57 protein-coding genes (2 of these 57 cut by a window edge) are annotated in these 56,818 nt (G+C 61.4%); 29 read left to right on the top strand and 28 right to left on the bottom strand.

Features of this window, described 5'->3' with window-relative positions; all coding sequences use genetic code 11:
- The 7 genes from PCK14_RS00565 to PCK14_RS00595 form a co-directional block, all read left to right on the top strand.
- Positions 1-538: the 3' portion of a hypothetical protein gene (locus tag PCK14_RS00565; RefSeq protein ID WP_269936509.1), read on the top strand. Its footprint begins 491 nt before the window's first position; only the last 538 of its 1,029 coding nucleotides appear in the window; its start codon lies beyond the left edge, outside the window; it ends in the stop codon at positions 536-538.
- 118 nt (positions 539-656) lie between these two features.
- Positions 657-1,274 carry a TetR/AcrR family transcriptional regulator gene (locus tag PCK14_RS00570; RefSeq protein WP_269936510.1) on the top strand — a complete coding sequence of 206 codons (618 nt, stop codon included), beginning with the start codon at positions 657-659 and terminating at the stop codon, positions 1,272-1,274.
- 76 nt (positions 1,275-1,350) lie between these two features.
- Positions 1,351-2,391, top strand: a complete 1,041-nt coding sequence (locus tag PCK14_RS00575; protein WP_269936966.1) for an NAD(P)-dependent alcohol dehydrogenase — start codon at positions 1,351-1,353, stop codon at positions 2,389-2,391.
- Positions 2,392-2,719: 328 nt separating this feature from the next.
- Positions 2,720-3,748, top strand: a complete 1,029-nt coding sequence (locus PCK14_RS00580; protein ID WP_269936511.1) for a LacI family DNA-binding transcriptional regulator — start codon at positions 2,720-2,722, stop codon at positions 3,746-3,748.
- A gap of 25 nt (positions 3,749-3,773) precedes the next feature.
- Entirely contained in the window at positions 3,774-4,505 is a 732-nt protein-coding gene (locus PCK14_RS00585; protein WP_269936512.1) for an HAD family hydrolase, read from the top strand.
- An 80-nt stretch (positions 4,506-4,585) separates the two neighbouring features.
- Positions 4,586-6,877, top strand: a complete 2,292-nt coding sequence (locus PCK14_RS00590) for a glycoside hydrolase family 65 protein (protein WP_269936513.1) — start codon at positions 4,586-4,588, stop codon at positions 6,875-6,877.
- Positions 6,878-7,017: 140 nt separating this feature from the next.
- Positions 7,018-8,217 carry an LCP family protein gene (locus tag PCK14_RS00595; protein WP_269936514.1) on the top strand — a complete coding sequence of 400 codons (1,200 nt, stop codon included), beginning with the start codon at positions 7,018-7,020 and terminating at the stop codon, positions 8,215-8,217.
- Positions 8,218-8,312: 95 nt separating this feature from the next.
- Here the strand turns inward: PCK14_RS00595 and PCK14_RS00600 are convergent, their stop codons facing one another.
- Positions 8,313-8,849, bottom strand: a complete 537-nt coding sequence (locus PCK14_RS00600; RefSeq protein ID WP_269936515.1) for a hypothetical protein — start codon at positions 8,847-8,849, stop codon at positions 8,313-8,315.
- 272 nt (positions 8,850-9,121) lie between these two features.
- On the opposite strand from PCK14_RS00600, the gene PCK14_RS00605 reads away from it, so the two are divergent.
- Positions 9,122-9,577, top strand: coding sequence for a hypothetical protein (locus PCK14_RS00605; RefSeq protein WP_269936516.1), 456 nt, complete (start codon positions 9,122-9,124; stop codon positions 9,575-9,577).
- 169 nt (positions 9,578-9,746) lie between these two features.
- Entirely contained in the window at positions 9,747-10,247 is a 501-nt protein-coding gene (locus PCK14_RS00610) for a hypothetical protein (RefSeq protein ID WP_269936517.1), read from the top strand.
- 137 nt (positions 10,248-10,384) lie between these two features.
- Here PCK14_RS00610 and PCK14_RS00615 read toward each other — a convergent pair whose 3' ends face one another.
- Positions 10,385-10,546, bottom strand: a complete 162-nt coding sequence (locus PCK14_RS00615) for a hypothetical protein (RefSeq protein ID WP_269936518.1) — start codon at positions 10,544-10,546, stop codon at positions 10,385-10,387.
- 154 nt (positions 10,547-10,700) lie between these two features.
- On the opposite strand from PCK14_RS00615, the gene PCK14_RS00620 reads away from it, so the two are divergent.
- Entirely contained in the window at positions 10,701-11,249 is a 549-nt protein-coding gene (locus PCK14_RS00620; protein WP_269936519.1) for a GNAT family N-acetyltransferase, read from the top strand.
- A gap of 529 nt (positions 11,250-11,778) precedes the next feature.
- Positions 11,779-12,177, top strand: coding sequence for a hypothetical protein (locus PCK14_RS00625; RefSeq protein WP_269936520.1), 399 nt, complete (start codon positions 11,779-11,781; stop codon positions 12,175-12,177).
- Between the two features lie 157 nt (positions 12,178-12,334).
- On the opposite strand, the gene PCK14_RS00630 is transcribed toward PCK14_RS00625, so the two are convergent.
- The 3 genes from PCK14_RS00630 to PCK14_RS00640 all read right to left on the bottom strand — a co-directional run bounded on the left by PCK14_RS00630 (position 12,335) and on the right by PCK14_RS00640 (position 14,135).
- Entirely contained in the window at positions 12,335-12,967 is a 633-nt protein-coding gene (locus PCK14_RS00630; RefSeq protein ID WP_269936521.1) for a class I SAM-dependent DNA methyltransferase, read from the bottom strand.
- A gap of 140 nt (positions 12,968-13,107) precedes the next feature.
- The gene (locus tag PCK14_RS00635; RefSeq protein WP_269936522.1) at positions 13,108-13,632 is read right to left on the bottom strand and encodes an ATP-binding protein; all 525 of its coding nucleotides are present in this window, start codon (positions 13,630-13,632) and stop codon (positions 13,108-13,110) included.
- A gap of 53 nt (positions 13,633-13,685) precedes the next feature.
- Positions 13,686-14,135 carry a hypothetical protein gene (locus PCK14_RS00640; RefSeq protein WP_269936523.1) on the bottom strand — a complete coding sequence of 150 codons (450 nt, stop codon included), beginning with the start codon at positions 14,133-14,135 and terminating at the stop codon, positions 13,686-13,688.
- A 365-nt stretch (positions 14,136-14,500) separates the two neighbouring features.
- Here PCK14_RS00640 and PCK14_RS00645 point away from each other — a divergent pair, with 365 nt between their 5' ends.
- Both PCK14_RS00645 and PCK14_RS00650 read left to right on the top strand, forming a co-directional pair.
- Complete coding sequence (locus tag PCK14_RS00645) at positions 14,501-14,908, top strand: hypothetical protein (RefSeq protein WP_269936524.1); 408 nt, start codon at positions 14,501-14,503, stop codon at positions 14,906-14,908.
- A 244-nt stretch (positions 14,909-15,152) separates the two neighbouring features.
- The gene (locus tag PCK14_RS00650) at positions 15,153-15,653 is read left to right on the top strand and encodes a hypothetical protein (protein WP_269936525.1); all 501 of its coding nucleotides are present in this window, start codon (positions 15,153-15,155) and stop codon (positions 15,651-15,653) included.
- A gap of 450 nt (positions 15,654-16,103) precedes the next feature.
- Here the strand turns inward: PCK14_RS00650 and PCK14_RS00655 are convergent, their stop codons facing one another.
- The 7 genes from PCK14_RS00655 to PCK14_RS00685 form a co-directional block, all read right to left on the bottom strand.
- Entirely contained in the window at positions 16,104-16,376 is a 273-nt protein-coding gene (locus tag PCK14_RS00655; RefSeq protein ID WP_269936526.1) for a hypothetical protein, read from the bottom strand.
- 120 nt (positions 16,377-16,496) lie between these two features.
- Positions 16,497-16,991 carry a GNAT family N-acetyltransferase gene (locus PCK14_RS00660; RefSeq protein ID WP_269936527.1) on the bottom strand — a complete coding sequence of 165 codons (495 nt, stop codon included), beginning with the start codon at positions 16,989-16,991 and terminating at the stop codon, positions 16,497-16,499.
- 397 nt (positions 16,992-17,388) lie between these two features.
- Complete coding sequence (locus tag PCK14_RS00665; RefSeq protein WP_269936528.1) at positions 17,389-17,979, bottom strand: hypothetical protein; 591 nt, start codon at positions 17,977-17,979, stop codon at positions 17,389-17,391.
- A 656-nt stretch (positions 17,980-18,635) separates the two neighbouring features.
- Positions 18,636-19,253 (bottom strand): hypothetical protein, encoded by a 618-nt coding sequence (locus tag PCK14_RS00670; protein ID WP_269936529.1) that lies wholly within the window; start codon positions 19,251-19,253, stop codon positions 18,636-18,638.
- Between the two features lie 529 nt (positions 19,254-19,782).
- Positions 19,783-20,676 (bottom strand): hypothetical protein, encoded by an 894-nt coding sequence (locus PCK14_RS00675; RefSeq protein WP_269936530.1) that lies wholly within the window; start codon positions 20,674-20,676, stop codon positions 19,783-19,785.
- A gap of 492 nt (positions 20,677-21,168) precedes the next feature.
- Positions 21,169-21,678: a hypothetical protein gene (locus PCK14_RS00680; RefSeq protein ID WP_269936531.1), complete on the bottom strand. Its 510-nt coding sequence runs from the start codon at positions 21,676-21,678 to the stop codon at positions 21,169-21,171.
- A 395-nt stretch (positions 21,679-22,073) separates the two neighbouring features.
- Positions 22,074-22,535: a GNAT family N-acetyltransferase gene (locus PCK14_RS00685; protein WP_269936532.1), complete on the bottom strand. Its 462-nt coding sequence runs from the start codon at positions 22,533-22,535 to the stop codon at positions 22,074-22,076.
- Between the two features lie 398 nt (positions 22,536-22,933).
- On the opposite strand from PCK14_RS00685, the gene PCK14_RS19330 reads away from it, so the two are divergent.
- Together PCK14_RS19330 and PCK14_RS00690 are read left to right on the top strand one after the other, a co-directional pair.
- Positions 22,934-23,359, top strand: a complete 426-nt coding sequence (locus PCK14_RS19330; RefSeq protein WP_442864643.1) for an HIT family protein — start codon at positions 22,934-22,936, stop codon at positions 23,357-23,359.
- Between the two features lie 139 nt (positions 23,360-23,498).
- Positions 23,499-23,858, top strand: a complete 360-nt coding sequence (locus PCK14_RS00690) for a hypothetical protein (RefSeq protein WP_269936533.1) — start codon at positions 23,499-23,501, stop codon at positions 23,856-23,858.
- A 75-nt stretch (positions 23,859-23,933) separates the two neighbouring features.
- On the opposite strand, the gene PCK14_RS00695 is transcribed toward PCK14_RS00690, so the two are convergent.
- Positions 23,934-24,401 carry a hypothetical protein gene (locus tag PCK14_RS00695; protein ID WP_269936534.1) on the bottom strand — a complete coding sequence of 156 codons (468 nt, stop codon included), beginning with the start codon at positions 24,399-24,401 and terminating at the stop codon, positions 23,934-23,936.
- Between the two features lie 693 nt (positions 24,402-25,094).
- Between PCK14_RS00695 and PCK14_RS19335 the strand changes: the two genes are divergently transcribed.
- Positions 25,095-25,538: a GNAT family N-acetyltransferase gene (locus tag PCK14_RS19335; protein ID WP_442864644.1), complete on the top strand. Its 444-nt coding sequence runs from the start codon at positions 25,095-25,097 to the stop codon at positions 25,536-25,538.
- A gap of 72 nt (positions 25,539-25,610) precedes the next feature.
- Here the strand turns inward: PCK14_RS19335 and PCK14_RS00700 are convergent, their stop codons facing one another.
- Positions 25,611-25,904, bottom strand: coding sequence for a hypothetical protein (locus PCK14_RS00700; protein WP_269936535.1), 294 nt, complete (start codon positions 25,902-25,904; stop codon positions 25,611-25,613).
- A 163-nt stretch (positions 25,905-26,067) separates the two neighbouring features.
- On the opposite strand from PCK14_RS00700, the gene PCK14_RS00705 reads away from it, so the two are divergent.
- Positions 26,068-26,721: a hypothetical protein gene (locus tag PCK14_RS00705; protein ID WP_269936536.1), complete on the top strand. Its 654-nt coding sequence runs from the start codon at positions 26,068-26,070 to the stop codon at positions 26,719-26,721.
- 627 nt (positions 26,722-27,348) lie between these two features.
- On the opposite strand, the gene PCK14_RS00710 is transcribed toward PCK14_RS00705, so the two are convergent.
- A complete protein-coding gene (locus tag PCK14_RS00710; protein ID WP_269936537.1) occupies positions 27,349-27,771 on the bottom strand; it encodes a hypothetical protein in 423 nt (140 codons plus the stop codon).
- A gap of 746 nt (positions 27,772-28,517) precedes the next feature.
- On the opposite strand from PCK14_RS00710, the gene PCK14_RS00715 reads away from it, so the two are divergent.
- Complete coding sequence (locus PCK14_RS00715; protein WP_269936538.1) at positions 28,518-29,060, top strand: GNAT family N-acetyltransferase; 543 nt, start codon at positions 28,518-28,520, stop codon at positions 29,058-29,060.
- Between the two features lie 85 nt (positions 29,061-29,145).
- On the opposite strand, the gene PCK14_RS00720 is transcribed toward PCK14_RS00715, so the two are convergent.
- From PCK14_RS00720 to PCK14_RS00755, 8 genes are all read right to left on the bottom strand, one after another.
- On the bottom strand, positions 29,146-29,325 hold the full coding sequence (locus PCK14_RS00720; RefSeq protein ID WP_269936539.1) for a hypothetical protein: 180 nt from the start codon (positions 29,323-29,325) through the stop codon (positions 29,146-29,148).
- A gap of 586 nt (positions 29,326-29,911) precedes the next feature.
- Complete coding sequence (locus PCK14_RS00725; RefSeq protein WP_269936540.1) at positions 29,912-30,220, bottom strand: hypothetical protein; 309 nt, start codon at positions 30,218-30,220, stop codon at positions 29,912-29,914.
- A gap of 32 nt (positions 30,221-30,252) precedes the next feature.
- Positions 30,253-30,897, bottom strand: coding sequence for a hypothetical protein (locus PCK14_RS00730; RefSeq protein WP_269936541.1), 645 nt, complete (start codon positions 30,895-30,897; stop codon positions 30,253-30,255).
- Positions 30,898-31,611: 714 nt separating this feature from the next.
- Entirely contained in the window at positions 31,612-32,055 is a 444-nt protein-coding gene (locus PCK14_RS00735) for a hypothetical protein (protein WP_269936542.1), read from the bottom strand.
- Positions 32,056-32,795: 740 nt separating this feature from the next.
- On the bottom strand, positions 32,796-34,805 hold the full coding sequence (locus tag PCK14_RS00740) for a glycogen debranching N-terminal domain-containing protein (protein WP_269936543.1): 2,010 nt from the start codon (positions 34,803-34,805) through the stop codon (positions 32,796-32,798).
- Positions 34,806-34,918: 113 nt separating this feature from the next.
- The gene (locus PCK14_RS00745) at positions 34,919-35,803 is read right to left on the bottom strand and encodes a carbohydrate ABC transporter permease (protein ID WP_442864652.1); all 885 of its coding nucleotides are present in this window, start codon (positions 35,801-35,803) and stop codon (positions 34,919-34,921) included.
- A gap of 23 nt (positions 35,804-35,826) precedes the next feature.
- A complete protein-coding gene (locus tag PCK14_RS00750) occupies positions 35,827-36,936 on the bottom strand; it encodes a carbohydrate ABC transporter permease (protein ID WP_269936545.1) in 1,110 nt (369 codons plus the stop codon).
- A gap of 51 nt (positions 36,937-36,987) precedes the next feature.
- On the bottom strand, positions 36,988-38,232 hold the full coding sequence (locus tag PCK14_RS00755) for a sugar ABC transporter substrate-binding protein (protein WP_269936546.1): 1,245 nt from the start codon (positions 38,230-38,232) through the stop codon (positions 36,988-36,990).
- A gap of 275 nt (positions 38,233-38,507) precedes the next feature.
- Between PCK14_RS00755 and PCK14_RS00760 the strand changes: the two genes are divergently transcribed.
- From PCK14_RS00760 to PCK14_RS00800, 9 genes are all read left to right on the top strand, one after another.
- The gene (locus PCK14_RS00760; protein WP_269936547.1) at positions 38,508-39,569 is read left to right on the top strand and encodes a LacI family DNA-binding transcriptional regulator; all 1,062 of its coding nucleotides are present in this window, start codon (positions 38,508-38,510) and stop codon (positions 39,567-39,569) included.
- 98 nt (positions 39,570-39,667) lie between these two features.
- Positions 39,668-40,567, top strand: coding sequence for an AAA family ATPase (locus PCK14_RS00765; RefSeq protein WP_269936548.1), 900 nt, complete (start codon positions 39,668-39,670; stop codon positions 40,565-40,567).
- Positions 40,568-40,570: 3 nt separating this feature from the next.
- On the top strand, positions 40,571-41,683 hold the full coding sequence (locus tag PCK14_RS00770; protein WP_269936549.1) for a vWA domain-containing protein: 1,113 nt from the start codon (positions 40,571-40,573) through the stop codon (positions 41,681-41,683).
- Positions 41,676-42,839 (top strand): XdhC family protein, encoded by a 1,164-nt coding sequence (locus PCK14_RS00775; protein WP_269936550.1) that lies wholly within the window; start codon positions 41,676-41,678, stop codon positions 42,837-42,839. The genes PCK14_RS00770 and PCK14_RS00775 overlap by 8 nt, the downstream gene beginning before the upstream one ends.
- 118 nt (positions 42,840-42,957) lie before the next feature.
- The gene (locus PCK14_RS00780) at positions 42,958-43,494 is read left to right on the top strand and encodes a (2Fe-2S)-binding protein (RefSeq protein ID WP_269936551.1); all 537 of its coding nucleotides are present in this window, start codon (positions 42,958-42,960) and stop codon (positions 43,492-43,494) included.
- On the top strand, positions 43,491-45,878 hold the full coding sequence (locus tag PCK14_RS00785; protein WP_269936552.1) for a xanthine dehydrogenase family protein molybdopterin-binding subunit: 2,388 nt from the start codon (positions 43,491-43,493) through the stop codon (positions 45,876-45,878). The genes PCK14_RS00780 and PCK14_RS00785 overlap by 4 nt, the downstream gene beginning before the upstream one ends.
- A complete protein-coding gene (locus tag PCK14_RS00790) occupies positions 45,875-46,738 on the top strand; it encodes an FAD binding domain-containing protein (protein ID WP_269936553.1) in 864 nt (287 codons plus the stop codon). Before PCK14_RS00785 ends, PCK14_RS00790 begins: the two co-directional genes overlap by 4 nt.
- A gap of 10 nt (positions 46,739-46,748) precedes the next feature.
- The gene (locus PCK14_RS00795; RefSeq protein WP_269936554.1) at positions 46,749-47,489 is read left to right on the top strand and encodes an SRPBCC family protein; all 741 of its coding nucleotides are present in this window, start codon (positions 46,749-46,751) and stop codon (positions 47,487-47,489) included.
- Positions 47,490-47,751: 262 nt separating this feature from the next.
- Complete coding sequence (locus tag PCK14_RS00800) at positions 47,752-48,237, top strand: FBP domain-containing protein (protein WP_333474334.1); 486 nt, start codon at positions 47,752-47,754, stop codon at positions 48,235-48,237.
- 25 nt (positions 48,238-48,262) lie between these two features.
- Here PCK14_RS00800 and PCK14_RS00805 read toward each other — a convergent pair whose 3' ends face one another.
- On the bottom strand, positions 48,263-49,300 hold the full coding sequence (locus tag PCK14_RS00805; RefSeq protein ID WP_269936556.1) for a LacI family DNA-binding transcriptional regulator: 1,038 nt from the start codon (positions 49,298-49,300) through the stop codon (positions 48,263-48,265).
- A gap of 115 nt (positions 49,301-49,415) precedes the next feature.
- Positions 49,416-50,351: a helix-turn-helix transcriptional regulator gene (locus tag PCK14_RS00810; RefSeq protein ID WP_269936557.1), complete on the bottom strand. Its 936-nt coding sequence runs from the start codon at positions 50,349-50,351 to the stop codon at positions 49,416-49,418.
- A gap of 97 nt (positions 50,352-50,448) precedes the next feature.
- On the opposite strand from PCK14_RS00810, the gene PCK14_RS00815 reads away from it, so the two are divergent.
- Positions 50,449-51,357 carry a phytanoyl-CoA dioxygenase family protein gene (locus tag PCK14_RS00815; protein WP_269936558.1) on the top strand — a complete coding sequence of 303 codons (909 nt, stop codon included), beginning with the start codon at positions 50,449-50,451 and terminating at the stop codon, positions 51,355-51,357.
- 55 nt (positions 51,358-51,412) lie between these two features.
- Here the strand turns inward: PCK14_RS00815 and PCK14_RS00820 are convergent, their stop codons facing one another.
- The 3 genes from PCK14_RS00820 to PCK14_RS00830 all read right to left on the bottom strand — a co-directional run bounded on the left by PCK14_RS00820 (position 51,413) and on the right by PCK14_RS00830 (position 54,983).
- Entirely contained in the window at positions 51,413-53,095 is a 1,683-nt protein-coding gene (locus PCK14_RS00820) for a substrate-binding domain-containing protein (RefSeq protein WP_269936559.1), read from the bottom strand.
- 68 nt (positions 53,096-53,163) lie between these two features.
- Positions 53,164-54,285 (bottom strand): Gfo/Idh/MocA family protein, encoded by a 1,122-nt coding sequence (locus PCK14_RS00825; RefSeq protein WP_442864645.1) that lies wholly within the window; start codon positions 54,283-54,285, stop codon positions 53,164-53,166.
- Positions 54,270-54,983: a ThuA domain-containing protein gene (locus tag PCK14_RS00830; protein WP_269936560.1), complete on the bottom strand. Its 714-nt coding sequence runs from the start codon at positions 54,981-54,983 to the stop codon at positions 54,270-54,272. The genes PCK14_RS00825 and PCK14_RS00830 overlap by 16 nt, the downstream gene beginning before the upstream one ends.
- Positions 54,984-55,209: 226 nt before the next feature.
- Here PCK14_RS00830 and PCK14_RS00835 point away from each other — a divergent pair, with 226 nt between their 5' ends.
- Positions 55,210-56,818 carry the 5' portion of an ABC transporter ATP-binding protein gene (locus PCK14_RS00835; protein WP_269936561.1) on the top strand. It continues 275 nt past the right edge of the window, so only the first 1,609 of its 1,884 coding nucleotides appear in the window; it begins with the start codon at positions 55,210-55,212; its stop codon lies off the right edge, out of view.

Genomic DNA, 56,818 nt, shown 5'->3' on the forward strand with positions numbered 1-56,818 from the left:
AGTGGTACATTTCCATGCCGTGGCCATGACCGTGCGAACACTGAACTGGATCTTGGCCATTGTCTTTGCCGCCGTGGCTGCCGTCCTGGTCTACATCCTTTTCACTTTCGACTGGTTCATGAATACAGGCAGCAGCACGGTTGTCGTCCTGCTTTGCGGGGCGCTTGGCCTGCCGGCCTTCCTGCTGGTGAAGGCGGTTGTGGGGCGCAGGACAATGGCTTGCAGCGTCCACTTCACCCGGGATCGCCTGCGAATTGACGCTGGCACCTCGTCGTTTTCCGTGGCGCTCGCCCAACTCGAACACCTCAGCTGGCGCAGCGAGGGTTCCTACGCGCGCGCGGAAGCCCGCGGCCCGGGCATGGATGTTTCGCTGATTGTCGGCCTGGCGCGCATGCCCGAGGCAACTCTGCCGAAGCTACCGCCGCTGTCGGAGCAAACCATGCAGCGCCTCATCAATGCCGGCTTGTCCAGGCGCCGCGGCCGCCGTCCCACTCACGTGCAGTTTGACGCCGGGACCGCGCCCAACGCTGGTGGCTGACCTCACGCCGTCGTGCGCGGTGGACTGCAGCTCCGGATTATTTAGACTACACATGTAGTCAAATGAGGAGTAGGCTTGCCGTGCAAGACCGCCCGTGGTCCTGCACAGGAGGTTTCGGATGGACATTCGCGCCCAGCGCACGGTCGCTGCCATGCACAGGGCAATCCTTGCGCTTGCCGAGCAGGAAGATGTCCAGGACCTGCCAGTGGCAAAGGTGGCAGGGGAAGCCGGCATCAACCGCGTGACGTTTTACAACCACGCCGCCAATCCTTGCGAACTTCTGCTGGCTGCACTCCGGCCGGAACTGGACCAGATCCGGGCACAGTTCCTGGCCGAGGCCGCGGCCCGGCCGCAGGGACCTGGCGGAATGATTGTTGACCGGGCAGTGGCAGAACATCTCGTGGCCAGGCGCATGGTCTACCGCCGCAACCTCCCAGCCAATGGCCACGGCTTTCTGGCGGATTTCCTGTCCGACCACTTTGCCGAATCGGTGCGAATCTTCCTCGCCGCCCGCCATGGATCGATGCCTGGCGGGCCGGACGATTCATTGCGGCCGAAGGCCTTGATGGACGCTGTCACCGCCCAGTTTCTTGCCCACGGGGCAACCGGCGCAATCGCTGTGTGGCTGCACTCCCCGGATCCACTCGAGCCGGGCCAGCTGTCCGGGCTGCTGAGGGATTTGATGCCGCATTGGTGGACGCAGGCAGCGCCGGATTCCCTCCCTGAAATCCACTAAAGGAATCACTCCGCCAGCCGCCCCGCCATTCAGGCGGGCCAACCATGAAAAGGATGAAACACGCATGACCATGCACATGAAGGCAGTTCAATACCGCGAGATCGGCGGACGCCCCGAAGTTGTGACGATCCCCGTTCCTGTGATTGGGGCAGGCGAGGTCCTTCTGAAGGTGACCGCCGCAGGCGTATGCCACTCCGATGAGTTCGTCATGAGCCTGCCGGCAGAGGCCTACACCCTGCCGCTGCCCCTCACCCTGGGACATGAAGGCGCCGGCATTGTTGCCGCGATTGGCGAGGGCGTCACGGCGGTCAAGGTGGGCGACCCGGTTGCCGTCTACGGCCCGTGGGGTTGTGGGCACTGCATTCGCTGTGCCCAGGGCAAGGAAAACTACTGCCTGAATGCCGCAACGGAAGGCATCCGCCCTCCGGGTCTCGGAGCCCCCGGCGCCATGGCCGAATACATGGTGGTCAACAATGAGCGCCACCTGGTGCCTCTGGGCGACCTTGATCCTGCCCTCAATGTTGCACTGACGGATGCGGGACTCACGCCGTATCACGCAATCAAGACGTCCCTGCCCAAGTTGGGTGCAGGTTCAACGGCCGTGGTGATCGGCACCGGGGGTCTGGGCCATGTTGCCATCCAGATCCTGCGCGCCATCAGCGGCGCCACGGTGGTCGCCCTGGATATCAACGATGAAAAGCTGGAGTTGGCCAGGAAGGTGGGCGCCCACCATGCCCTGTTGTCCAACGCCGACGCCGTGGCGGCCGTCCGTGAGTTGACCGGCGGACGTGGAGCGGACGCCGTGTTCGACTTCGTCGGCATGCAGGCCACCGTTGACCTTGGCGCCCAGATGGCCGCGTCCGAGGCCGACATGCAGATTGTGGGAATAGGCGGCGGCGCCCTCAAGGTCGGGTTCGGGCATGTGCCGTACGACATGGCTGTCCGCGCACCCTACTGGGGCTCACGCTCGGAACTCATTGAGGTGCTGGAACTGGCCCGCACAGGAGCCTTGCATGTCGAGGTCCAGACCTTTTCCATCGATGACGCCCCCAAAGCCTACGAACTGCTCCATGAAGGAAAGATCAGCGGACGCGCCGTGATTCTGCCCAACGGCTGAGCCGTATCGCTTCGACGGCGGCAGGCCACCTTCAGTGAAAGGTGGCCTGCCGCCGTTCTGCCTTAAGCGTCCGCTCCCCCGTCACCTGCGCCGACCGAATATTGACCTCCACCAATCCTTTGCAATCTTCGATTGTAAGCGCTTACACTAGTCTCCGTGAGTGCAGGATTACCCATAATCCCCGCCCTTTCCCCTGCAGGTGAGTTCCATGGACAACGCCCTGGTTTTGACGCCTGCTTGAGTTCGCAATCCACCATTTTGTGAGCACGATTTATGAACCACGTATTGACCACTGCATCTGTTAAGGAAAGGGCTGAGGCCGTGTTAAATGGGTAAGCTCCACCGTGCCACCATCCAGGACGTTGCCATGCTGTCCGGATTGTCCATATGCACAGTTTCGAGGGCCCTGCGGGGGCTCCCCAACGTTTCGGAAACATCCCATGCCAAGGTCGCCGATGCTGCGGCCAAGCTGGGGTATGTGGCCTCGTCCGCGGCCTCCCGGCTGGCTGGCGGCAGCACCGGCTCCATCGCCATCATCGCCCCCACCACCACCGCATGGTTCTTTGCCCATGCCGTGGAGTCGGCCGAGGAGGTGTTTGCCGCCAGCGGACACGACACCATGATCATCAGCCTGCGCAACAACCCAGCAGTGCACCAACGCCTGTTTGGGGACCTGGCTGCACTGTCGCAAAAAGTGGACGGTGTGCTGCTGCTCAACATCGACTTGTCGGATGAGGAAATCGAGGCCCTGGCTGCATCGCCACTGGCAGTGGTCAGCGTGGGCATGCACAACGTGCCCTGGGACAACGTGGGCATCGACAACGTCGCCGCTGCCCGTTCGGCCACCGAACACCTGCTGGACCTGGGTCACTGGGACCTGGCCATCCTTTCCGACCGCGAAAAGGGCAACCGTTCGGTGCTGACCGCCACGGAACGGCGTCACGGCTTTGAATTGGCCCTTGCCGACCGGGACCTCATGGCAGACCCCGACCTGATGATCGACGCCGGTTCCAGCATTGAGAGGGGGCAGCATGCCATGAACGATCTCATTGAGAACCGGCGACTTCCAAGCGCCATATTTGCCGGCTGCGACGAAACTGCTTTCGGCGCCCTGACTGCTCTGCGGGAACATGGACTGTCCGCGCCAAAGAACGTTTCCATCATCGGCCTGGATGAACACCCGATGAGCAGGTTCATGGGGCTGAGCACCGTGCAACAACCCGTTGCCGACCAAGGCGCCTTCGCGGCGAACCTGCTCGAGGAAAGGCTGCAAAACCCGGATGCCGACTTTGAACCGGCAAACCACGTGCTGCCCACCACCTTGCTCACCCGCAAAAGCACCCGGCGCAAGCGCTAACATCACACGTCTGAAAGGACACACCGTGCACGCACACTCCCCCCTCGACCCCTGGGCCGGAGCCAAGGCAGTCCTCTTTGACCTCGATGGTGTGCTCACACCCACCGCCGAGGTCCATGAGACCGCATGGAAGGAACTCTTCGACGGCTATTTGTCCCGGATTCGCTCCACGCAGCATTACCGCGGCAACGACTACTTTGAGCACATTGACGGCAAGCCCCGTTTTGACGGGGTCCGCGATTTCCTGGCCTCACGCAGCATCGTGCTGCCCGAAGGCGGGTTGAGTGATGACCCGTCATTGGACACCGTCCACGGCCTGGGAAACCGCAAAAACAAGGTGTTCAATGACATCGTCTCTTCCCGCGGGGTGGCCCCCTACCCGGGATCTGTGCGGTTCATTGCCGAGGCCGAGGCCCGCGGCCTGATCCTCGCTGTGGTCTCCTCATCCAGGAACGCCCCTGCGGTGCTCAAGGCAGCCGGCTTGGAGAAGCATTTCCCCATCGTGGTGGACGGGGTGGTGGCCAACGCCAAGCACCTGCCAGGGAAACCACACCATGCAACGTACAGCTATGCAGCAGAACTGCTGGGACTGCCCACCAACACGTGCATCGTGGTGGAGGACGCCGTCTCAGGTGTGCAGGCCGGGGCGGCAGGCGACTTCCACTCCGTCATCGGGGTCAACCGCGGAGCCGGAGCCCAGACGCTGCTCGACGCCGGAGCCAGCTACGTGGTGGATGACCTCGCCGACTTGCTGTGACTCGCCACTGCACCACTGCACCACCGCCCCACCGGATTCCACATGACGCCACCACTAGTAACCAAGGACCGCCAACCGCTATGGCACTGATTTCATCAGATCGAACCCGCTTTCCCGTAGACCCGTGGAAGCTGCTGGAAACAAGGCACGCCCCCGGACAGGCGGGCGCGCTGGAAACCAACTTCAGCATTGGCAACGGCCATCTGGGCATCCGCGGTGCCCACTTCTCCCCCGCGGACACCGAACTGCCCGGAACGTTCATCAACGGCTTCCACGAAACGTGGGAGATCAAGCACGCAGAAAACGCGTTTGGTTTTGCCCGCACGGGCCAGCGGATCCTCTACGTGCCGGACGCCCACAACTTCACTGTGGTCATTGACGGGGAGGAACTCTCCTTGCTCAGTTCCGCCGTCCTTGAATACCGGCGCTCCGTTGACTTCGCGACAGGCATCTACGCCGCCGAGATCACCTGGGCTTGCCGTTCCGGCGCCGTGGTCACCACCACGGAACGGCGTGCTGTGGGTTTTGAGGTGCGCAGCAACCTTGGGCTGTCCCTGTCGCTGCGCAGCGACCGGGATGTCAACGCTGACATCACCTCCATGCTGGTGAACCGGCAGGACCAGCCCGTGGAGGACCAATCCATCTCCGACCCGCGCCGCTCGGGCCGTCACGCCGGCAGGGTCTTGCTGCCGCTTGATTTGGAGGGTGCCGGCGGATCGCTGCGCATGTCCTGGCAAACTGCCGAGTCGCACCAACGGGTGGGAGTCGCCGTCGACCACGTCTTGTCCACGCAAGAGCTGCCCGTGGAGACCGTGGTGGACCAGGACCTCAGCACCGTCCGGTACGTCGTGGCCGTAGCAGCCGGGGACACGCTCACGCTGGAGAAATCCGTGAGCTACGCGGTGGCCGACAGTGGGCAGGACACGGATGTGCGCGCCGTGGCCGCCGCCGAGTTGCGCCCGGTGCCGGAGATTCTTGCCGACAGCACCGCCCACTATGCCCGGTACTGGGCCACGAGCGACATCGTGGTGGGTGCCCTGCCGGAACTGCAGCAGGCGGTGCGGTGGAACCTGTTCCAGCTCGCCGCGGCCACGGCCCGTGCCGACGTGGCGGGCATCCCCGCCAAGGGAGTCTCCGGCTCCGGCTACGAGGGGCACTACTTCTGGGACCAGGAAATCTACCTGCTGCCGTACCTGACGTACAACAAGCCAGAAGCGGCCCGCGCGGTCCTGCAGTTCCGCCATGACCTGTTGCCGCTGGCCAAGGAGCGTGCCGCCGAGTTGAGCGTTGACGGTGCCCTGTTCCCCTGGCGGACCATCAACGGGCTGGAGTCCAGCGCGTACTATGCCGCGGGCACCGCGCAGTTCCACATTGCCGCGGCCGTGGCCTTCGCTACCAACCGGTACGCATGGGCCAGCGCCGACGCCGACTTCAAGGACCATCAGGGCGCGGACCTGCTCGTTGAGACGGCCCGCATGTGGGTGTCGCTGGGCTTCTTTGGCGCCGACGGTTCCTTCCACATTCACGGGGTGACCGGCCCGGACGAGTACACGGCAGTGGTCAACGACAACCTCTACACGAACGTGATGGCGCGCTTCAACCTGCGTGCGGCCGCCGCATGCGCGCATCCCGGGGTCACCGACGAGGAAAGGGCTGTGTGGCGGGAGGCCGCAGACCGCATGCACCTGCCCTTTTCCCGGGAGCACAATATCTACTCCCAGGACAATGACTTCATGACCCTGGAGGCGTGGGACTGGGACACCCCGCGGGAGAAATACCCGCTGCTGCTGCACTTCCACCCACTGGTCATCTACCGGCACCAGGTGCTCAAGCAGGCCGACACGGTGCTTGCGATGTTCCTGCAGTGGCAGGATTTCACGGCCGAGGAAAAACGGCGCGCCTTTGACTTCTACGACCCCATCACCACCGGAGACTCCACCCTGTCGGCGTGCGTGCAGGGCATCATGGCAGCCGAGGTGGGCCACCCGGTGCAGGCCATGGCCCACTTCACCGAGGCCTTGTTCATCGACCTGGACAACTCGCACAACAACACGATCGACGGCGTCCACATCGCCTCCACGGGCGGCATCTGGAGCTCGCTCGTATCCGGTTTTGCCGGCATGCGAGACCAGGGTGCTATGCTGAACTTCGACCCCCGCCTGCCCGCCGATTGGGACAGCCTGGACTTCAAGCTGAAGATCCGCGGCGGACTGTTGGGCGTCTCCCTCACGCATGCCGGCATCACGTTCACGTACGACGCCGGCACGCCCCTCCAGCTCAAGGTCCGGGACACCGTGGTGTCCGTCGCCGCGGGCGCCCCTGTAACAGTTGCTCTGGCTGAGGCGCCCGTCCTGGTCCCCCTGGCGGGCTAAATGGAGGTCTCGCAGTAGAATCAGGCTCCATGGGGAAAAGACGGGCCGGGGTCGAGCCACAGAATCAGCGCCGAGGTCATTGGCCCCTGCCAGACGCCACGAGTGGCGGACTGTCCGGCACCGTCCCACAAGCCAGGCATTTGTCCCTGAAAAAGAAACCAACCATCTGGGCCAAGATCGGCATCGCCCTGTTGCTGGTGTCGGTTCTCGTCCTGGGTGCCGGGGCGGCGGCGTACGTCAAGCTGCAGAACAATATCCAGTCAGAGGATTTGTACCAGCCTGGAGAGACCCAAACCTCGGCTCCACCGGAGGATGACAAGAGCCCGATCGACATTTTGGTGGTGGGGACCGATACCCGTTCGGGAGCGGATTCCAGGTATGGCAGTGCGGACGATTCCGGCGGCGAGGGATTTGCCGATGTCATGATGGCCGTGCATGTCTCCGGTGATCGCCAGCGGGTTACAGTCGTCAGCATTCCCAGGGACACAGTGGCCCCGTTCCCCGGCTGTGTGGATGCAGCAGGTGGTGACCCCTGGCCGGCCATGGATGCCCAAATGCTCAATGCCGCGCTCAAGATGGGCGGGCCATCCTGCCTCCGCAAAACGTTGGGCGATCTAACTGGCATCTCCTTCGGCCATTTCATGGTCGCCGACTTCAACGCGGTCGTGGACCTGAGCAACACAGTTGGCGGCGTTGAAGTCTGTGTTGACCAGCCGATCGATGATCTCAAGTCACACTTGAAGTTGCCCGCAGGAAACAGCACGATTCAGGGCGAGGACGCCTTGGCGTTCCTGAGGACCAGAAGCGCCTTCGGGGACTCCAGCGACCTGGCCCGGATCACTGCCCAGCAAGGCTTCCTTTCCTCGCTCGTGCGCAAGATCAAGAGCGAAGACACACTGACCAACATCCCGAAGCTGTACTCCATCGCCGACACTGTCACCAAGAACGTCACCCTGGACAAATCTCTGGCCAACATTCCAGCTCTGCTCCAACTGGCCAGTCGCCTCAAGGACGTCGATACCCAGAACGTCTCCTTCGTCACCGTACCCAACGAGGCCTACATCTACGACAGCAACCGGGTTCAACTCCAGGAAGAACCGGCCAAACGGCTCTTTCAGGCCATCATCGCCGACCAAGACATCGCCAAGTCGGTTGGACCCCAGCCATCGGGGGAATCCTCGGCGCCAGCCCAAACCGAACCAACCGCAGCACAGCCCACCACCGAAGCCCCCGAGGCGACTTTGAACGCTCCCGCCGAAACGACTCCGCCCGCATTAACGGAACCTCTCAACGGGCAGAACGCGGATCAGCAGACCTGCCAAAAAGCATCAGGCTTCTAGCAGCGAGGAAGGATCAGCACCATGACGGGAACCGTCTACGGGACAGCGGGCGCCACTGCGTGACTGGGCAAGGTAGCTGGTGGAGGATGCGGAATTCATTCCACGGTGTTGGCTCGGGCGTAGGCTTCCACTGCGGCGAAGGACCGTTCGTCCTGAATTCCGATCGTGAGTGCGCTGCGGCTGTCGTTGTAGGTGATATCAATGTCTATGTCGTTGACGTGCCACATCTTCCGCAAACCCTTCTGGCCGTGCCATGGAATGGTTGGCTCCCCGTGGATGCCTGTCAACTGACTGAGAATGGCGTCGAAGCAACGAGTTGCATCGGGGTCTGGCGGCGCTGAATCCAGTCGGAGCTGTAAATGTATTGACTCTATGAGTCCGTCAAGTTCCCGCGAAGTGGCGAAGATGGGAGGGCCGTCGTCACTTGCTTCCAGGTGAAAATGATCCGCGATGTCACGAGAATCGTTTGTGCTCGCGGGAAACTTCTTTCCGGGGCCCCATCCCAGACGCTTGAACAAGGCATCCTTTTCAGCCTGACTCTTGGGCCAAGGATGGAGGACCGCTATTTCAACCAGGTCAACGATGGCTTCAGGCTGCGGAATTTCTCTCACAAAACGTTCTATCAATGTCATCCAGCCACGCTAGGCCGGAATGCAGCGGATGACCAGTGGCCCACAGGAAATCAACCCGGCAGGAAGACAGAAGCTCTCGGCACAGCCACATCCCAAGGCTGTCGCTTTCAACGCTAAAAAAGTCACATTCTTTCCAAGGCCAAATCACGCAACCCGAGGCGCAATGACTCTCGGTTCACGCTGTTTCGCAGGGGAACCCTCTGCGGGAAACCTTACCGAACGTCGTGGGGTCCTATTCGTTGTTTGGCTAGGCACTCATGCTGTAGCGTCTAGTGAAATCGATCTTGGGGGATTTAATGAAATGGTCATCGGTTTCGCTAGTTACTGCTTCGGGCCTTGCGCTTCTTCTGCTGAGCGGCTGTTCCGGGCAGACAGGAATCACGGCACTCGACCGTGACGCCACACCCGAAGATGCTTTGCCTGCCTTCATCACCGTCCCCGATCCTGCCAACCGTGAATCAGCGCGGCTGCTGGCAACCCGTGATGGAGTCCGCTATTTCGTTGCGGAAAGCGATGATTCCAAGACAGCGTGCCTCGCAGTAGTTCCACCTGGCGAGCCCCCGAATTGGGTTATGGGATGTGGCCCGAATACCGGCCCTGGCGAGATCCTCGAGACAACTGGAGCAGCCATGTCATCCGCACGACTCCTTGCAGATGACTCTGAAACAGAAAAACTAGAACCTGGCTGGACCAAGGTTACGGAAAACATTCTCGTCCGAGATCCGTAAAGCCCATCAACTGCGTCACCCTTAAGCACGAGAACTGTAGAGCGAATCTGGCGCCGCAAACCGAAGGCTCCGCGGGATGGTACGTATGTTTTTAGTGATCAGTCATTTCATTCGCTCTTCGAAGTTCTTGGCGACCCTAAACGGGACGCTATGAAAGGGGTAAGGCTCTATGGCAGCAAACAAGCCGATTCGCGTTAGCGTGACAGGCCATTGTCTGGTGATTGGGTCTCAGCCAGAGGCTTCGCGCATTGACCCGTTGGTCCTGCTACAGGGGCGCATGACAGGAGCAATCCCGGCGCCGGTCCAGCCGATGTCGCTCGAAGTGCAAACTGGCATTTATTCAGGCGTTGTGGACGTTACTGTCGAGGTTTGCTCTGTTGGACCGGAGGACCTGGCCTCCGGTTGGGAAGATATCGAAGAATATCCGCTCCGCGCAGAACAAGGCGAGATTGTCGTTGCGGGATTTGAATCCCTGCCGATCGTGGTTGGGGTGCTTGATAATGGGCCAATGGATTACAGGGTTCGGGTTCATGCTGTCGGCCGTGACGCTGACTTCGATCTCGCTGTCGAGGAATCGAGTGAAAGGTACCTGGTCTATATGTGGCCGGAACGGCCAAGAAGCAAGAAACGTCTGCGCGCAGGATCCCGTGCTGGAAGCCTCGGCTTCTAAGATCCCATGACATGGCGCCAGCCATTGCAATCGAATTCCTTGGCCGCCAGACTTCTCTCAAGATCGCTGGGACAGCAATATCCCAAGGGGCACAGACAAACGGAGCGGGCTATCGTGAGTACCTGAGAGCCCAACGGCTACCGGGACGGCTCGTCTGTGTTCTGCCGAGCGTTCTGACTTTCCAGAATGGCGAGTGCTTTTTCACTCGCGTTGCGAATCCGATGTAGCGCACCAATAATGCTGATGCTCGCGAACAGAACGATGAGAATCAAGACGACGAGCAACAAAGTGATATCCATGGACTTACTCTGTCAGATTAGGCAGCTCGATCGAAAGCGGTCCGCACATCAACGGCGTCAACTTGCATGTTGGCGTACTGATGAAGTACTCAGTGGGCCTAGCCTTTGTTTCAATGACGGAGCCCCCGCCGGGACGCTTGGTACGCTGAGTTTCATGCCTAAACTTGTCGACCCGGCCGTCTCCTTCCATGAATCATGGGTGGAAGCCAAGGGTGAGTGGCCAGACGGCCACCAGGACGGTTCAGGTATCCGCCCTGGCGATCGGTTCGAAACGACTGAGGACTTCGAAGCCTGGATAAAGCGCCTGACCCTGCCCGCTGATCCAGCAATGCTGTTCAGCGGGGTGCAAGTGACCGCGAACAGGTTTTGGATTGTGGAGAACGAAACCTACCTGGGAGCGATCGAACTCCGGCACGTTCTGACGCCTCTCATGCTCGACGCGGTCGGCCACATTGGCTACAACATCCGGCCAGCAGCTCGTAGACGTGGGATCGCGACTTGGGCCCTAAAATCTATCCTTCCTCACGCCAGCAGCATTGGTCTGACACGGGTACTGCTCACCTGTGATGAACAAAACCTGCCATCAGCACGAACAATCGAGAAAAACGGTGGCGTCCTTGAAGACGTACGCAGCACCGAACTTGGAGTCAAACGCAGGTATTGGATCGAGCTAGGACGTGACATTTACACGGTGGCTCCTTAGGCCTTGGTGGCTCTCCGACAACAGCGGATGGGTCACGATGGCCAATATGATTCCCATTGAACAAACTAGGCTTGCGAAGACAAACCCATCATCGCTGTGCATATTTAGGCCGATGCTGGCTGGCAGCCACATCACGAGCCAGATGAGCACATCGATCCAGCACCCCCACCGGTTGCCTTTCTGAACACCAATGCGTGTAACCAACGCGATAGGCATCCCATCCCCGTCGCTTGGCGAGCTGCGAACTTTCCCTTCGTTACCAGGAACTCTCGTGATTCATCGAAGCACGGCAACGCTTGTCGCTTCATCCTCCCGTAGGAGGAATGCGCACCGGTCACTTCGTTAGATGGGTTCATCCCTTGGCATGACTGGCATTCTTGTGCCAACTGCAAGACTTGACCGGTGAACACGCGCCAGGTTGCCACCCTGCCGGCCACTGACCATCGTGGCCCAGGGCTATGCCTGAGATTGGCGTGGAGAGCCCTGCTAGGCTCTATACCGCGAAGATCTGAACGTAACGGTGGGGGAAATGAAGTCGAAGAAAATTATGGCCGTGACTGCGGTGGTCGGAACGATGGTGCTGACAGGCTGCGGTGTGTCGCCTGAAGCTGCAGGTGACAACATCTCTACTCGCGTGGAGAACTGTATCGGGGGCTTCGAGAACATCTGGAATTCGACCCCTGTCGAGGGTGATGCGTCCGAACTTCCCCGGGAGACCGTGACGGTAGTGTCTGAGACAGGGCGGATTTTTGATGCCATGCGCAGGACACCGGACGGGACAGCAGAGGCCGTCGCACCAGAGGACATCAACTACAAGGTCCATGTAGATGATTCCTGGCCGAAGAACCATGCCATGGTGATTGACACCGCAACCGGCAAGGTCCTTGACACCATCAAGATCCCCGATGGTAGGAGCATATGTGATTAGGCGCTGGAATCGGCCAGAGCAATGAACAGTCGCCCACAGAGCTTCCTGGGTCGCGCGCCCATTCTGAACCGACACCGCAAAAACACCTGCTGGCCCGTTACTGGGATGTTGGCGGTCCTTCTCGAATGCGGAACCCTGCACGGGTATCGTCGCCCCGCTACCCCTGCAGAATAAACATTCCGTCCGGAACCTCAGTGGATTCTCGCAACCGGTTTGCCGAGAATACGCTCACGGACCACGGTGACTCGTCATGGAACGGGCTGAGATGCCAGTCCGAGAAACGATGGGAGAGGGTCATTGATGACCCGGCCACTGCATTGTCCTGGTCCACGGGTCCGCCCTGGATGGCTGTGGTGGTTCCGACGATTAAGATACCGCCGGCCTCCAGCAGTTCTCCCACCTGGTCAAAGGTTGAGCGTAGGTCGTTTGCTGAAAGAAAGGCCGGAACGTTTCCGGACATGAGCACGACGTCGTAGGCCTGCGGCAAGCCGTTGAGTGCCAGGAGTTCCGGGGTGGCGTCGGCGGCAGCCATTTGGCGAAACCATGTCCGGTCATAGAGGTCGCCGGCAACTTCAAGTACCTCTGGCGTGGGATCGATTCCGTACGCGGCGTGGCCACGGGCCCGCAGTCCGTTGACAGCATTCCCAATGCCGCATCCAATATCGAGGACCCGGGCGCATCGCTTGCTCATCATGTCAATGAAACGTACGTCGACTTCCATGTCTGTGCCAGCATCTGCATGGTGGCGCATTTTCGCTGCATAACTCTCGTAGTCTCGCCCCGGGCTCATGACCCCAGCCTCCCATGAAACACGCTGCGACTTGAGGAATCAGTGCACGGTGTCGGTTGCTACCCAAAAGCGCCATGTACCTCAAGGAACCCTGAGTGCACAGTCATGTCGCGGTGTGGGCCACAACCAACGTTGGGAAGCTACGAGGCGTTGACGGACGCTACAATTTCCGACGCGGCCCGTGCCGGTGCGACCGCGCTGGTCTCGATGATGTGTGCTCCCCTTGCCAGCCAGCCTTGGAATGCTTCGGTGCAGGGGGTCAGGTAGCTGAATCGAAAGCCGAGGGGCCCATCACGGAGTCTTCCTGGATTTTTCCGTCGGAGGGCGCCTTGATCGGCGTGAAGCACGAAATGGCGCACCGGGATTCCGTAGGCGGCCAAACCGTGGCTGATCTCCCGCCAGTATGACTCAGCCAGAACTGTCATCGGTATGACAAAGGTTCCCCCGGTGTAGTCAAGGATGCGCTGAGCCGTCTCGACGACAAGCGACCGCCACGGTGGCCAGTTCTGAAAATTGTCCATGTCGGGGAGCCCTGGGTGGACATCCATCGGGGTCTCGTCAACCTTTTCGGCGTCGAACACATGAGAATCAGGGAACAGCTGCGGAACGAAGGCAGCGGTGGTTGTCTTCCCGACGCCATGAATGTCGTTCAGCCATACGCTCATCGGCTCATACCAACGGACCTGAAGCAGCCGGATCGCGTTGCGGACAAAGCTCGTCAGGACCCGGGCCCGCGTGCCTTGTCTCTTGTTTGAGTGCTGTTCCGGCACGACATGGCGACAAAGGTGATGACTGCGAGGGATATCCCTGAAATGCACATTGTGTTGGCGATCGTGTACCCGGTATCGCCAAAGTAGCTTTGCGAATTTATCACCGCCGCAGGCCAAATCAATATCCAGATGAGACAGTCAATCCAACAGGCCCACCGGTGGCCGTAGATCAGCAACAGAAAGGTGACGAGGGCGAGAACGGCAGCGAGTCCCGCCGAGACGATGACGATTGCTGGGCCCCTCGTAACGTCGTTGTCAACGGGCCAGAACATGGCCTCGTAGGTGGAAATCCGTTGTGCCAGGTCGGCGGAAACGACGATGGCAAGGTAGATCCCACCGACCACAATAGACAAATTGACGAGCTGCGACGCGACAACGGCAACGTTTCGAATAATCAATCGAGTACCTTGCGGTCCTGTGGCCATCGCGTCCCCCTGACACATGGTCTTGCTTCTAAACGCTCACTCTAGATGAGGTCAACGGTTCGCAAGGGAAACCCTTTGCGGAACAAAATGACAACCGATGATGACTAGCTGGTGTGTGCAGCCACTCATGGCGACGCAGTGACCCCATATTGTGACACTTAGGCCGTCGAAACCGGAAGGTCGGCTTCAGATTGCTTCACGGTTGTCCGTTCCATAAGGGGCGCCGATGAGAGTACGCAGTCGGGCACTATTCCAAGTTCCAAGAAAACGAAATATTCCCCTGCAGAATCATCCCTGGGCAGGGTGTTTCGTCCTTCACCGTCTGAAAGGCTAGAACAATGAGCCCGTTTTTCCAGCTGCCCCTTTGTATCGGCGTTTTCTGGTTGCTGCACGCATGCTTGCGCCTTCTCGGCCGCAAGGAGGCAAAGTACACCGCTTGGTTACTCCTGGCGGGCCTCCCCGTCATGGCAATCGTTTTTTTCCTGACGGGAATGGCTGCCGACGAACGTGATTCTTCCGGATCGTCATCAGGGCTGGCGGGCGGAGGGATCGTGGAGGCGATGTTCTTTGTGGAGTGCCTCATCCTTTGGGGCGTTACGGGTTTCGCTGAGACTATTCTCGTCCTCATCTCTTCCTCAAGGCCCGACAAAACCACAACCGTTGAAGCCGGGGCCCCGACCGACGGTGACATTGACGATGACACTGTCGGCCCCGGTTCAACTTCCAACCGCGAGGTGATCGCATAGTCCAGGCGGCTCACGTCCAATAAAGTGGACCACTCTCCCCCGCTGGGACTCCCCTGCAGAATCATCCCTAGATAGGGCGCTGCAAATTTCTCCAGCTGAGAAACTTGGAGCTGAACTCCCAGCCAGTTGCCGCCCTAGCCGCGCCTACGGCTACAGAGCCAAAGGAATGATCTGAAGTGCGTCGCCTGACACCAAGAGGTCCGTCTATACCTAGAAGCTTCCATGATGAATTAGAGAACAGATAGTGGTTTCTGAAATATCCGCCACCCTCGATTCGCCTGTCGTTGTGTCGAACCGCCGACGCCTTGGTTGGGGTGCCGCATTCTTGCTCATGGCCGCTATTTTTGGATCCGCCGTCGTCATGTTGTGGTCTTGGGCCGAATCGCACACGGGTCAAATATTGCATTTCATGATGCCTCGTTGGCAGCTGCTGTTTCTTCTGCATTTCTTCACAATGGTCTTGCTTAGCACCTACTACATCAAGGTGTCGATCGAGGACGGCCAAAGTGTTGTGGTCAGTAGCGGGGTAATCGACCCTTCCACTTACAGCGTCTATACCCAGCGGTCCACCCACATCTACGAACATCACTCTGAAGGAAGGATAAGCACGAAATTTCCTGGTACGGGCTCCACAAAACCCTTCAAATCCGACCTTTGCGTTCTGGAAACCAACGCTGTAGATCTTCTGCTCACCTGCGGAGAAGTAATAGTTCGGCTCCCGAACTCAGCGATACGAAGCAACTGACCTATCTGTTTCGACTCATACGCCGGGCAGACGACCCCGGGTGTATGTTTTCCCTCCACGAGAGTGTTCCACTGCCAAGGAAGTGGAACACAACCGTGGTCACCCGCCTGCAGGTTCATCCCTGGGCAGGACGCATTACTCTGCACCAACTGAAAAAAGGCGCCATAATCCTCGACCGTCCGTGACGTTGCCGATGACATCATCAGACCCGTTTCAACTTGCAGCAGCGAGACGATCACCGACTCCACGTCTCCCACTTCCCAGGAACTGGGACACTCCTCTGGTGGGACTTCCGCGCCAATGAGAGACTGTCATTTTCAATACTCGTCCGCATGACCGCAAACGGAAGCCTCCGCGGGACAGGAGTACCTATTCCTAGTCGATTCAAGCTACATCGGGTAAGCCCATAACGATAGAAGTTGCGAGGGGTGTCCGCAGCGGCACTTCGTACTATTGATCCTCGAATAGGAGTCGACTCCAGACAAGGGATTCAACTTTGGGTGCAGCATCGAACGCCCATGACGTGACTACGGCGTGTGCGACTCGCATGTCTACCACTTTCGTGACGTAGTGCCGATCAGGGGTTCCTTCCCGACGCTCAACATCAAATGTTCCGTCACTATTGCGCATGGACTGCACATAGGTTTGCCCCGTCGAATCGGCGAGTTCCTCGACGATCAAGAATGCCTCATCACCGCGTTCGACGTCCTCGATAAGCATCAAGGGGAGATCTTCGGATGGGTCATCCCATGTTTGGCCCGATTCATTCTGTGCCCTTAGAACCGCTCCCAATTGCATCCTTTCTTGAGGTGCCAAAACTAACCCATACCGGAAGTTTGCTGCTTAGGACGTACGGAGCATTCGGATTGATCGCACTCCGTCTTCGATTCTCACTGTCCCGTCATTGAGGAAGCCATACTTTCGGTAGAAGGCTTGTGCGCGCGGATTTGGATCCGCGACCCAGAGTGAAGCGGGTGCTGTCGGGTCGATGACTGCATTGAGTAGATCCGCGCCTATGCCCGAACCGTGGAACGCGGTGTACACGTAGAGGAGAAACAACTGTCGTGGCGCGGTGGCATCTTCATCAGCAGGGCCTGACATTGCAATACCGACTAGTGTGCCTCCATGCGAAGCAACAGCGACAGTGTTCTGACTGTACTTTGGATCGGTTAAGGCTGCCTCCCAGAACTTCTTTCGCCAGCCCAAGAGAGAAGGATCGTCCAATACAGCGTCACTTATCAGTCCCCGGTAAGTTTCTTGCCAAGTGTCCACATGGACTCTCGCCAGACCTTGGACATCCTTTAGCTCAGCTCCGCGGACTTCAAAATCGGTTGTCATTGCCCAACTGTACCTGTGCCGGCACAGCAGCAATCAAGGGTGTTCGGGAGCGCGGTGCAAAGGCCACAGCCATGTCACGCAAGCCGATCCGGCTCCGAGCCATTGAATCCCCAAATCAACTGTGGCAGTGAGATCGATGCTTCCGTCCGTTGGGGTATCCCCTACGGGACAGCTATGCATACGCTGACCGTGTCACTCGCGACTCCAGCATCAGCGGGAAGGAGTTCCGTGTCCCGGATGTCACTGGCGTCACCGAGGGCGGCGAAGTGTTACCCATCCACCCAGAAGCCGTAGCTACAATCTTCGAGGAGATTGGCCGACAACCAGAGAGTTGAATCAGCGAGGCAGCGCGCATCTTGGGGCCACGCTGATTCTCGCATTCAAGGCACTCATGAGTTCATCCGACGAGGTGGCCCACGGCATACAGCGCCTGGCAGATCAGGAATAACGACGGCGGCGAAAGGTACAGCCAGTATTTGGCAGTCTTGAGTCTCGTTGATTCCGGTTCCCACACCAGTCTTGTGCGGACGATTCCGGCGAGGGGCATGGAAAGAGCGACGGACAGAATCGGTGACAGGATACCCGCCCACATAGCAACCTGTCCCACCGTTGAAGACGTTTCGAGTGCCAAGGACAGCCCCAAGACGAGAATAACGCCAGCCAGTAGTCCATAGCTGATAAAAATCAGCACAACCATCACACTGGGGGCCGCGAAGTTCCCGTTCTTGTCCCGTACTGTGCAGAGATAGCCAAATCCGGGCAGCGACATCAAGAAGGCCAAGCCAATTAGGGCGCCAAGATAGGGCGTTGCGCCCCCGCCAGAGTGGATCAAGATTTGGGAGGAAACGGCTAGGGTCCAGACCACGTAGATGATGAGGAGCGCTGTGGATGCGGTGGCCCTCAGAAGCGCAATGCTGTGGCGGGAGATTTGGGCAACGACTGTGCCGCGGTCCGCTTCGGTAGTCATTGCATCGTGAGGTTGATCCATGCTGGGTACCTTTGGTCATCGTTGGCTGGTGGTGGCCTATTTTTCTAGCAGATTTGCTGTCCCGAAAGCCTCCCGGGTGTCGGCGTTGTAGATGGTGGGTTCATTGACGACGTTGTCTCCAGCTGCATTCTTTGTCATAGTCCCCGTGCTCACGGTCACATGCAGTTCAGCCCCAGCGCTCGTGGAAAAGTCTATTAATTCCAGAGTCAGGCTATCGGGAGTCTGGGTAATGATTACCTCGCCGCTTGTTGGAACAGCCTGAGAAAAGTATGTTCCGGCCAGGGTCCTAGAAAGTGGTGCGGTAGCACTTGGGCTGGAGCTTACTGACTCCAGAGTGGGGCTCTGGCCTGTCTTGATAGGTGCTGTCTCCATCGTGCAGCCCGAGACAGACCAAGTGAAAATGATCCCAGCCGCGAGTATTCGAACAAATTTCATAGTTCCCCAAATTAGTTACAGGTCGAGCGGTTGATCTTCAATACATCGAAACACAGCAAACCTACGCTTTGCATCACCCCGTAGGTGGAGCCGTCTATGGGTGACGTTGCGGGTCACTTATTTGACGAGACGATGGCAGAGGAGGGGACACGGATTCCGTTGGCCCTGGTCAAGTCTGATCTGGAGCTGAGTTGGTGGTTCGAATTGTTGCCTCTGCAGGTTCAGCTGCAGTCAAAGCCATGCAGTCCGGGCCAGACCGGATCGTGCCCGTTTCCATGAACCTCTAGCCTCGCACCATCTGTAGTCCAGGTGAATTCATAGGTGCCGGAGTCAATGGGCCGGTAGCCGTCATCTGCCTCCCAGGAGCTGACGGGCCGAGCAATGCCCCCGAAACCAACCGCATACAATTCACCGCCTCCGGCAAAGAGGAACGAGTCTTCACGCACTACGGCCCCGCAGAAGCCAGGGCCTGATGGCGTCAAAGCCGTGTACCGTGCCTCAAAGGCTACATCTCCGAACCCAAGCAACCCCGTGCAGACAATGGTTACAACGGTAAATGCGGCCCACCAGCCTGAAGGACGCCGCCGTAGAGCCTCCCCCGAATCCTGATCCAGCCACCGTCGGGTTCCCGCCCGGATGACTGCAATCAACAGCGCGGTGAAGAGAAATACAGCGCTGATAACCCAGCCCGGCAAAACCACCCAACCCCACACCAACAAGTAGCCAAATATTCCGCCCGCAGCGGCTACCCCCGAGAACAGAAGGCAGCCACGGGCGGCCACATCAAGGCGTTTTTCAACGATCGAGCGTGGCTTGGATAATTCAGGGGCGGTTGGCATTGATCAATTCTAGAGGTTCCGGTCATACTGGCAGCTCAGGCTTACCGCCAACCTATTGTCGGAACGCATCGACGTTGGCCAACTGTCCCGCAAGCCGGTCCCTCACCGGACAAAACAGCCGCTGACCTTATTGCTAACCTCGACGCCCGGCAATGGGTCGCCACCCATGCAGGACACTAATGCTTGAACACGAGGGCGTTTTTCAAGCTGGTGGTGGATGTAGCCAAGCTGACGAAGGCAGTAACGGTACAAGTGCGCCGCAGTCGAAGCTCGTAGTCCTACCGGACTCTCCCGATACCCGGCTCTTGGTGGACCTTACGAGTCACGTCAACGACCTGTCTGAGGCAGCGCACTCGCTGGGCAGGGCGCTGGATAGCTGCGAGGGCTCCGAAATTTGGGAGCCACTCACTTCCCACGCGGTCACGGCATACATACGCCCCTTCATCCACTCCAACGTCCGCGTCCGCCTCGACCAGCAGCGGAGGCGGAGCAATTCAGTGAGCGCCGCCACTCTGGCGTTCACTCAACCTTATGCACCGGTCTTGATAAGACTCTCCTGTCGGACTGTCTCCGCCACCCAGTACCAGGTGAACAGGAGGATCGCGGCCCACTCGATGTACGCGACGGCGTTCTCAAAGCGCAGTCCAAAGGTCAAGTGCCAGATAAGTGCCAACCCGACTACGACCATGAACCCCACGATCACCCGATACTGAAGCGCGATCTTGGGGGTGCTCGCCTTGGCGTCAGTGTCCCAGCCGTGACTGGCTATCGCGGTGGCGAGGCCTACGATCATGAGGATCGCCGCGACCATGTGAATGCCCGCATAGGTGCGCATTATCAGCCCTGTCACCAGCAACAGGATGAGGAACCCTGCGCCCAGCCCGAGCGTGACGAAGAACAAGATTCTGTGCGCCATTGACGTACTCATGGTGTGCCTCTTCAGGAGACCCCGGGCCCACTCTATGCCAAAGAAGACAGAGGCAACGACGACAAGCGATATGACGATGACGGGCAGAACTTTCACGAGTTCATCCGCGGCGGCTTCTGCATCGGTCAGTTCTTGCCCCTGCAGTATGGTCCTGCCCGTGAGGACTTCATTCAGTGAGTACGGAACGAACGCGACAAACATGGCGTAGAAGCCTGCAACGTTCAGGGCAAGGTCTTCCACTGGCTTGCCACGGTACACAATGAGGCAAGCGCCGATGGCCACCAAGACACCGACCAAGATGTCGCGTAGCGGGGTGTCGTAGTTTGCGCTGATGGAGTCGGCGAAGTCGCCGAGCATCCACCCGCCAATGGCAGTCGTTATCAGCAGGAAGACGGGAAGCGCGATCAAGAACATCCGAAGATGCCTGTAAGTTTCGACTGCCTGCCTAGGCTCTTTCGCGATGGCGTCTACTTCTTGCGGACTCTGAACATTCACGTCTACCCCCAAGCGATATCGCCAGGCGTCGTTGCCTGACGTTATGATTGTCGTCGGTCCGAGTCCATATCGCTAGAGGTTCACCGACTTCGGGCGATTCTATGGACAACCGGTATTCCCGCCCGTTCTGGCAGGAGCGTTTGCCGATTAGCAGGGGCGACATTTAGTGCCGCAAAAAGTCCGCCATTTACCGCTAACAGTCACAGATGTCATTTTCAGTACTCGTCTGCACGGCCTTGAGATGCCCGTAGACGGAACCCCTTGCAGGACAACCTTCGCCAGAATTGTTTCGAACCGACTAAAGGACCCGAAAACTAATCGTTGTGACAGCAAATCTTTCAAGATCCAGCATCGCTAATTTCGCGCCGATCGGCACAAGTCTCTAATGGACTCGATAGTCTCGTACTCTTGTGGCCGCGGCGCCTGAGTCTGGTGTATGTTCCTACACAGGTTGTGGTCGCGCGATTCGTCCTCTGCACGAGGGGTTCGACGTCAGTCGGGGGTGTAGGGGCTGATCTCCAGCTGGTCAGCTCCGTGATCGTGTAATGCCTCGACGACACGCTGTGTGGCGATGAAAGGAAAGTTCTGACCCGTCTGGCCGTAGATGTTCTGAATGTCAGACCCCGGGGACGGATCGGTCGCGAAGCCGGTGTATCCCTCGACAGGCGAGTCGGCGTGGTCTCGAACCTCGACGTCGAAGGTTCGGTAACCGGTGACCTGAGCTGCGCGAAGTGCCTCGACGAAACGAGTGGAGGCAATCTTCAACGTGCTCCCACCGGTCCACAGTAGGTCACCGTACTTCTTGCCTCCGTTGTAGGGAGCAAGCCATACCGGGAAGGGAAGTTCATCAGGACGCCAGTCCACGATGAACGGATAGACACTGGTGACACCGTCGGGCATGTACCAAGGTTCTCCGGTGATCTTCGGCTTACCTTGTCCGCAGACGGTGAGCCACACGTAGTTGCGTTTTGATCTGGCCTGTATGCGAAACCACTCGGACATACGCTCACCTTTCAGCAACGGTCGTAGTTCGAGCAGATGACCTTCATCGACGTACAAAAATTACGTATGTTCATGGGGTTCCCCGCTACCCTATGTGTCGTGACGATCGCTATCAATAGTCACCGAAGACATAAATCTAGCCGTTGCCCTGGGCGCTACACCAGAGCTCGTTTTCTGGAAAATAGCCTCGGTCTTTCATGAGGGTGGTCGATCGCCCGCCGTCCCATCCTCGCAAAAAGCACCCGCAGGGGATCCGTCCGGATAGGCATTTCCGAGGGTCCCGCAAGCCGGTCCCTCTCCGGGACGCTGAACTACTCAGCTCAACGATGGCTGCGAGATCGATGATGGCGCCCGCAGGGGAACGGCCTTCGGGACAGCATCCATGTGTGACTCGGTTAGCTTTGTGGTTGATGTGCCTGTGTGGGCTCGAGGCGCAAGTGCAGAATCGGGAATGCGCGGCCTTCACCGTCGGTTTCGGAGCGACCTATCTCAGCGAATCCCTTTGCGGCGTAAAAGTTTCGTCCCGATGGGTTCTGTTCATTGACGTCGACTCGTATGGACTGCCGGCCAGTGAGGACCGATTCAAGTAGGGCACTCCCGATCCCTTGGCCCTGTGCGAGAGCATCAACAAACAGCATCTCCACTGTGTCATTCTCGATCGCGATGAACCCCATCGGTTGCCCCTCTACTTCGGCAACACGCAGGTCGGACATCTGAGGCAAATATGTTGCTACGTCCTGTTCTATGGCATCCACATCCGATGGTTTCAAGAACGTGTGTGTTGCCTCGACTGAGCGGCGCCAAATCGCCAGTAGAACAGAATAGTCGTCATCGATAGCTGTGCGGATCCAAACCATGGCATCATCCTATTACGCTGCGGAAGCCCGGATTAGTTCAGATTCCGGCACCTCGTGGTCCCGAAGATGGCCCGTCGCTGAACACACTCGCATGGAGATGTGCGTCTCGCAGGGGAACCTCCTACGGGACAACGACGATCGGTTGGGCGAGTTTCGGGATGACGGATGCTCATCAGGAGAAGCCCGGCGCGATCTACTGGTCGTCGATCTGTCAGGCACTGCGGCGAGGGATGCCGGTAGAGTGTGGCGTTCGACCATGTATCAGCTCGGCAGCAGCCAAACGGAACGGCCCGTTCAATCCTTGCAGCTTCTGACATCCGACCCACGAAAAGCCAACTATGGAGTCCTCGAAGATAGATCGCGTCGGATCAGCGATCAAAGGCGAGAATCCCACGGTAATGGCACACCTCGATTGTGGATTTGCAGTCATCGGCGACGTCCAATGGCTTCCAGGGTACCCAGTGCTGCTCACTGAGCGGACCGGAATTGATCGTCTTTCAGAACTACCTCGCTCTGAACGGTCAGCATTCTTGAACAGCGTAGATGTACTGGCCGAAGCGGTCGAAATAGCCAGTAGACAATTGGACCCTGCATTCCTCCGAGTCAACATCGATATTCTTGGAAACACGGACCCATTCCTGCATGCCCACATTTGGCCGCGGTACCAATGGGAAGCTCCCGAAATGCGCTCCAAGCCGGTTTGGCTTTACCCAGGCACCAACTGGTCAGATCCAGCCACTTCACTCAACTCCTCGCATGACCCCTACAGGTTCGGCATCACGGCCCAAATCAAGGAACTCTCACCGCACTCCACAGTCTCATAGACCGAACCTTCTACGGGGCAACCGTGTGAGTCAGGCTTTTTGATGCCGAGACGCAGGTTAAATGAATTGTTCCCGAGTTTGTTCCGAGGAGTATTCGGCGACGGCCGGGTTTGCTGGGGATTCCGGATAGATTTGTGGAATGGGAAAGCGCCGTAGGAAACTACTCTTCATTGCTGTGTCCTTAATGGCGTTTGTTTGGGTGACCAGTGTTGGATTGACCTTCATCAACGAAGGGAAAATACCATCCGACACGGCGTTCCCGGACGTCCCCGGGCCGGCCGTCGTGAAGGGCATTTCGATGCAGTGCGGTTCGGGAGGCTGCTGGCGCGAAATGGCCATCGAGGCCGATTCGACTGTGGTTGCCAACGAGCTCATCAATGAGATGGATCTGTCCCAAGAGCGCTGTAGCGCCAGGAACCTGCTCACATTGACACGAATTTGCACTAGTTCTAGCCATGCAGGCGGTCAGTTGCGCGTCTATCTGCGCTACGCCTACTAGGTAGGAGCGATGCCGGATCAGGCATACCCGTTGACGGAAATTTTCGGTGGCGGACAATGCGGCAATCGAGCACGGTCAGTACCCTGCCGCCGGCTTCTGCTCGATGTAGTTAATGATGAAAAAACCGTCGAAGGGCACCAGTTCCACGTACCATCGGGTTGGCTTGGCCAACCCCGCCCAGTCTGTTGGATCTGCTGGCGTGCCAGGCGCCGGACGGTAAATAGCATCAAATTTTAGGAACGTTCCATTCACTGTGGCGCTGGAAGAGATTTCCTTGAGCAATTCAAAACGCCCTGGAGTTCCTTGACGGTCGGCACTGGTCCCTACGGCATTGCGCAGGGCCTGGGCCGTGAGCTCTTGCTGCCCGGCATAGTAGTCCTGCCACGCAACATCGGTTTGTGTTGTGAAGATAGTTTGTGAGTAGGCGATACGGCTTTGTTCAGCCAACCCGTCCAAACATGCATCCGGCACAGTGCCCGCCGTGCCGGTCCAGCCCTTGAGTATGTCCGTTCCCGCGTTGACCCAAGAGCTGTAGGAATTCAAGACGTTGGCGATTGATTCTTCAGGGTTTCCCTGCGGGATCCTTACGGCCTGGACCGCATCCGGTGGCAGTATGGGACAGCTGGCGTCAAGGACTGATTCCGGGGATTGGCTAGCCGTGGGCAAGGGTGGTTGCTGTAGGTCCGAAGTGCATCCGCCCAGTCCGCCCACCAGGGCAAGTCCGAGCACCGCCGTCGTGATGGTCCTGAAATATCTGCCCACAACATCCCCCAATCCTGTGCCAGCCCATTTGGCCAACGCGAATCAGTCTAATGTCCGGCGACTCCTTCTCCAGACCGGACGCTAGTGGAGTCTCCCAAAGCTACCGACTGCATCGGGCGGAATGCGCTCTCCCTCTATGGACATGACTAGGGCCATAAGCACGATCCCAACCAGCAGGACACGAACAGCACCACCCAGCAGACCTTGATCGCTTCAGGTGGTTGGGCAGCCCGCGGAACTGACATCAATCTCAGGACAGCTCCTCCATTGGGTTAGGAACATCACAAATCCACCTGCCACGCCCGCGAGATTCAAGGGGTTCTCAAAGCCGCATACACGGTCTCTCTGTAAGCTCGCATGGTTCAGCCAAACACGGCATCGTTAATCTCTTCATCCAGCCGTAGGGGAACCTTGAACGGGCGCTGCTTCTCGACTGTGCCAGGCCATTCGGACGTACATAGCTAGAGTGGAGCGATGCTTACGATTCGTCTGTCGCGCCCCTCGGACACGCCCAGCCTCATCAAGCTTCGGACCACATGGGTAGCGGAACAAGCGGGAGGGCCGCTGGAAGATCCGGATTTTGAGCGAGACTATCGCAGTTGGGAAGCGAACAATCCGCGGACGATGTTCGTTGCGGACATGGACGGTGCGTTGGTCGGAATGCTGAATCTGATGGTATTCGAACGAATGCCGAGGCCTGGCAAGAAGTCAACATGTTGGGTCTATCTCGGAAACGCATTCGTTGTCGCGGACAACCGAAACATGGGCGTTGGAAGCCGTCTCATGGACGCAGCGATACAGTTCTCCCAGGACATTCGCGCGGCCCGCATAGTACTGTCGCCTTCGGACGAATCTCAGAGCTTCTATGCAAGACACGGATTTGAGCCTGCAGACGAACTACTTGTGAGGCGACTTTAGTTCCAGCGATCACGTGCATGCCCGTCGGGACCCGTCGGTCCTTGAGTCAGATGGCGAACCTCCTGCGGGACGCTATCCGCGAAGCTCTCCCCAACCGAACCCACTTTCCGCAACGAAATCCTGCAACTCGCTACGCAAACGGGCCGTGAATCCACTGGCTCCTTCGGGCGGATACAGCCAGAACCCCATTTGCTCGTCGTGAACGAAGACCCGCAGCAGCAAATCCGCACTGATGATCCTTGACGACGTGACCGGTTCGCCCTTCGCCGTCACCACATCCATGCTGGTGTGCTCGAGCTCTTTCGTCGTCAGAATAGCCTCGAGTGCTGGCCGTGCCGCAAGCAAGATATCTTCCACGATCATCATCTGTCCATGCTCACAGCCGCCGAGCGCCTAGGCAAGAGTGACGCCTGTTCAAGGAACGTCCTGTGGGACGCAAATTGTTCTCAAATTTACTGGCTTGCATTCCGGCAGTGGACTGGGCGATTAGGCCCGGATACGCTTGGGCATATCCGAATAGGAGGCACTAATGTATATTCCTGACAAAGCCTCCGTGACCGTGATCGCAAGTGCGGCTCTCGTCACCGTTCTCCTTGCTGGCGGACCCTTGGCGGTTGGCACGGAGACACCTGCCACTTCACCGTCGCCGATCGACGCGAAAGCGTACTTGATCACCCATACCCCTGATAGTGTCGAAGCTGCAACGGAACCCCCGAACCAAGCTCTCTGGGGGGAAACAGTCGATCCCGCCCTAACGGTGCTCTTGAACGAGTTTCCTGACATCTTTGGCAAAGCAGTCTGGGACGAAAAGTCCGGAACCGCGACGATCAACTACTACACCGGCGCAGAACCCGACCAAGAGGCAGCTTTCCTAGAAGCCGCCCATCGAATCGACGCCCTTGTCCCACCGCAACTCACGTTGGTGTGGAGTCGCGTGAGTTGGAACAACAAAGCGCGTGCTGAAATCCTTCGAGAAGTCACGGCGAACCCCGAGAAATGGGCGTCCTACTTCGGCTCAGCACCGCAAAGCGGATACGTTGAGATAGACGGCAACGTTCATGTCTCATTGGCTGACCCGAGTAGAGTTTCCTCGGCTCCGGCCAAGTCAGGAATACTCCCCGACGGCACCCCATTCATCGCAGATCAGCCTTCGGAGGCCGATTGGCAAGTTGGACGACTCTGACGTCTCGCACTAATCCTGCGGCGCCAGGATCACCACGGGTCCATGCAGATGCACTCCGAGGTTCAACTGCAACAAGTGGCACCGGGCGAGTATGTGAGTATGACACTACCCATTGTGGCGTGGCCAGCCTTAACCGTGGCAGACAGCAGAAACGACGTCGGGCACGGGCGTCCAATCAAACCCCCGGGAGTACCTCCCGCATGGGAACCTTCTGCGGGACAGCTCGGCCGGACGATTCTGTCTACAGGGTGGGTGCCATCAGCGCGCGACGAACTCCACGGGTCACCGTTGTGGTGTTGGTGGAGTGCTTACCCCTATTTCCGGCGGCGCCGAAGTGAAATCGCCAGGGCAGCCACCACGCAAATCAGGGCTAGTACCAAGAGAATTGGCCACGGGCTAGCTGACCCAAAGTCGATGGGCACCGTGTCGTCGCATGGGCTCGTGGTCACAGCACAGGACATGGGCAGTGCAAGAACGTTCATGAGTCCATCAAACCAGTCCCGACGGTTAGTGCAACCGCTCTGGCCGATCCAAATGCGAGCCATTCAATGGAGTGCTCCTGTGCCTCAAGCGGAACCTATATCGGGACGTGACGTTTAGTCGGTGGGTCCTTAGACCTTAGTGCCTCTACTTCAACAACTGATGGGTCGCGTACTTCAACAACTGATGGGTCGCGATGGCCAATATGATTCCCATTGAACAAACCAGGCTTGCGATGGCGAAACCATCCTCGCGGTACATGTTTAGGCCGAAGCCGGCTGGCAGCCACATCACGAGCCAGATGAGCACATCGATCCAGCACCCCCACCGGTTGCTTTTCTGAACACCAATGAGTGCCATCACTGCGAGCAGCGAGATGCCCAGCCCGCCCACGATGCCGATGTAATAGCCCCTAGTTACATCGTTATCGGCATAGGCACCGGCTGCCTCATACAAGGCGACAGCGTTGGCCTTTTCCAAGGACTGCCAAACAACCAGAGCAACAGCGCCAGCCACGAGCAGGACATTCACCCCGAGTGCAGCAATGCCTGCAACCATCACGATAGTCATCCCATCCCCGTCGCTGAGCAGCCTACGATCTTTCCCCTCGTTACCAGGAACTCTCATGACTCATCCAAACCCGGCAACGCTTGTCGCTGCATCCTCCCGTAGGCGGAACGCTCTGCGGGACATCTTGAATCCTGCATACCAAATCCGGGGCTATGGTCGGATTGAGATTGAGTTAGCGCGTTTCTGGGCCCGCGAATGCTTCCCCGGTCGCGAGCACAGGCAACGGCCCAACTGGGATGTGTAGAACTTTGGTCGGTCAATCTGGAACTATGAGCATTACTGGGTGCGCGGATGCAGCTGGTAGGTCATTGAAAGGATTAATGATGTCTGTTTGGAACAGTGAGGATTCCCGAACCTTCGGCCTGACACTGGCTGGCTTCTCAGCAATGACCGTTTTCCTGTTCATGTACGCATGGGTTCTCACCTGGATCTCCAGCAATCGCGTTGAAACCACGGGATTCGGATACTTCACGCTTGTGGAGAGCCTTGTGATATATCTCGGACCTACTCTGTGGTTGCTTTTGATTATCCGCATGATCTATCTTGCTCATCGTGCCGCAGGGCCGCTCCACACTTCCAGAGAGACCCCGGGGCAGCCTAACTAGGCTGGTTCACCTAGCTCAGGGGATACGCGTGTTCCCGACCCAACCTACTGCGGGACGATTTCAGGTGATCGCGGAGCGGAAAGCTGCTATGTCGATCAGGCCTTGACTAGCGGTAGGTGTGACCGCGAGTAATGTTGATCCGTGTTCGAATCCTGCCAACTTACTGAAGACGTCGACTTGCGCTCATTGCGTCTGAGCGATGCGTCAGCGCTTGCCGCCGCGTATGTCCGCAATCGTGATCACCTTGCCCCGTGGAACCCGGTTCATCCTGAGGTCTACTACACCGAGGCATGGCAGGCCGCAGACATGTCGCGCCGCCTTGTTGCCATTGAAGCCGGAGATGGATTTTCCTTTGGTTTGTTCTCCGGTGAAACCTTGGTCGGCCGTTTCAACCTTGCTGGAATATCGAGAGGCCCATTCCAAAGTGGAGTTCTGAGCTATTGGGTGGATACCAGGTACACCGGGTGCGGGCTGGCGTCGGCTGCGGTCCAGGTGGTCCTTGAAGAAGCTCGCGATGAACTCGGATTGCACCGAATCGAAGCGGCCACGTTGCTACACAATGCTGGTTCGCAGCGAGTGCTACAGAAAGCTGGTTTCCAGCAGATTGGTATGGCTCCGCGATACCTGCAAATCGCCGGGACCTGGCAAGACCACATCCTGTACCAGATTGTCTTGCACGAATAGGGCGATGGCGCCCACCGGCTGCCACTATCCCAAGTCGTTCAACGGGTCACCACATCGTCGTAAGCGGAACGCTGACCGGGATGGCTTATTCCGGGATCATTCCTGACTGCGAATCTTGTGGTTCACGCCTGCGTGTGAGGATGGCGAGGATGAGTGCAGCTGCCAATGCGACTACCCCGGAGAGGGCCAATGGTCCGGCAACTCCGTCACGGTACGCGAAGGTGTCCTCGATGACCACGACGTGGGAAACAGCGTTGCTGACCACTGCGGCTGGATACAGGGAAGCAACAGCCGTCACCCCATAGGTGCAAAGCGTGCGTATCGAAATTTGAGCCGAACTCCGTAGGCACAGCCATCCGGAGGCCAAGGCCGCGCCAGACCATGAAGCTAAAGCAAGGATGTTTCCGAAATTTGACCCTGTTTGGAATAATGCGTAGGACGACCATGTGCTGACGCCTGTGTTGGTCGGGGCAATCAGGAAAATTGAGACGAACCCAATCAGCCAGGGCACTCCAGCTGCCACAAGGATTGTCCAACGCCACCGGCTATAAGTGGGTATCTTCTGGGTCAGATCGCCGGGACTGTTCACGATTCTCACGGTAGCCCAAAGACACCGATATTCTTGTAGCGATCTGCGAAGAGTAGTGGGTGCCAGAAACAGTTCGGGCCAGGGTCATCTGCTGAATCGTCCTGCAAAACGACCATTTTTGGATGCGACCGGAGTGCCCCTTAGGTCAGGTCGGTGACCGACTACGGAATTCTCGGTGGCGGCAGCATGAAGTTCGACGCCAGGCAAGCCCGCAAGCGAAACGTTAAGCGGGCGCTGACAATGTCGTTTGCAGACGCGGGTTCTACTCGTCGTATTCCACGTCAGCGAAGGCTCTGACTTCTTCACGAAGTTGATCCGCGATATTGGCACCCTCCACATTCCAAGCTGTTTCACTTTCAGGCGAACTCCAACCGCCGTCGTGCAAGTTCTCGGCGTCCCAGGCGTCGTACCATGTGCGAAGTCGGAACGTGAGACTCTGCGACAGCCCAAAGTCCGCTGGCTCCATGGTGTATTTCGTCGGCCGATCAGCGCTGCTGTTCTCCCACAGCGGCCACCGATGGCCATAGTCAGGAAACAGGCGGATGACGCGCCGGACGGTTTTCTCTGCCATGACCGAAGCCTAACGGTATACGGGACTTCAAACTATCGCGGGGCAGCCGATTCGGCGATGCGCCGTTTCAGGGCCGCCGAGAAGGCCCGATAGTTGTCATAGGCCGCGTTTTCTTGACTCCCGATTTCGGTGAGCTGGGCCTCCATGGCACTTAGGGCTTCCTCATTACGGTTGAGAAGCCACAACGCGACAGGCGCACGGAACACTGCCTGCCATCTGTGGCCTTCCTTCGCCACTAGTGCCTGGGACATGGCCTCTAGAGTGACCCTCTTGCGCATGTAAGGCAAACCATAAGCATTTAAGCTGGCAAGGATGTCTGCGATGACCTCATCATTCGTCTCGGGGTCTTCACGAGTCAGTATCCAGTCCATTCGGCTTTCGGTTGGAACCAAATACCGCAGCGGCTCAGACACGGTTGCTGGAATGTACAGGTGAGACGATTCGCCTTCAATTTCGGCCAAGCTTCGTTCCAGCGACTGAATACGCACTCCACATACCGGGTTCATCTTCAGCTCTCCTGGCCCTCCAGCGCGACTGGCACGGTTTAGTCCGAGCCAGCCAAGAGCATCATCATTGAGGTCCATGGTGAACGTTGTCCCGGCCCGCTTCCTTAATCCGATGCCCACCAGGGCATCACAGAGAGCCACCAGGCCGGGATGTGTTCGCGAGCTCATCATTTCGTCCCCCAAACTTCCTAGTCAGGTAACGCGGTTCGGGCCACACGTGGATTTCAAAACACTGGCAACATCACAATCACCAAGGCGCTAATAGCTTGATCAAACTATACGACCCGCGTATTCCACTCTGCAGCAAAGTCGGGAAATTCTCCTAAGTTCCACAGCCGAAGAGAACGCGCACCTCCTCGTACATGTTGCTTCCGCGACGTCCGCAAGGGGCGTCCCATTGAGACGCCGCCGGCGCGTCCCGTAAGCCGGTCGACTTCCAAGGCGCTAGTCCTTGGATCTCGGAAGTGAAGAGGAAGCGCCCGGCAGTCTCGCAGGGGAACCTCTACTGGGACTGTTTTCCTAAGTCAGGAACGAACTGCGATGATTTTGAATTTGTAGCCGTCAACTCATCAGGTTGACGGCGGGTCTCCCACCCGGCCCTGGCTATATGCGCCCCATTTATAGTGGCAATCTGACCCCTCCGGCTGCGGCAAGCGCTTCAGCCGTTGCGGTAGGCAAGCGATCCCATTCGTATGGATTGCTGGGTCCGCTATAAAGATATGCAACGGGCGGAACGCTCTGATCTATCCGTTCAACCGATACTCTAAGGAGATGTTCCTCGAATTGTGTCTGCGTGAAATTCTCGCTGAGACTAAAAACGCCGCAATTGCTTCATCAATCTTGAAATCTGTCACAGTTCCCAAATTTGCTAATGCGGCGTTACCCCTATTTCGAGTTGAGGGTGTAGCCGAAGGCTTCAAGAGTGTAGATTTTCCCATCTAGATCTACGCGGGTGTAGCTCGGATGTGGGGCTTTTAGTCCGTTGTAGGCCCACCCAAAAACCAGAAGGGCCTCTGCTGCGACTTTCATCCAGCGTAGCTTTTCGGTTTCATCATCGAAGGTACGGTCAACTAAATCTTTAGTATTTCGGTGAGCCTTCGGCGCATTACCAAAAGTTAAGAACTTAAATATGAAGTAGGGCAGCCCTGAATCAGAGTCATGGCCTTCCTCGCGCACCGTGCTAAAGGGGATTCTTCCTCCAGAATGTACGAGCTCGAAAACTTCGGTGAAGTACGGGCCCCCCGCGACTAGCCACTTCAGGTAGACGTCCGTGGCCCTGTCGATGATGCGGTGTTCGCGGCCGTCTTTAGTCGCTTCGACTTCAAACATGTGTGGACCTCCCCCCTCCCCCAGCTGGCAAAGTACCAGCTATTTGAACCCCGGCCAGAGAGCCGGAGCCAGGATCATCATTACAGGTCGTCCTGCCTTCTGGCACTACTTCAGCCGTATGTTTTTTCGTGCGATTCATGTCGGCAGAACCAGGACTCCGGGCATAGGGACATGACCAGGGTCGGGGGGGGGGGGGGGGGGGGGGCCCCCCCCCCCCCCCCCCCCCCCCCACCCGGGGGCCCCTCCGCGGGTCTTCGCCCCTGCCAGGGGGGCGGGGGGGGGGGGGCGCCCCCCCCCCCCCCCCCCCCGACACTGCCGCAAGGGGTGTCCCACACAGAGCGTGCCAATGTGTCCCGTAAGCCGGTCCCCCACCGGACACATCGGCCAAAAAGCTCGATCGCTGCGAACTATAGGCTGACACCGTCCCATAAGACCCGTCCGCACAAGTGCCCGGAGAAGGGGCCCTATGCGGGACAGGAATTCCGTCCCTACGAAGCCAGTCTTCTGGCTCCGACAATCGCAGGTTAGATGCCCACCAACACCTGATGGACCTCAAACGTTTGGTCGTCGCACGCCCGAGCCATCAGCGGATGACAGGCAGCTTGGGATCCATCAGCCAGGGCCAGAGGCACGTTCGGCCCGCCATTGCCGGGAAGGACAAAGTGGCGGGCCGAACATGGTGGAGGTGTCCGGCGTCGTCCATGGAAGACCACGCCGAACCCTAGGTCCTCAACGGCGAATCAGCGCACCTGGACGGCTGCGGCCACGTTTCCGCCCACACGGAGGCCGGTGACCGTCAGCACGCCCAGTTCGCTGCTGTCCGCTGACTGCAAGGTTCCGTCCGCCCTGGACGGTCGGAGGTCCAAGGCCGAGGCAAGAACGGCGATGGCCGACGCCGCCGACCATGCCTGCGGGCGGCAAGCAGCCGGGTAAGGTGCGGGAACCGAGGCGTCCGCGCGGGCGTCACCGGAGTGCAGCTCGGGGATCCGGTAGTCAAACGCTTCGGCGGCCGACAGCAGCCCGCGGCTCAGCTCTGCAGCTTCCGCGCGGAACCCGGCACGGGTCAGGCCCTGGATGGCGATGGCAGTATCGTGCGCCCAAACTGATCCACCGTGGTAGCTCAGCGGCCAGAAGCCGGCCGAATCAGTGGACATGGTGCGCAGTCCGAATCCGGAGTTCAACTCGGGCGAGACCAGGCGGGCGGCGATGAGCGCCTCCTCCCCCGCGTTCAACAGGCCGGTGCCCAGCAGGTGGCCGATGTTGCTGGTGACGGTGTCGACCGGGCGCTTGTTGGCGTCCAGTGCGATGGCCGGGTAGGCGCCGTCGGGCGAAGGAATCCAGAACTGCTCGCGGAATCGGACGGCCAGGCCGGCTGCGTAGTGGCGCCACTCGTCGGAACCCTCCAGGCCGAAGTGATCCATCAGCTCAGCAGCACCGGAGGCCGCCTCGAAGGCGTAGGCCTGGACCTCGCACAGTGCGATGGGGCCTTCGGCAAGCCGGCCGTCGCGCCACTGGACGGAATCTCCGGAATCCTTCCAACCCTGGTTGGCCAGCCCGTGGCCGGTCAGGTCAGCGTACTCAAGGAAACCGTCGCCGTCGCTGTCGCCGTCGGTGCGCATCCAGTTCAGGGCGGCGAGCATGTTCGGCAGGAGTTCCTTGACTTCTTCCTCCGGCATGCCCCAGCGCCACGCGTCCACGAGCAGGCACACCCACAGCGCCGTGGCATCGACGGTGCCGTAGTACAGCGGCGGCAGGGAAACGTCTTCGCCGGGAATCACCAGCTGCTTGGGACGAAGTTCGTGCATGATCTTGCCCGGTTGCTCGGCCGTCTCGTTGACCGACTTTGTCCCTTGCAGCTGTGCCAGAATGCGCAGTGTTGAGGCGGCAAGTTCGGTGCCCAGTGGCAACAGCATGCGTGCAGAAATGATGGAATCGCGGCCAAAGAGGGTGAAGAACCACGGCGCACCCGCGCCAAGGAACGTCTCATCGGGATGCGCTGTGGTGCTCATCCGCAGGGCACCCAGATCGTCCACGGCACGCTCAACCCAGCGGCTGACGCGGCTGTCCCCCGACGTCACGGAAACGCCCTGCCACTGCGGCACAGCAGAGGCGCCGCGGACGACGGCGGCGGAGTCGGCCAGGTCCACCGACCAGGACACTGCCAACTCGGACTTGGCCGGAACGGTGACATCCCAGGCGAGTGTGATGTTCCCTCCGTCGGCGCTAGTGTCCAGGGCGGCACCGGGAGCCGACACAGAGGCCTTCACCGATCCTTGGCTCAGGACCAGGGTACCGGCTTCATACGTGGCCAAAATGGGCTCTGATTCAGAGTCTCCCGCCATGCCGGCCTTGACGGTCTGCATGTCGGCAAAGTCGGCGGCAAGGCTGAGCAGCAAGGATGTGGTGATCGGTTCATTCAGCGTGGAGCGGATGGTGATGGTTTCGCCCATCCGGCCCGCGGACACCTCGCGCAGGGTTTCCACGCGGACCCGCGGATCGGCGCTGGCGTCGTCGATGTTTCGTGCCAGGGCAACAAACCGTGCGGCAGAGGCCGAAACGCTGTCCTGGGAGATGGGTTCCGGGGCGGTTCCGCCCACAGTCAACGTGTAGGAGGAAAGCACCCGATTGTCAGAGTGATACACCCCGTGGATGCCGCTGTTCATACGGCCATCCGCCGCGGACCAGACTTGGGTGGGTGCGGCGAGCACCACAATTGCTTCGTGGAGAAGTGGCTGCAGGAATTTGGACATGGGGAAGATCTCCTCAGAGGTGGTGGTTGTTGGCGGACCGGCCAGATACTCCGCTGGCCCGCTGGTCATGCTTGATGCCGGGAATCGGCAAAACTGCTTTCGCCGCCGTGCGGCTATTCCTTGACGGCGCCGGCGCTGGAGTTCATGATGCGCTTTTGGAAGACAAAGAACACGACGGCGACGGGGATTGTCATCAGTGCGGCCGCGGCAAGCTTGAGTGGATACTGCGTGCCTTGGCTCAGCTGACCCGAGGCGAGCGAGGCCACCCCCTTGGTGAGGGTTGTCAGTTCAGGCGACTGGGTGGAGATGATGAAGTGTGAGAGTTCATTCCACGAGCCCTGGAACGACAGGATCACAAGGGTGACCAGGGCCGGTGCGGCCATGGGCAGCACGATGGACCAAAAAACACGGAATGTTCCGGCACCGTCCACGCGGGCCTGTTCCTCCACGCTGGCCGGGATTGATTCAAAGAAGTTCTTCATGATGAAGACTCCGGCGGCGTCCATCAAGAGCGGGATGATCATTCCCGCGTAGCTGTCGTAAATCCCCATTTGGTTGATGACCAGGAATTTGGGGATCAGCAAGACCACGCCGGGCACTGCCATGACAGCCACCAGGGCAGCAAAGATCACGTTGCGGCCCTTGAAATCCAGCCGCGCCAAGGCGTAGCCCGCCAAGGAATTCAGGAACACCCGCCCCGCAGTGACGAACACGGTGACGACGACGGAGTTGGTAAACCAGGTGGGAAAGTCAGAGTTCAGGAACAGCTTGCCATAGGCCGCCGTGGTCCACGTCGACGGTACTAGTGCCAGCGGATCTGAGGCAGCTTCGGCGTCGGACTTGAAGGAGGTGGCGATGCTGATCAGGAACGGGGCAATGTAAATGACGGCAATGGCAATCAGGACTGCATACAGCAGCGAGGTGCTGGAGAGGAACAGCCGGCTGCGGCGCTTGGGCTGCCGGGCGGATGCCTGGGTTCCGCCGGCGGTGGCGGGCATTTCAGCTATGACCGGGGTGGCGCTCATGAGTGGTCTCCCTTGGACGGTGTTCCGTACATGCGCCGGTGCCGGCGTGAGACCGGCCGTTCACGAAGAACCCAGCGTTGAAGAAGGGTGAAAAGGACGATGATGATGAACAAGACAAAGGCAATGGCTGCGCCGCGGCCCCATTGCTGGCTTTCGAAGGCTGAGGTGTAGGACAGGTAGGCGGGCGTGAGCGTGGTCTTGCCCGGTCCACCCTGGGTTCCGGTGTAGATCTGGTCAAAGACCTGCCATGTGCCGATCAGGCCCAGGGTGAGGACCGTAAAAAGCGTTGGGCGCAGTTGCGGGAGTGTGACCTGCCAAAACCGCTGCCAGCCGTTGGCGCCGTCGATCATGGCAGCCTCGTGGACCTCGCCGCTCAGGTTTTGCAGTGCTGCGATGAAGAGCAGCATGAAGGTGCCGCTGGTGGTGAACACCGCCATGAAGATGAAGGCCGTCATGGCCACCGACGGCCCGGCCAGCCAGTCCCAGAGGGGCAGGCCGAGAACCGTGGTGTCCACCAGAAATGCGGGGCCCTCGGTGATGCCGACGGCGTGCAGCCCGTTGTGGAGGATGCCCGATGGATCCTGGAACCAGCTGGGACCATGGATGCCCAGGTAGGAGAGCACCTTGTTCACGGCACCCGTGGCCCCGAAGAGGAAGAGCCAGATGACTGTGATGGCGACCGAGCTGGTCACCGACGGGAAGTAGAAGGCCGTGCGGAAGAAGCCGCGGCCCTTCAGGACCTGACGGTTGACGAGCACGGCCAACACGATGGCCACGATGGTCTGCACCGGAACCACGAGCACCACGTACCAGGCGTTGTTGCGCAGTGACATGCCGAAGTCCCGCTCCGCCAGCCCTCCCCCTGCCAACAGCTCCTTGTAGTTGTCCATGCCAATGAAGGAAACAGTTGAGGCGAACGGGCTGCCCCTGCCCGTCCAATCGGAAAAGCTCACCCACAGGGCCATCCCCACGGGGACCACCAGAAACAGGCCAAGAATGATGAGCATTGGCCCGGTGAACAGCCAGCCGGCAACAGTGTCTCGGGGGCGGCGCTTCTGGGTCACCGGCGGGGCCTTCTTTGGCGCCGTTTCGGTTGCTGTGGTCATGAAATTCCTTAGTTCAACGAAGGGGTGTTTCGTTCGGTTGAAGGGGCGGCACTACTTGCCGGAAACTGCGGCTTCCATGTTTTTCTGCGTGGCGGAGAGGATCTTGGCCGGATCCGACTTTGCCAGGGACTCCAGCTGGGAGGTGAAGTCGGCGATGACATCGGCGGCGCCCTTCAGCGACGGAATGCCCTTGGCGTTGGTGACGCCATCAAGGAAGGGGGCATTGGCCGGGTTGGCGGCCTTCCACTGCCCAGCAGCGGACTCCACGGAAGGCATGACGCCAAATGCCTTGGCGAATTTCAGCTGCTGCTCGGTGCCAGTCAGCTTTTCGACCAGCTTCACGGCCTCATCCTTGTTGGGGCTGTCTGCGGCGACGCCCCAGCAGTTGGTGAACTGCAACGTCCCTTTGCCCTCCGGACCGGCTGGCAGTTCAGCGACCTTGTAGGAGATAGCCGGGAAGTCTGCGCTCATGGCGCCGGTGATCCAGTTTCCCTCGATGGTCATGGCTGCCTGGCCCTTGCCAAAGGCCTCGCCGCCCCATCCCGCGCCAAGGTCTGTGGTGAACTTGGCACTGCCGGACTTCAGCAGCGACTGGACGTAGTCCAGGCCGGCAAGGTTTTCCTTGCTGTCCACGGTGGCCTTGGTCTGGTCGGCGTTCAGCAGGGTTCCGCCTGCCTGCACCATGAAAGCACCTACGCGGGCGTATTCCGGCGAGAAAGCCAGGCCCACGTGGTCAGCCGTGGTCAACTTCGCAGCAATGGTGGTCAGCTGCTCCCAATTCTTGGGGATGTCTGCATCGCCCAGGCCAGCGGCCTCCCACATCTCTGTGTTGATAACCAAGCCCAGCGTGGAGAAGTCCTTCGGGGCGCAGTAGAACTGACCGTCATAGGTAAACGATTCCACCAGGGAAGGATAGAAGTCGTCCTTGTGGGGCAGCTGGTCACCGTAGGCATACAGGGATCCGTTGGACGCGTAGCCGGCCAAGGATTCGGTGGACACATAGAACACATCGGCAGGCTTTCCCGAGGCAAAGCCCTGGCTCAACTGCTGGTTCAGGTCAGAGGCGGCAACCACACTCGCATCAACACCGGTGTCGGCAGCCCATCCGGCAACAGCTGCCGTTACAGCCTGGGTTTCCGCATCGCCGGAGGAGCCGATCATGACGGTGATCTTCTGTGAATCGCTACCGGCGCCCTTGGGATCGTCAAAGTTCGATCCCCCGCAGCCGGTCAACATGAGCGCGCCCACCGTAAGGATTCCGGCGCCCAACAAACAGCGAGACTTGCTTCTTTGCATGTTTCTCTCCTTCAATTCTGCGTCTTGAGGCCTGGCGCCGTGTGGCGGTGGCCGACGTGCTCTGTGAGTGGCTGTGCATGTCCTGCAGTTGCAGAGCCAGGTCATTGCCCAAATTTGAACGTTCAAATTCGGGACAACATAGTAGAAATTTGAACGATCAAATGGATGCCTCAAAACTACCCGGACTGTGACCGATTAGTCAACCACCTAACTTTCATGCCAGTCGTGGCATAGTGGAATGGACAAGCATTTGAACGATCAAGAAGGAGGTTCCGGTGGCATCCAGCACTCTTCCCACCATTGAGGACGTAGCCCGTGCGGCACTGGTGTCCCGGCAAACGGTGTCCAACGCCATCAACTCCCCCTCGATCGTCAAGCCGGCCACCCTGGAACGGGTCAACCGCGCCATCGCGGAACTCGGCTACCGTCCGCACGCCTCCGCAAGGCGCCTGAGAACCCACAAGAGTTCAACCATCGGGGTCCGCCTGGACCCTGCCCTCAACGGGATTTCCGGTGCCGTACTGGACCGGTTCCTGCACGCCCTGACCGAACAGGCCGACAAGAGGGGCCTGCGGATCCTACTGTTCACGGCCACCGGCCCCGAGGACGAAATTGCACAGTTCCGCCGGCTGCGGGACAGCGCCGACGTGGACGCCTTTGTTCTGACATCCACGTTCCACAACGACCCCCGCACCACCTGGCTCATCGAGAACGGGCACCCGTTCGTCACGTTCGGGCGGCCTTGGGGCGTGGACGACATGAACAACCAAAAACACCCCTGGGTTGATGTGGACGGCTATTCGGGACTGCACGCGGCCACCATGCACCACCTTGTCAACGGACGCAGCCGGGTAGCCTACATTGGCTGGCCAAGCCCCTCCGGCACGGGCGATGACCGCCGCCGGGGCTGGTTTGACGCCATGCACAAGGAAACCGGCATGGACACGGCCAGCATTGAAGCCCTGGAAACCACTGCCATGGATTCGGTCAGCAATGGCGAAGCGGCGATGGTGGAGCTGATGTCCCGTCCGGGCACCATCGACGCCGTTGTCTGCGCGAGCGATTCCCTTGCCTTGGGTGCCATTCTCGCCTCTGCCGGCTCCGTCCCCGTCTGCGGCTATGACAACACCCCCACGGCCGCCGCACTTGGCTTCTCCAGTGTTGAACAGCCCCTCGAGGAAGTGGCTGCGTCCGTCCTGGAACTCATCTCAGATGCCTGCAGCCCGCCCACGGCAAAGACGGCGGACGGAGTAGATGGGCCGGCCAGGCACCGGCTGATCCAGCCACGCCTGGTTCCGCGTGACGGGCAGTGGCTGGCCCGCACCCTGGCACCCTGACCCTTCACCTGTCCCGTGACATCGTAGATCTCCCCCTCATCAGGGTCTGACCGGCGAACGAATACGGGTGCGTTGACGCGGGGTCCTATGCTGGGGGCATGACGACGACGTCCGCAGGCCCTCTTGCCTCCCCAGCTTCCGCAGCCGAGCTGGCCGCCAAGCTGGCCGAAACCGGCTACCTCGCCGACGAGGGCCTGGCCACCGTGGCCTACCTTGCCATGGCCATGTCCCGCCCGCTCCTGCTCGAAGGCGAGCCCGGCACCGGCAAGACCTCCATGGCCGAGGCGCTGGCAGAGGCCTACCAGCTGCCGCTCATCAGGCTCCAGTGCTACGAGGGCATCGACGCCACCCAGGCCCTGTACGACTGGGACTTCACGGCCCAGATCCTGCACCTGCGCAGCGTGGAAGCCGCCGGCGGCAACTTGGACACCCAAAAGCTGGAGAATTCGCTCTACGACGAGCGCTTCCTGTTGGCCAGGCCAGTCCTGAAGGCTCTGCAGCAAAGCCCCGCCGTGCTGCTGATCGACGAGATTGACCGGGCGGACGACGAATTCGAGGCATTCCTGCTCGAGGTCCTCTCCAACTACCAGGTTTCCATCCCCGAGTTCGGTACGGTCAAGGCCGCCGTTCCGCCGCTGGTGGTGCTGACGTCCAACCGCACCCGCGACCTCCACGACGCGCTGAAACGCCGCTGCCTGTACCACTGGATCGACCACCCCGGACTGGCCCGCGAAGTGGAAATCGTGCGGACCCGGCTGCCGGGCGTCCCGGAGGTCCTGGCCAGCCAAGTGGTGCAGGCCGTGCAACAGATCCGCGCCACCAATGACGTCATGAAGCCACCCGGCGTCGCTGAAACCCTCGACTGGGCGCGGGCGCTGCAACTGCTCGGGCGCCCGGAGCTCGACCTCGAATCGGCGGCGGCCAGCATTGGCGCGCTATGCAAATACCGCGAGGACACCGCACGGGTGCAGGCCGTGCTGGCCAGGATTCTGGGCTGAACCATGGTGCAGGCAACTGTGCATCCGCCCGAGGCGATCCTGCTCGGCTTCGCTGCCGCCGTTCGGGCCGCCGGAGTGAAGGTCACCGCGGACCGTTCCGGTAGTTTTGTTGATGCCGTGTCCCGCCTGAATATGGACAACCGCTCCAACGTTTTTTGGGCAGGCCGCGCCACGCTTTGCGCCGCCCCCGAGGACTTGGATGCCTACCAAAGGACTTTTGAGGCCTGGTTTGCCCCGGCACACACCGGCGCGGCACCACCACAGGGAGCTGCAACAACCGTCAGGGCCGCCGCGCTCGACGACGCCGACGCAGGTGGTGAAGGCGGCGCGGAGCGGGAGGCGCTGCGGGCCATGGCCAGCCAAAAGGAGCTGCTGCGCCACCGCGACATTGCCACCCTGGACTCTGCCGAGCGGGCCCTGCTCAACCAGATGTTCTCAGAACTGGCAGTCAAGATCCCCACGCGTCGGGGCAGGCGCCCGCAGCCCGCCAGCAAGGGCAGCATCGACCGTGTCCGCACCCTGCGGCAACAGCTTCGCCGCGGCGGGGAGCCGGGGCCGTTGCGGCACGCCAAGGCACCGAGAAAACCGCGCCGGACCGTGTGGCTGATCGACGTCTCCGGTTCCATGGCGCCCTACGCCGACAGCCTCCTCCGGCTGGCACACCGCGTGGTCCAGCAAGCCCCGCACAACGTGGAGGTGTTCACCCTCGGCACCCGCCTCACCCGGGTGACACCAGCCTTGAAGCTGCCCGACGCCGACGACGCCCTGGCCCAGGCCGGCCGCACTGTCCCCGACTGGTCCGGCGGCACCCGGCTGTGCGAGGCCCTGCGCGCATTCAACGACAGGTGGGGGCAGCGCGCCGTGGCGAGGTCCGCCGTCGTGGTGGTGGCCAGCGACGGCTGGGAACGCGGGGACGCGGCGCTCCTGGGCCGGCAGGCGGAGCGGCTGCACCATGTGGCCCGGCGAGTCATCTGGGCCAATCCGCACCGCGGCAAGGATGGCTATGAGCCGGTGCAGCAGGGAATCAGGGCCGTCCTGCCGCACGTTGACCACTTTGTGGCGGGCCACTCGTTGACGAGCTTCGAGGAGTTGTTGGGTGTGATTGGCAATGCGTGAAGTGTTGAAGGATTTGCTGGACGCGATCCAGGCCGGGCACACGGTGGGGCTGGGCACGGTGGTGCGCACCTTCCGTTCGGCGCCCCGTCCGGCCGGCGCTTCCATGATGGTCGACGCCGGCGGGCAGGCTGTGGGGTCGGTGTCCGGCGGGTGCGTGGAGGGCGCGTTGTACGGACTGGCCACCGAGGTGGCTGCGGAAGGCTCCCCCGTGCTGCAGCGCTACGGCATCAGCGACGACGACGCCTTCGAGGTGGGCCTGACTTGCGGGGGCATCATCGACGTGTTCGTGGAGGCCGTGTCCAGCAAGACATTCCCGGAGCTGCCTGCCATGGCTGCCGACGTGGACGCCGGCCGTCCCGTGGCAGTGGTGACTGTCATCGAGCATCCGGATCCGGCCTGGCTGGGCCGGCACCTGGTGGTCCGGCCGGACGGCTTCGAGGGCACACTGGGCAGCGCCCGCGCCGACGACGCCGTCAGCGACGATGCCGTTGGACTGCTGGCCGCCGGGCGCAACACCACCCTCATGTACGGCCCGGACGGCGAACGCCGCGGCGACGGCATGCGGGTGTTTGTGGCCAGCTTCGCCCCGCAGCCGCGCATGCTGGTGTTCGGGGCCATTGACTTCGCTGCCGCAGTCGCCAGGCAGGGCAGCTTCCTGGGCTACCGGGTCACGGTCTGCGACGCCCGGGCCGTCTTCGCCACGAAGGCCCGCTTCCCCGTGGCCGACGAGGTGGTGGTGGAGTGGCCGCACCGGTACCTCAAGGCCCAGCTGGACGCCGACCTCGTCGACCCCCGGACAGTGGTCTGCGTCCTCACGCACGACCCCAAGTTCGATGTCCCGCTGCTGGAGCTCGCCCTGCGGCACGAACTGGCCTATGTGGGGGCCATGGGATCGCGCAAGACCCACAACGACCGCATGGACAGGCTGCGCGAGGCGGGCCTAACCGACGCAGAGCTTGAACGGCTCTCCAGCCCCATCGGCCTGGACCTGGGCTCGCGCACGCCAGAGGAGACTGCGGTGTCCATTGCGGCCGAAATCATTGCCCTGCGGTGGGGCGGCAAGGGCTCCCGGCTCAGTGAAATGGACGTGCGGATACACCACGTTCCCGTCGCCGACGCCGCACATGAGGATGAAAGCAGCGCTTCGGCACTCTAATGCGGAAGCATTGGCAGGAGCCCTAACTATCCCCTGCCCCATCATGTAGCGTGGGCCACATCATGGGCTGGAGGTGCGGCTGTGGCGCCGTTTCTCCATGGAATATAGGGAGATCTCAATGGCGAGTTCCACATCCATCACCGTCGAAGTTGACGGCGTCAGCTACACGGACGACGTCGAACCCCGGCTTTTGCTGGTCCAGTACCTTCGCGAGCGGCTGGGCAAGACCGGCACCGTGATTGGCTGCGACACCACCAATTGCGGGGCCTGCACCGTGCACCTCGACGGGGCCAGCGTGAAATCGTGCACCATGTTTGCCGTGCAGGCCGACGGGCACCAGGTCACCACGATTGAAGGCATGGCCCAGGACGGCAAGCTCGCCCCGCTGCAGGAGGCCTTCCACCAGTGCCACGCACTGCAATGCGGCTTCTGCACCCCGGGCATGATCATGCAGTCGGCCTCGCTGCTCAAGGAGAATCCGCACCCCACCGAGACTGAAATCCGGGAAGGGCTTGAGGGGAACCTCTGCCGCTGCACGGGCTACCAAAACATTGTGGCGGCCGTGAAGAGCGTTGCGGACGGCGTGGAATACGGCGATTCCGGACTCTCTGTCTCGGAATCCCTCACAGACGGTGAAACGGCGGGTGTGAAATGACCGCCACGGCAGAAGGCAAGCGCGCGGAGGTGGGCTCGGCCCGGCTGCGCAAGGAGGACGCCCACCTCATCACGGGCCGCTCCCGGTTCACTGACAACATGGTGCTGCCGGGCATGATGCACCTGGCCATGGTGCGCAGCCCCTTCGCCCACGCGAAGATCACCGCGATTGACACCTCGGCCGCACTGGCCTCCCCCGGCGTCTTTGCCGTGCTGACGGGTGCCGACGTGGCCGGCGAACAAGGCTCGCTGCCCAACGCCTGGCCGGTCACGCCGGATCAGAAGGCGCCCGACCACCCGGCCATCGCCGTGGAGGAGGTGGCCTTCGCGGGCGAGATTGTCGCAGTGGTGATTGCCCGCAGCGCCGCCGCAGCCCGCGACGCCGTCGAACTTGTGGACGTGGATTACAGCGAACTTCCCGTGGTCATGGACCTCGAGGAAGCCGCAACGGACAAGATCCTGGCCCACACCAGCCTGGCATCCAACAAGTCGGCCACCTGGGTTTTCGACTCCGGCGATGCCGGCACCGGCACGGCCATCGCGGAGGCGCTGGCCAACTCCGACGTGGTCGTGGAACGGACCCTGTACCAGCAGCGCCTGATCCCCGCCTTCATGGAGCCCCGCTCCACGGTTGTGGACCCCACGGGCGAGCAGATCACCATGTGGAGCGCCACCCAGATCCCGCACATCCTGCGCCTCATGCTGGCCCTGACGCTGGGCATCCCGGAGAGCAAGGTCCGCGTGATCGCACCCGACGTCGGCGGCGGCTTTGGCGGCAAGCTGCAGGTCACGCCGGAGGAAATCATCACGGTGGTGGCCGCCCGGCGCATGGGCAAGCCCTGCAAGTTCACCGAGACACGCAGCGAATCGCTGCAGGTGGCCCACCACGGCCGGGCACAGGTGCAGCGGCTGAAGATCGGCGCCACCAAGGACGGCATTGTCACGGGACTGCACGTGGACCTGCTGGCGGACATGGGCGCCTACCTGGGCCTGATCACCTCCGGCATCCCGGTCCTGGGTGCGTTCATGTACAACTCCATCTACAAGTTCCCGGCCTACCACTTCGAGTGCCACAACATCTTCACCAACAAGGCCTGGACGGACGCCTACCGCGGTGCCGGGCGGCCGGAAGCCACGTTCGCCATTGAGCGGATGATGGACGAGCTCGCCGTGGAGCTGGGCATGGACCCGCTGGAGCTGCGGGAGAAGAACTGGATCAAGCACACCGAGTTCCCGTTCACCACGGTGGCCGGGCTGGAGTACGACACCGGCAACTACGAGGCCGCCACCGAGAAGGCCCTGAGCCTGTTCGGCTATGAGGAGCTGCGCGCCGAACAGAAACTGCGCCGCGACAGCAACGACCCCGTCCAGCTGGGCATCGGCATCTCCACGTTCACTGAAATGTGCGGTCTGGCCCCGTCACGCGTGCTTGGTGCGCTGAGCTACGCGGCCGGCGGCTGGGAACACGCCCAGGTGCGGGTGCTGCCCACGGGCAACGTGGAAGTCGTGACGGGTTCCTCGGCGCACGGGCAGGGACACGAGACGGCCTGGAGCCAGCTGGTCGCCGACCGGCTGGGCGTGCCGTTCGAAAACGTGGAGGTGCTGCACGGCGACACGCAGGTTGCGCAGCGCGGCCTGGACACCTACGGCTCACGCTCACTGGCCGTGGGCGGCATGGCAGTGCTGGCCGCGGCGGACAAGGTCATTGAGAAGGCCCGTGCCGTTGCCGCACACATCATGGAGGCCAGCGAGGACGACCTCGAGTTTGCCAACGGCTCCTTCAGCGTCAAGGGCACTGAGACGTCCACCTCCTTCGGGGAGATCGCCTTCGCCGTGTTCTCCGCGCACAACCTGCCCGACGGCATGGAGCCCAACCTGGACTCCGAGGCCACCTACGACCCCGTGAACTTCTCCTACCCCCACGGTACGCACCTTGCGGCCATCGAGGTGGACACCGAAACAGGGGCCGTGACCATCCGCAAGTACGTGTGCGTGGATGACATCGGCGTGGTGGTCAACCCCATGATCGTCGAGGGGCAGGTGCACGGCGGCCTGGCCCAGGGCATCGCCCAGGCGCTTTTTGAAGAGGCCGTGTACGACGACGCCGGAACCCTGGTCTCGGGCTCGTTCGTGGACTACCTTGTCCCGAGCGCCGCGGACCTGCCGCACTACATCACGGGCCGCACCGAGACGCCGTCGACCACCAACCAGTTGGGCGCCAAGGGCGTGGGCGAGGCAGGCACCATCGCCTCCACCCCCGCCATTGTCAACGGCGTGATCGACGCCGTGCGCCACCTCGGTGTCAAGGACATCAAGATGCCGTGCACGCCCGCACGCGTGTGGCATGCCCTGCAGGAAGCCAAGACCACCGGAGGTGCAGCATGATCCCGAGCCAATTCGACTACGCCGCGCCCACAACCGTGGAGGAGGCGCTGGGCCTGCTGGCCGGCGCCGAATCCGCGGGCGACGACGTCAAGCTTCTGGCCGGAGGCCAAAGCCTGATCCCCGTCATGAAGCTGCGCATGGCAGACCCCTCCCTGGTGGTTGACCTGGGACGGATCCCCGGCCTGTCCGGCATCACGGACGACGGCGCCAGCCTCACCATTGGTGCCATGACCCCGCACCACGTCGTGGCAACTGACCCCCTGGTGGCGGCACACGTGCCCCTGCTGGCGCAGGCCGCGGCCACCGTGGCCGACCCCCAGGTCCGCCACCGCGGCACGTTCGGCGGCGCCCTGGTCCACGCGGACCCGGCCGGCGACATGCCTGCACCTGCCCTTGCCGTGGAGGCTGTGTTCAACCTGGCCGGGCCCAACGGAAACCGGTCCGTGGCGGCCGCTGACTTCTTCCAGGGCTACTTCACCACGGCTGTGGAGGAAGGGGAGATCCTCACGAGCATCACGGTGCCCAAGTACACGGGTTGGGGATCGCACTACGGCAAGTTCACGCGGGTGGCCCAGCAGTGGTCAATTGTGGCCGTGGCGGCCATGGTCCGCGTTGAGGGCGGGGTCATTGCCGAGGCACGCGTGGGCCTGACCAACATGGCCAGCACCCCGTTGCGTGCCACCTCCACCGAGGCGGCGCTGGCCGGCTGCGCACTGGATGCAACTGCCATCGCCGCGGCCTGCGCCCATGCCGCCGAGGGGACCGAGCCCGCCAGCGACCTCAATGGCGACGCCGACTACCGGCGCCACCTTGTGACCGTTGTGGCCAAGCGCGCGGTCATGGCTGCGGCCGGACTCTGAGGGGAAGCCAATGGAACTCAAACACCAGTTCACCGTCCCCACGCCGCTGGAGGACACGTGGCGCTCTTTCAACCAGCTGGAAGAGATTGCCCCCTGCTTTCCCGGCGCAACCCTGACCGGGGTTGACGGCGACACGTTCACGGGCACGGTCAAGATCAAGCTTGGCCCCATCGCCATGCTCTACGCGGGGACCGGGACGTTCCTGACGCGCGATGAGGCCACGCACACCGTCGTCATCGAGGCGCAGGGCAAGGACAAGCGCGGAAACGGCACGGCCGGTGCCACTGTCACGGCTGTGCTCACGGCTGGCGATGGCGGCACCACAGTTGAGGTGTCCACCGACATGAATGTCACGGGCAAGCCGGCACAGTTTGGCCGCGGCGTCATCCAGGACATCTCGGACAAGCTGCTGGAGCAGTTCGTGCAGTGTGTCATCGGCAAGGCGGAACCGGTGGTCGAGCCTGGGCCGGTGGTCGAGCCTGTCGAGACCCCAGGGGTCCCCGGCCGAGCTGGCGAGGTTGGGGTGGGGAGCGAGACCCCAGGGGTCACGGTGGTCGAGCCTGTCGAGACCCCGGTGGTCGAGACCCCGGCGCCCCGGCATGTTGCCCCGCGCCCATCCGCTGCAGCCGCTGAACTGGACCTGGGCTCCACAATGCTGGCGGTGCTCGCCAGGCGATTCGGCCCGGCAGTCCTGGGTGCACTGGCCATCCTTGGCCTCATCGTCATGGTGTGCCGGCGCAAGAAGCGCTAGCCCCGCCCATCGGGCCCAGGTATAGAATCGTCCTTGTGTTGTTCCTTTCAATGAACTTTCTGCCCTCTGGGTGCTTGGAGGTCGCCGGCGTTTCTTGTGCCGGCGGCAGATAGCGCCATCCCTCAGTGATTTCTCAGCGGCCCCTGATGGCTGCTGCCCGCCCGCGCTGTTGCGCGCCCATATGCGGGACCCATCCACACTGAAGCCGCCCAGGCCGCGCGCCCGGGCGGGCAGGACAGAAAGACACATCAACATGCTTCCCATGACCGAAAAACAAATTCGATCCTCCTTCCTGAACGCCTCCCAGCGGGAGCGCAACAACCTCAACCTGCCAGAGAATTTCGAGGCCCTGAATTGGGAAGACCTCGACTTCGTCGGCTGGCGCGACCGCAAGTACCAGACACTCGGCTACGTCATTGCCTGGGTTGACGGCGCCACGCGGGGCATCCTTTTCCGAGAGGTGGAGGGCAAGACACGCTCCCGCGCGCAGTGCTCCTGGTGCAATGACGTGACCCTGCCCAATGACGTGGCCTACTTCACCGCCAAGCGCTCGGGGGCATCCGGGAGGAACGGCAACACCGTTGCAACGCTGATGTGCTCCCGCTTTGAGTGCCCGGCCAACGTCCGCCGCCACGAACCACCGGCCTACGTGGGCTTCGATGCCACGGCGGCACGGGCCGAGCGCATGGCCGGCCTGCAGGCCCAGGTCCGCACGTTCATGGACAAGATGATGCTCGGCAGCGACTAGCAGGCAGGTGCCGCCGCCCACCCATTCAGGCGGGCGGCGGGGCCGTGGAGTCCCTGACCACCAGGGTCGTGGCCAGTTCCATGCGGGGCGAGTCCAGGGCTTCCCCGCGTGACATCCGCAGCACCGAGCGCAACGCGGCCCGGCCCATTTCCTGCAGGGGCTGGGCCACCGATGTCAGCCGGGGCAGAACCTGCCCGCCCAGTGCGGTCCCGTCGAAGCCCACAACACTCAACTCCTCCGGCACGCGGATTCCCCGGCGCTGGGCCTCCCCCAAAACGCCGATCGCAATGGAGTCGTTGCCGGTGAAAATCGCTGTGGGCGGATCGTCCAGGTCCAGCATCGTAGCCGCCCACTGGCTGCCAAAACTGTTGGAGAAAGAGCCCATGGCCATGTACTCGCCACGGACCTCAATGCCGTGTCCCATGAGAGCTGCCAGGTAACCGTGCTGGCGGGCCACGCTGCACTCGGCGGCCACCGGGCCCCCGATGTGGGCAATCTTGCGGTGGCCAAGGCCAATCAGGTGCTCCACCGCTCCCTTGCCGCCGGCCCAGTTGGTGGCCCCCACACTGGCAAAGCCACTGTCGGGCGGATTGTAGGGGTCAATGATGACCACGGGGATGTTCCAGGCCCGGAAAAGGGCCAACTGCTCCACACTCATCTCCGAGGTGACCAGGATCAGCCCGGCACGCCCCGACTCCACCATACGCCGGGCCCACTCCTCGTGGTCCGCCTCGTGGAGGTTTGCCGGCGCCATGCTGCTCAAGACAAGCTCCACACCTTCACCGGCGGCCTCCTGCAGCATGCCCTTGAGCAGCTCCAGCGAGTAGCCCTCGTTCATGCCACCGAAAACCAGTTCAACGGCCGGCGGCATGGCGGCACGGGCCCTGCGCTTCATGGGCGATTCATAGCCCAGCTCCAGCAGCGCCGCTTCAATGCGGGCCCGCGTGTTCGGCGCCACGTCAACCCGGCCGTTGATGACCTTTGACACGGTCGGCACCGATACGCCGGCCAGCTCCGCCACGGTTGCCAGGATCGGCCTGCGATTCTTAGTGCGCCCTTCCACCTTCACCCCTGTCCTAGATTCCTGATGCATTGTTTGCCACACCGCCACCGGAAATTCTTTGCCCGCTCCAGCCTATGCTGTTCCATTGCCCGCCGCCGTGGGCACGCCCGGGCGTTCACCAGGTTCCTCCGGGGGCACTGTGGACCGGTCCGGCGGAAGGTCCCAGTGCACGCCAGAGCGGCATCAGCTCCGGGCGCGCAAGCGGCCAGTGTGCGTCCGTAGGCATCCCCCGACGGCGGTAGCGTCCCGGGGGAAGCCCGTAGAGGCCCGCGAACCTGTGGGAGAAGTGGTAGCTGTCCCCGAATCCGCACAGGCTGGCTATGTCCTGCAGTGCCAGTTCGCTGCGCAGCAGCAGGGTGGCTGCCCTGGCCAGCCGCACCATTTCCAGGGCGGCGACCGGGCCGCAGGAGAATTCCTGGCTGAAAAGCCTGGAACAGTGGCCTGCCGACAGGCCGGCCGCGCGGGCCAGTTCCTCCACGGACACGATCCGAAGGCCATCGGCAGCCCAAGCAGCGCGGACATGGTCCACAGCCGGCATGAGCCGCGGCTGCAACCGGGACTGGACCTCGCCCGGAAGCGGGCCGTGTACAAAAATGTCCAGCAGCATGCCCACCACCTGGTCGCTGCGTGCCCGGGCACCTGGGTGGTCCATGCCGGCCAGGCTGAGCAGGTAGGAGCACAGCCCCTCTAGAGGCGGGTTTCCCAGCATAGGACGCAGCAACGGCCAGGAGCTCGTTTCCTGGCCGGACGCAGGCAGCTCCACATCAAAGTGCACGTAGGCGTGCGCGGTTCCGCTGGCGGAGTCCCAGTGGTACGTGTCCGTCATGCCGGGCCGGGTCAGCAGCAGCACTCCCGGTTCCAGAGCGAGGCTGTGGGCAACGCCGGGGCTGCCATCGTGGGTATCCTCCAGCAGGGTCAGGCGTGCACTCCCGCGCAGCAGCCACACAAACTCAAAGTTCGTCGTCCGCCGGGGCCCAAAGACCGCCCCCGGCGGATAGTCGGTCACCTGGACCACAGACCTGGGACTGGCCTGGAGGCCGACAGATGTCATGATCACGCATTTTTCCGTTCGATAGGGCCATTGTCCGCGCCGGAGCGCGGAAATAGGCTCGAAATTGACCGCTTGCCATCCCCAACAAGGAGAAACCATGACCGCCGCACCCGGCCTGCAGGAGCTGCAACCAGCATCTGTCACTATCCATGATTCTGTCGATGAGGCATTCATTGAGCAGTACAGGCGCGACGGCTTTGCCGTCCTGCGCAATGCCCTGTCCGCCGAAGAGATTGCCGCCGTGAACCAAGAAGCCGTGCGGTTCTGCCGGGGCGAGCTGGGCGCCATCCGCAATGCCGGCGATATAGACCCCGGGCTGTCCGATGCGGAACTCATGAAAAAGTTCCTGTGCATCCACTACCCCCACAAGGTCTCCGACGTCATGCGCGACGTGCTGCACGCGCCCCGGGTCATCGAGGCCATGACCGGCGTCATCGGTCCGAACGTCAAGGCCATGCAGTCCATGCTGTTCATCAAGTCCGAGGGCAAGCCCGGCCAGGCCTGGCACCAGGATGAGCACTTCATCCCCACCCGCGACCGTTCCCTCACCGCCGTGTGGATAGCCCTGGATGACGCGACAGTGGAGAACGGCTGCTTGTGGGTTCTCCCCGGTTCCCACAAGCGCGGGGTCCTGTACCCCGACCGCGAAACCAATGACGTCCGCTTTGACTGCACCAACGAGGCCTACGGCTTCCCCTACAGCGACGATCAGGCCGTCCCCGTCGAAATCCCGGCCGGCACCGCCATCATCTTCAACGGCTACCTGCTGCACCGATCCCTGGAAAACTCGGGGGCCCACGGCTACCGCCGCGCCGTTGCCAACCACTACATGAGCGCCGAGTCCCTGCTGCCGTGGCAGCGGATGCCCGAAGGCGAGGCTGCGGCCACCCACGACTTCCGTGACATTGTCATGGTGGCCGGCGAGGACCCGTATGCCTACAAGGGAACCGTGGACATCACGAGCCCCCTGGTCCGTCCGGACCGTTCGGGCGGCTGCGACCGCTGACGCAGGGCTGAAGCCGCGGCCCACGGGGTTTCCCGTGGGCCGCGGCTTTTTGCGGTTACTTGACTGCTTGCAACTTGAAGACCGGGGTCTCGGCGCTGACCTGGGCCTCGTACTCGCCACGCATCTTGTCCCCGCCCTCGGACTGCCAGCGTTTCAGGATGGCCGCGTGGTCCGAAACCTTGGCGCGGCCCGTGATGATGTCAACCGACTTGTCCCTGACCATTTTGGTCAGCTTCGCGCCCACCTTGGCATTGGTGTCCGAGTAGCTGCCGTTGGTGGGGTTCCGCTGCGCAAATTCCAGCAGCTTCTGGGACTGGGAGTGCACATACTTCGCCACCTCGGGGTAGCCGGGGTGGAAGTTCACCGATTCCGGCGCCGACATGGTGTTCAGCGCGCTGACGACGCTCGGCGCATTGTCCTCGCCCTCCTTGGTCAGGATCGGGTTTCCGTTGGCGTCGTACTCAAAGTCCTTGCCCTCCACGCCGTAGTTCTTCATGACGTATTCGTCGGTGCCGAACGGGGCGGACATCCAGTTGATGAGCTCCAGCAGCTCCAGGACCCTTTTCTCGTCGGTCTTCTTGAAGGCCGTAAAGCCCACCGTGCCGTAGCCCATGTCGTAGGTGGGGGTGATCTTGCCGTCGAAGCCAAACGGCACCAGGATCTCTGCCTGGAATCCCGGGTCAAGGGACTTGAAGGCGCGCAGGCCCTGTGGATGTGCATCAACGTAGGCGGCGATGCTGCCATTGACCACCTTGGTCTTGATGTCGGTGGCGGCAACATCGGGGTAGAACACCCCCGCGGCAAACAGCTTGGCGGCATACTCCAGGCCGGCCACATAGGCGTCGGTCTCGTAGAGGTGGGTCAGCGAACGGTCCTCGTTGACGGCCCAGCCATTTGGGGCGCCCCACCACTCGGTGAACATGTGCAGCATGTTGATGTAGTTCGGTTCCAGTGCGTACTGCTTCTTGCCCGGGTTGGTCAGTTCCTTGGCTTTCTCCAGGAACTCCTGTGCATCCTTGGCGTTCAGGCCGCCCACGGCCGCCCATTTCTCGGTGCCGCCAACCAGGATCTGCCCCAGCGGGGAGCTGGGGATGGGTGCGCCCCAGATCTTGCCGTTGACCACGGCGGTGCGCCAGGAATCGGGCTTGAGGGCAGCCAGGTTCGGGTACTTCAGCACGGCATCACCGGAGAGGTGTGCCGTCAGGTCCTGGAACTTGGCTTCCAGCATGGGCCCCACGTTGGGGATGCCCTGGTTCGGCGGGATCCACATGAGGTCCGGGAGCTCGTCGCTGGCCAGGATTGTGGCGAACTTGGCCGGGTACCCGTCCCCAATGTCCTCCACAATCTGCATGTTGAACTCGCCGCCCAGTGCCTGGTTCAGGCGCTGCCAATATTCGTTGTCGGGCATGGCAGCGGACATGGGCGCCCAGGTCTCCGAGAGCACCGAAACTGGGCCCGTCAACGGCTTCACGGCACCTGAGGGTACCGGCTTGGGCATGTTCAGGAAGGCACTCTGCAGCCCCTGCGCATTGCCGGGCAAATCCGGGGTCAGGAGGTTGAATTCCTTGTAGGTGGGCAGCACCACCTTGCTGGAGGCGGCTGCCCCGCCACCCGAACCGGTCGATGAGGTGTTGCAGGCCGAGAGTGTCCCGGTCAGTGCGATGGCGGCAACTGAGGCCCCTGCCAGTCCCAGGAAGTTGCGGCGTGAGACTCCGTCACCTTTGATGGAGCGTTTCATGGTTGTCCCCTATTTTCGTTTTGCATTGCGTTCTCGCCGGATTTGCGGCGACGGGTGGATCTGAGGCGTCAGTTGGCGGCGTCCGCGTGGACCGTCGGCTGGGTGAGCGGTACGGCCGGTGGCCGGTCGCAGCTGCTGGCAATCTGGACGGCGCGGCTGCTGTGGGCCGATTCCAGAACGGATTCCATGATCTCCAGGACGTGGAAGGCGAGCCGGCCGCCCGCCCGCGGCTCCTGGCCGACCGACGTCAGGGCAAGATCGTTCAGGCCCACGCCGCGGCTGGCTCCGCTGTACCCTGCCGAATCCGGCAGGGTCTCCCATTCGGTCGAACCGACGATCCGCAGGCGCACACTTCCGGCGAATGTGTTGGGGTCAGGGACAATGAGTGAGCCCTTTTCGCCGTGGATTTCAATGTTCGCAGCCTGCGTGGCGGCGCCGTCGAAGCTCATGACCAGGGTGGACAGCGCCCCGGACTCATGCACCAGTACGCCGGTGACGTGGGTGTCGGTGGTGACCGGGATGGTTTCGCCGGCGCGCGGGCCGGTGCCGATGGTGCGTTCGCTGCGAGTGTGGCTGGCTGCCCCGATGACGGAGGCCACAGGGCCCAGCAGAGTGACGAGGGAAGAGATGTAGTACGGGCCCATGTCCAGGAGCGGGCCACCGCCGGGAGTGTAGTAGAAGTCCGGGTTGGGGTGCCAGCGCTCGTGCCCCGGAACCACCATGGTTGCCGTGGCGGCAACGGGGCGGCCAATGAGCCCGTCGTCAATAGCCTTGCGGGCGGTCTGCGTGCCGGTGCCCAGCACGGTGTCCGGGGCACAGCCAACGATGACCCCGGCCGCGGTGGCGGCTTCGAGGACCTTGCGGGCCTCCGCGGTGGTGGCGGCCAGCGGCTTCTCGCCATAAACATGCTTGCCGGCGGCAATGGCTGCCAGGGCAACCTGGGCATGCGCGGCGGGGATGGTGAGGTTCAGGACAAGGTCCACCTCGGCGTCGGACATCAGGGCCTCCACGGACATGGCGCGGACACCGGGCAGCTCGTCCGCAAGGGATTGCGCCCGGGCCGTGTCGATGTCTGCCACGGCCACGAGCCGGACGGCATCCAGGGCCGGGAAGGTGGCCAGGTAGGCGCGCACGATCTGGCCGCAGCCGACGATGCCAATGTTCATGGGTGTGTTCAGCGACTGGCCCACAGCAGGCCCCTTTCAATGATGGTTTTCAGCTTGGGGTTGTTCAGGTCCTCGACCGTGTGGCCGGGGGTGGCGACGAATACCTTGCCCAGTCCCCAGGAACGGGTCCAGATGGCGGGGCAGGTGACAGGCCGGCCCCACGGGTCCCCGTCCTTGGCGGCAAGTGTTGTGGTGGCGAGGATGTCGTTGTAGTCGTCGCTGAGGACCCAGTACTGTTCGGTGTCCAGTTCAAAGCTGTCGATGCCGGCCGTGATGGGGTGCACAGCGGCTGCCGGGGCCATGTCTACGGTGTAGCGGGCGAATCCGTCGCGGCCGTCGCCGCGCCGTTCGTGGACCGGGCGTCCGGGGTGTGCAACAAACTGTCCGCCCACGAGCTGCAGGAATTCGGCGCTGTTGCGGTAGGAGTCGGCAATGCCGCCGTGCCAGCCGGCGAGCCCGGTGCCGGCGGCGACGGCGGTGCGCAGGCCCTGGATCTCGGCGGAAGCGGCGGTGTCCATGGTGGTGCAGTGCAGAACCAGGTCCACACCTGCCATGTAGTCGGCGTCGGCGTAGACGGACGCGTCGCTTTCGATCCGCACGTTGTAGCCGTTCGCACGCAGGAACGGAATGAACAGTTCGGTGGTTTCAACGGGCTGGTGCCCGTCCCAGCCGCCGCGCACCACGAGGGCTTCGCCGCCCCCGGGCTTGATGGTCTCAGTCATAGATGTCCTTATCGACTCAATTGGTTTCGAAACTTCTCGAAAGTTTTTCTTTATCGACATGGAATCTAGTGTGATTCACTGCACTCGTCAAGCGCCCGGGCCAATGTGTCACGCGCCAGGAGGGGCCACGCCGGAATCCTCAGTGGACCACCTCACACAGCCCGCCGACCTGGCGTAGTGTTGAAAGAACCCGCATCCTCAAGGCACTGGACAGTCACAAATACGCATGGCAACTAAAAGCGAAACCACACTCCTCCAATCCCTGGGACGCCTGGCGCCCCAGCTGCGGCCCATAGCCTGGCGCTTGTTCGCAGGTCTCCTGACGGCCCTCGCAGCCAGCCTCGTGGCCCTGGCCATTCCGCAGGTCTACCGCGTCCTTGTCAACACGGCCCTGGAACCGGGCAAGGGGACAGGCGCGCTCTGGCTGGGGACCGGCGTCGTGCTTGTCCTGGGCATCATGGAAGCCTGGCTCATGGTGCTGCGCCGGCAATTCGTGATTGTCCCGGCCACCACCGTGGAAACCCGCATGCGCACCAGCTTCTACCGCCACCTGCAGCAGCTCGCCGTCGAATTCCACGACCGCTGGGGCTCCGGCCAGCTGCTCAGCCGCGCCATGAGCGACCTGAACTTCATGCGCCGCTGGATGGCCTTCGGCGCCATCATGCTGGTGGTCACGGCCCTGACGGTGGTGATCGGCGTGGTTCTCATGTTCTCCATGAGCTGGGAGCTGGGCCTGATCTTCCTGGCCGCCGCCGTGCCCATCACCATTTTCGGCTTCACGTTCCGCCGCTCCTACGGAAGCGCCAGCCGGCGCAGCCAGGACCAGGCCGGCGACCTCGCCACAGTTGTGGAGGAGTCCGTCCACGGCATCCGCGTGCTCAAGGCCTTCGGCCGCGGCCGTGAGGCGCTGGACTCCTTCGCCGAACAGGCGCAGGAACTGCAGGCCACCGAGATCCACAAGGCCAAGTCCCTGGCCCAGTTCTCCCTCATCGTCACGCTGCTGCCGGAGCTGGCGCTGGCCGCCGGCCTGGTGGTGGGCATCCTGCTGGTCCACGGCGGCAGGCTCGACGTCGGCACGCTCGTTGCGTTCTTTGCCACGGCCGCCGTCGTGGCCGGGCCCGTGGAGTCGGTTGGGCCGCTGCTTTCAATGACGCTCACGGCCAAGACGGCCCTGGACCGGCACTTTGAGGTCATGGACGCCAAGAACACCATCACCGAGCCCACCAACCCCGTCCGGCTGGATCCGGTCCGCGGCAAACTGGAATTCCGCGACGTGCACTTCCGCTTCCCCGACACCGTTGCGGGAACACCCGACCTGCTCAACGGCGTGGACCTGGCACTGCGGGCCGGGGAGACCATGGCCCTGGTGGGCGTGACCGGCAGCGGCAAAAGCACACTGCTGAACCTTGTCCCGCGGCTGTTCGATGCCACCTCGGGCACGGTGGAGCTGGACGGAACCGACATCCGCCAGCTGTCCCTGAAAGATTTGCGCACCCATGTGTCGGTTGCATTTGAGGACACCACATTGTTTTCCAACTCCGTGCGTGACAACGTCCTGCTCGGCGCCGCGGCGCATCCAGGCCTGTCCCCGGATGAGGTGCTGGAACAGGCACTCGAGGTGGCGCAGGCCGGCTTTGCCCACACACTCCCCCAAGGCGTGGACACACTCATTGGCGAGGAGGGCCTGAGCCTCTCCGGCGGCCAGCGCCAGCGCATTGCCCTGGCCCGCGCCATCGCCGCGCGGCCAGCTGTTCTGGTGCTGGATGATCCGTTGTCCGCCCTTGACGTCAACACCGAGGAACGGGTGTCCCAGCGGCTGCGTCAGGTGCTCGAGG

Source organism: Arthrobacter sp. HY1533, from assembly GCF_027568515.1.
Taxonomy (GTDB): Bacteria; Actinomycetota; Actinomycetes; order Actinomycetales; family Micrococcaceae; genus Specibacter.

Bases quoted from the DNA above. Each gene is read 5' to 3' on its own strand.
- PCK14_RS00755 (WP_269936546.1), bottom strand. From the start codon at position 38,232: ATGCAAAGAAGCAAGTCTCGCTGTTTGTTGGGCGCCGGAATCCTTACG.
- PCK14_RS00740 (WP_269936543.1), bottom strand. From the start codon at position 34,805: ATGTCCAAATTCCTGCAGCCACTTCTCCACGAAGCAATTGTGGTGCTC.
- PCK14_RS00575 (WP_269936966.1), top strand. From the start codon at position 1,351: ATGAAGGCAGTTCAATACCGCGAGATCGGCGGACGCCCCGAAGTTGTG.
- PCK14_RS00665 (WP_269936528.1), bottom strand. From the start codon at position 17,979: ATGGATCAACCTCACGATGCAATGACTACCGAAGCGGACCGCGGCACA.
- PCK14_RS00725 (WP_269936540.1), bottom strand. From the start codon at position 30,220: ATGGCAGAGAAAACCGTCCGGCGCGTCATCCGCCTGTTTCCTGACTAT.
- PCK14_RS00710 (WP_269936537.1), bottom strand. From the start codon at position 27,771: ATGACTATCGTGATGGTTGCAGGCATTGCTGCACTCGGGGTGAATGTC.
- PCK14_RS00790 (WP_269936553.1), top strand. From the start codon at position 45,875: ATGATCCCGAGCCAATTCGACTACGCCGCGCCCACAACCGTGGAGGAG.
- PCK14_RS00750 (WP_269936545.1), bottom strand. From the start codon at position 36,936: ATGACCACAGCAACCGAAACGGCGCCAAAGAAGGCCCCGCCGGTGACC.
- PCK14_RS00800 (WP_333474334.1), top strand. From the start codon at position 47,752: ATGACCGAAAAACAAATTCGATCCTCCTTCCTGAACGCCTCCCAGCGG.
- PCK14_RS00635 (WP_269936522.1), bottom strand. From the start codon at position 13,632: ATGAGCGTATGGCTGAACGACATTCATGGCGTCGGGAAGACAACCACC.
- PCK14_RS00660 (WP_269936527.1), bottom strand. From the start codon at position 16,991: ATGACAACCGATTTTGAAGTCCGCGGAGCTGAGCTAAAGGATGTCCAA.
- PCK14_RS00700 (WP_269936535.1), bottom strand. From the start codon at position 25,904: ATGATGATCGTGGAAGATATCTTGCTTGCGGCACGGCCAGCACTCGAG.
- PCK14_RS00625 (WP_269936520.1), top strand. From the start codon at position 11,779: ATGAAGTCGAAGAAAATTATGGCCGTGACTGCGGTGGTCGGAACGATG.
- PCK14_RS00600 (WP_269936515.1), bottom strand. From the start codon at position 8,849: ATGACATTGATAGAACGTTTTGTGAGAGAAATTCCGCAGCCTGAAGCC.
- PCK14_RS00745 (WP_442864652.1), bottom strand. From the start codon at position 35,803: ATGCCCGCCACCGCCGGCGGAACCCAGGCATCCGCCCGGCAGCCCAAG.
- PCK14_RS00815 (WP_269936558.1), top strand. From the start codon at position 50,449: ATGACCGCCGCACCCGGCCTGCAGGAGCTGCAACCAGCATCTGTCACT.
- PCK14_RS00580 (WP_269936511.1), top strand. From the start codon at position 2,720: ATGGGTAAGCTCCACCGTGCCACCATCCAGGACGTTGCCATGCTGTCC.
- PCK14_RS00610 (WP_269936517.1), top strand. From the start codon at position 9,747: ATGGCAGCAAACAAGCCGATTCGCGTTAGCGTGACAGGCCATTGTCTG.
- PCK14_RS00590 (WP_269936513.1), top strand. From the start codon at position 4,586: ATGGCACTGATTTCATCAGATCGAACCCGCTTTCCCGTAGACCCGTGG.
- PCK14_RS00730 (WP_269936541.1), bottom strand. From the start codon at position 30,897: ATGATGAGCTCGCGAACACATCCCGGCCTGGTGGCTCTCTGTGATGCC.
- PCK14_RS00670 (WP_269936529.1), bottom strand. From the start codon at position 19,253: ATGCCAACCGCCCCTGAATTATCCAAGCCACGCTCGATCGTTGAAAAA.
- PCK14_RS00775 (WP_269936550.1), top strand. From the start codon at position 41,676: ATGCGTGAAGTGTTGAAGGATTTGCTGGACGCGATCCAGGCCGGGCAC.
- PCK14_RS00785 (WP_269936552.1), top strand. From the start codon at position 43,491: ATGACCGCCACGGCAGAAGGCAAGCGCGCGGAGGTGGGCTCGGCCCGG.
- PCK14_RS00570 (WP_269936510.1), top strand. From the start codon at position 657: ATGGACATTCGCGCCCAGCGCACGGTCGCTGCCATGCACAGGGCAATC.
- PCK14_RS00765 (WP_269936548.1), top strand. From the start codon at position 39,668: ATGACGACGACGTCCGCAGGCCCTCTTGCCTCCCCAGCTTCCGCAGCC.
- PCK14_RS00830 (WP_269936560.1), bottom strand. From the start codon at position 54,983: ATGACTGAGACCATCAAGCCCGGGGGCGGCGAAGCCCTCGTGGTGCGC.
- PCK14_RS00820 (WP_269936559.1), bottom strand. From the start codon at position 53,095: ATGAAACGCTCCATCAAAGGTGACGGAGTCTCACGCCGCAACTTCCTG.
- PCK14_RS00685 (WP_269936532.1), bottom strand. From the start codon at position 22,535: ATGGTTTGGATCCGCACAGCTATCGATGACGACTATTCTGTTCTACTG.
- PCK14_RS19335 (WP_442864644.1), top strand. From the start codon at position 25,095: ATGCTTACGATTCGTCTGTCGCGCCCCTCGGACACGCCCAGCCTCATC.
- PCK14_RS00810 (WP_269936557.1), bottom strand. From the start codon at position 50,351: ATGACATCTGTCGGCCTCCAGGCCAGTCCCAGGTCTGTGGTCCAGGTG.
- PCK14_RS00735 (WP_269936542.1), bottom strand. From the start codon at position 32,055: ATGTTTGAAGTCGAAGCGACTAAAGACGGCCGCGAACACCGCATCATC.
- PCK14_RS19330 (WP_442864643.1), top strand. From the start codon at position 22,934: ATGGCACACCTCGATTGTGGATTTGCAGTCATCGGCGACGTCCAATGG.
- PCK14_RS00795 (WP_269936554.1), top strand. From the start codon at position 46,749: ATGGAACTCAAACACCAGTTCACCGTCCCCACGCCGCTGGAGGACACG.
- PCK14_RS00630 (WP_269936521.1), bottom strand. From the start codon at position 12,967: ATGAGCCCGGGGCGAGACTACGAGAGTTATGCAGCGAAAATGCGCCAC.
- PCK14_RS00645 (WP_269936524.1), top strand. From the start codon at position 14,501: ATGAGCCCGTTTTTCCAGCTGCCCCTTTGTATCGGCGTTTTCTGGTTG.
- PCK14_RS00680 (WP_269936531.1), bottom strand. From the start codon at position 21,678: ATGTCCGAGTGGTTTCGCATACAGGCCAGATCAAAACGCAACTACGTG.
- PCK14_RS00690 (WP_269936533.1), top strand. From the start codon at position 23,499: ATGGGAAAGCGCCGTAGGAAACTACTCTTCATTGCTGTGTCCTTAATG.
- PCK14_RS00615 (WP_269936518.1), bottom strand. From the start codon at position 10,546: ATGGATATCACTTTGTTGCTCGTCGTCTTGATTCTCATCGTTCTGTTC.
- PCK14_RS00770 (WP_269936549.1), top strand. From the start codon at position 40,571: ATGGTGCAGGCAACTGTGCATCCGCCCGAGGCGATCCTGCTCGGCTTC.
- PCK14_RS00780 (WP_269936551.1), top strand. From the start codon at position 42,958: ATGGCGAGTTCCACATCCATCACCGTCGAAGTTGACGGCGTCAGCTAC.
- PCK14_RS00620 (WP_269936519.1), top strand. From the start codon at position 10,701: ATGCCTAAACTTGTCGACCCGGCCGTCTCCTTCCATGAATCATGGGTG.
- PCK14_RS00705 (WP_269936536.1), top strand. From the start codon at position 26,068: ATGTATATTCCTGACAAAGCCTCCGTGACCGTGATCGCAAGTGCGGCT.